43 protein-coding genes and 1 tRNA gene (1 of these 44 cut by a window edge) are annotated in these 42,693 nt (G+C 63.7%); 15 read left to right on the top strand and 29 right to left on the bottom strand.

Annotated elements, in window-relative coordinates; genetic code table 11:
• Positions 1-58 precede the first annotated feature (58 nt).
• On the bottom strand, positions 59-526 hold the full coding sequence (locus LB545_RS26755) for an Hsp20 family protein (protein ID WP_140496288.1): 468 nt from the start codon (positions 524-526) through the stop codon (positions 59-61).
• 470 nt (positions 527-996) lie between these two features.
• Between LB545_RS26755 and LB545_RS26750 the strand changes: the two genes are divergently transcribed.
• Together LB545_RS26750 and LB545_RS26745 are read left to right on the top strand one after the other, a co-directional pair.
• Positions 997-1,977: an alpha/beta fold hydrolase gene (locus tag LB545_RS26750; RefSeq protein ID WP_140496289.1), complete on the top strand. Its 981-nt coding sequence runs from the start codon at positions 997-999 to the stop codon at positions 1,975-1,977.
• A gap of 304 nt (positions 1,978-2,281) precedes the next feature.
• Positions 2,282-2,725 (top strand): hypothetical protein, encoded by a 444-nt coding sequence (locus LB545_RS26745; RefSeq protein WP_224706086.1) that lies wholly within the window; start codon positions 2,282-2,284, stop codon positions 2,723-2,725.
• Positions 2,726-2,749: 24 nt separating this feature from the next.
• On the opposite strand, the gene hisN is transcribed toward LB545_RS26745, so the two are convergent.
• Complete coding sequence (gene hisN, locus LB545_RS26740) at positions 2,750-3,523, bottom strand: histidinol-phosphatase (protein WP_140513691.1); 774 nt, start codon at positions 3,521-3,523, stop codon at positions 2,750-2,752.
• A gap of 383 nt (positions 3,524-3,906) precedes the next feature.
• On the bottom strand, positions 3,907-4,848 hold the full coding sequence (locus tag LB545_RS26735; RefSeq protein ID WP_140560300.1) for an N-formylglutamate amidohydrolase: 942 nt from the start codon (positions 4,846-4,848) through the stop codon (positions 3,907-3,909).
• 164 nt (positions 4,849-5,012) lie between these two features.
• Between LB545_RS26735 and cpdR the strand changes: the two genes are divergently transcribed.
• Together cpdR and LB545_RS26725 are read left to right on the top strand one after the other, a co-directional pair.
• Complete coding sequence (gene cpdR, locus LB545_RS26730; RefSeq protein WP_006199474.1) at positions 5,013-5,375, top strand: cell cycle two-component system response regulator CpdR; 363 nt, start codon at positions 5,013-5,015, stop codon at positions 5,373-5,375.
• Positions 5,376-5,491: 116 nt separating this feature from the next.
• Positions 5,492-5,566: transfer RNA gene (locus LB545_RS26725), tRNA-Val, on the top strand.
• A 685-nt stretch (positions 5,567-6,251) separates the two neighbouring features.
• Here the strand turns inward: LB545_RS26725 and LB545_RS26720 are convergent.
• On the bottom strand, positions 6,252-6,584 hold the full coding sequence (locus LB545_RS26720; protein ID WP_140496294.1) for a hypothetical protein: 333 nt from the start codon (positions 6,582-6,584) through the stop codon (positions 6,252-6,254).
• 198 nt (positions 6,585-6,782) lie between these two features.
• Between LB545_RS26720 and LB545_RS26715 the strand changes: the two genes are divergently transcribed.
• Together LB545_RS26715 and LB545_RS26710 are read left to right on the top strand one after the other, a co-directional pair.
• Positions 6,783-7,070: a hypothetical protein gene (locus tag LB545_RS26715; protein ID WP_224706085.1), complete on the top strand. Its 288-nt coding sequence runs from the start codon at positions 6,783-6,785 to the stop codon at positions 7,068-7,070.
• A 227-nt stretch (positions 7,071-7,297) separates the two neighbouring features.
• A complete protein-coding gene (locus tag LB545_RS26710) occupies positions 7,298-8,533 on the top strand; it encodes an MFS transporter (protein WP_224706084.1) in 1,236 nt (411 codons plus the stop codon).
• Here LB545_RS26710 and LB545_RS26705 read toward each other — a convergent pair.
• The 14 genes from LB545_RS26705 to LB545_RS26640 form a co-directional block, all read right to left on the bottom strand.
• A complete protein-coding gene (locus LB545_RS26705) occupies positions 8,520-9,365 on the bottom strand; it encodes an EamA family transporter (RefSeq protein ID WP_140496297.1) in 846 nt (281 codons plus the stop codon). The genes LB545_RS26710 and LB545_RS26705 overlap by 14 nt on opposite strands.
• 7 nt (positions 9,366-9,372) lie before the next feature.
• The gene (locus tag LB545_RS26700; RefSeq protein ID WP_224706083.1) at positions 9,373-10,281 is read right to left on the bottom strand and encodes an endonuclease/exonuclease/phosphatase family protein; all 909 of its coding nucleotides are present in this window, start codon (positions 10,279-10,281) and stop codon (positions 9,373-9,375) included.
• A 108-nt stretch (positions 10,282-10,389) separates the two neighbouring features.
• On the bottom strand, positions 10,390-11,940 hold the full coding sequence (locus LB545_RS26695; RefSeq protein ID WP_224706082.1) for a cation:proton antiporter: 1,551 nt from the start codon (positions 11,938-11,940) through the stop codon (positions 10,390-10,392).
• 128 nt (positions 11,941-12,068) lie between these two features.
• Positions 12,069-13,133 carry an ABC transporter ATP-binding protein gene (locus LB545_RS26690; protein ID WP_140496300.1) on the bottom strand — a complete coding sequence of 355 codons (1,065 nt, stop codon included), beginning with the start codon at positions 13,131-13,133 and terminating at the stop codon, positions 12,069-12,071.
• 16 nt (positions 13,134-13,149) lie between these two features.
• A complete protein-coding gene (locus LB545_RS26685) occupies positions 13,150-13,941 on the bottom strand; it encodes an ABC transporter permease (RefSeq protein WP_140496301.1) in 792 nt (263 codons plus the stop codon).
• Positions 13,938-14,852 carry an ABC transporter permease gene (locus LB545_RS26680; RefSeq protein ID WP_140496302.1) on the bottom strand — a complete coding sequence of 305 codons (915 nt, stop codon included), beginning with the start codon at positions 14,850-14,852 and terminating at the stop codon, positions 13,938-13,940. Before LB545_RS26680 ends, LB545_RS26685 begins: the two co-directional genes overlap by 4 nt.
• A gap of 64 nt (positions 14,853-14,916) precedes the next feature.
• Positions 14,917-16,023: an ABC transporter substrate-binding protein gene (locus LB545_RS26675; protein WP_140522419.1), complete on the bottom strand. Its 1,107-nt coding sequence runs from the start codon at positions 16,021-16,023 to the stop codon at positions 14,917-14,919.
• Between the two features lie 240 nt (positions 16,024-16,263).
• Positions 16,264-17,436 (bottom strand): iron-containing alcohol dehydrogenase, encoded by a 1,173-nt coding sequence (locus tag LB545_RS26670; protein ID WP_140556534.1) that lies wholly within the window; start codon positions 17,434-17,436, stop codon positions 16,264-16,266.
• Positions 17,437-17,453: 17 nt separating this feature from the next.
• Positions 17,454-18,839 (bottom strand): aldehyde dehydrogenase family protein, encoded by a 1,386-nt coding sequence (locus LB545_RS26665; protein WP_224706081.1) that lies wholly within the window; start codon positions 18,837-18,839, stop codon positions 17,454-17,456.
• A 30-nt stretch (positions 18,840-18,869) separates the two neighbouring features.
• On the bottom strand, positions 18,870-19,286 hold the full coding sequence (locus LB545_RS26660) for a type II toxin-antitoxin system VapC family toxin (protein ID WP_140522425.1): 417 nt from the start codon (positions 19,284-19,286) through the stop codon (positions 18,870-18,872).
• Complete coding sequence (locus tag LB545_RS26655; RefSeq protein WP_140522427.1) at positions 19,283-19,735, bottom strand: hypothetical protein; 453 nt, start codon at positions 19,733-19,735, stop codon at positions 19,283-19,285. Before LB545_RS26655 ends, LB545_RS26660 begins: the two co-directional genes overlap by 4 nt.
• 60 nt (positions 19,736-19,795) lie before the next feature.
• A complete protein-coding gene (locus LB545_RS26650; RefSeq protein ID WP_140496308.1) occupies positions 19,796-21,166 on the bottom strand; it encodes a glutamine synthetase family protein in 1,371 nt (456 codons plus the stop codon).
• Positions 21,167-21,265: 99 nt separating this feature from the next.
• A complete protein-coding gene (locus LB545_RS26645) occupies positions 21,266-22,822 on the bottom strand; it encodes an amino acid permease (protein ID WP_140496309.1) in 1,557 nt (518 codons plus the stop codon).
• Positions 22,823-22,841: 19 nt separating this feature from the next.
• Complete coding sequence (locus LB545_RS26640; RefSeq protein WP_140522429.1) at positions 22,842-23,660, bottom strand: N-formylglutamate amidohydrolase; 819 nt, start codon at positions 23,658-23,660, stop codon at positions 22,842-22,844.
• 143 nt (positions 23,661-23,803) lie between these two features.
• Here LB545_RS26640 and LB545_RS26635 point away from each other — a divergent pair, with 143 nt between their 5' ends.
• The 3 genes from LB545_RS26635 to LB545_RS26625 all read left to right on the top strand — a co-directional run bounded on the left by LB545_RS26635 (position 23,804) and on the right by LB545_RS26625 (position 29,190).
• Complete coding sequence (locus tag LB545_RS26635; RefSeq protein ID WP_140496311.1) at positions 23,804-24,628, top strand: MurR/RpiR family transcriptional regulator; 825 nt, start codon at positions 23,804-23,806, stop codon at positions 24,626-24,628.
• A gap of 279 nt (positions 24,629-24,907) precedes the next feature.
• A complete protein-coding gene (locus tag LB545_RS26630; protein ID WP_140496312.1) occupies positions 24,908-26,062 on the top strand; it encodes an efflux RND transporter periplasmic adaptor subunit in 1,155 nt (384 codons plus the stop codon).
• Complete coding sequence (locus LB545_RS26625; RefSeq protein WP_140522431.1) at positions 26,059-29,190, top strand: efflux RND transporter permease subunit; 3,132 nt, start codon at positions 26,059-26,061, stop codon at positions 29,188-29,190. The genes LB545_RS26630 and LB545_RS26625 overlap by 4 nt, the downstream gene beginning before the upstream one ends.
• Positions 29,191-29,245: 55 nt before the next feature.
• Here the strand turns inward: LB545_RS26625 and LB545_RS26620 are convergent, their stop codons facing one another.
• The 6 genes from LB545_RS26620 to LB545_RS26595 form a co-directional block, all read right to left on the bottom strand.
• A complete protein-coding gene (locus tag LB545_RS26620; RefSeq protein WP_140496314.1) occupies positions 29,246-29,653 on the bottom strand; it encodes a GtrA family protein in 408 nt (135 codons plus the stop codon).
• The gene (locus LB545_RS26615) at positions 29,650-30,471 is read right to left on the bottom strand and encodes a ChbG/HpnK family deacetylase (RefSeq protein WP_140522433.1); all 822 of its coding nucleotides are present in this window, start codon (positions 30,469-30,471) and stop codon (positions 29,650-29,652) included. The genes LB545_RS26620 and LB545_RS26615 overlap by 4 nt, the downstream gene beginning before the upstream one ends.
• Entirely contained in the window at positions 30,468-31,454 is a 987-nt protein-coding gene (locus LB545_RS26610) for a glycosyltransferase family 2 protein (RefSeq protein ID WP_140496316.1), read from the bottom strand. Before LB545_RS26610 ends, LB545_RS26615 begins: the two co-directional genes overlap by 4 nt.
• Positions 31,447-32,613 carry a glycosyltransferase family 87 protein gene (locus LB545_RS26605; protein WP_140496317.1) on the bottom strand — a complete coding sequence of 389 codons (1,167 nt, stop codon included), beginning with the start codon at positions 32,611-32,613 and terminating at the stop codon, positions 31,447-31,449. Before LB545_RS26605 ends, LB545_RS26610 begins: the two co-directional genes overlap by 8 nt.
• 228 nt (positions 32,614-32,841) lie before the next feature.
• Complete coding sequence (locus LB545_RS26600; RefSeq protein ID WP_140522435.1) at positions 32,842-33,879, bottom strand: zinc-binding dehydrogenase; 1,038 nt, start codon at positions 33,877-33,879, stop codon at positions 32,842-32,844.
• A 30-nt stretch (positions 33,880-33,909) separates the two neighbouring features.
• Positions 33,910-35,148: an acyl-CoA dehydrogenase family protein gene (locus tag LB545_RS26595; protein WP_140566164.1), complete on the bottom strand. Its 1,239-nt coding sequence runs from the start codon at positions 35,146-35,148 to the stop codon at positions 33,910-33,912.
• A 120-nt stretch (positions 35,149-35,268) separates the two neighbouring features.
• Between LB545_RS26595 and LB545_RS26590 the strand changes: the two genes are divergently transcribed.
• The 6 genes from LB545_RS26590 to LB545_RS26565 all read left to right on the top strand — a co-directional run bounded on the left by LB545_RS26590 (position 35,269) and on the right by LB545_RS26565 (position 39,623).
• Positions 35,269-36,084, top strand: coding sequence for an SDR family oxidoreductase (locus LB545_RS26590; RefSeq protein WP_224706080.1), 816 nt, complete (start codon positions 35,269-35,271; stop codon positions 36,082-36,084).
• A gap of 24 nt (positions 36,085-36,108) precedes the next feature.
• The gene (locus LB545_RS26585; protein WP_263483366.1) at positions 36,109-36,609 is read left to right on the top strand and encodes a MaoC family dehydratase; all 501 of its coding nucleotides are present in this window, start codon (positions 36,109-36,111) and stop codon (positions 36,607-36,609) included.
• Positions 36,606-37,637, top strand: a complete 1,032-nt coding sequence (locus LB545_RS26580) for a phosphotransferase family protein (protein ID WP_224706079.1) — start codon at positions 36,606-36,608, stop codon at positions 37,635-37,637. The genes LB545_RS26585 and LB545_RS26580 overlap by 4 nt, the downstream gene beginning before the upstream one ends.
• A 17-nt stretch (positions 37,638-37,654) precedes the next feature.
• On the top strand, positions 37,655-38,431 hold the full coding sequence (locus LB545_RS26575) for an SDR family NAD(P)-dependent oxidoreductase (protein WP_224706078.1): 777 nt from the start codon (positions 37,655-37,657) through the stop codon (positions 38,429-38,431).
• A 104-nt stretch (positions 38,432-38,535) separates the two neighbouring features.
• Entirely contained in the window at positions 38,536-39,180 is a 645-nt protein-coding gene (locus LB545_RS26570) for a TetR/AcrR family transcriptional regulator (RefSeq protein ID WP_224706077.1), read from the top strand.
• Between the two features lie 194 nt (positions 39,181-39,374).
• Entirely contained in the window at positions 39,375-39,623 is a 249-nt protein-coding gene (locus tag LB545_RS26565) for a DUF680 domain-containing protein (protein WP_224706076.1), read from the top strand.
• A gap of 44 nt (positions 39,624-39,667) precedes the next feature.
• Here LB545_RS26565 and LB545_RS26560 read toward each other — a convergent pair whose 3' ends face one another.
• The 5 genes from LB545_RS26560 to LB545_RS26540 all read right to left on the bottom strand — a co-directional run.
• Positions 39,668-40,717 (bottom strand): Gfo/Idh/MocA family protein, encoded by a 1,050-nt coding sequence (locus LB545_RS26560; RefSeq protein ID WP_224706075.1) that lies wholly within the window; start codon positions 40,715-40,717, stop codon positions 39,668-39,670.
• A 13-nt stretch (positions 40,718-40,730) separates the two neighbouring features.
• Positions 40,731-41,516: a ThuA domain-containing protein gene (locus tag LB545_RS26555; RefSeq protein WP_224706074.1), complete on the bottom strand. Its 786-nt coding sequence runs from the start codon at positions 41,514-41,516 to the stop codon at positions 40,731-40,733.
• An 80-nt stretch (positions 41,517-41,596) separates the two neighbouring features.
• Positions 41,597-41,818: a hypothetical protein gene (locus LB545_RS26550; RefSeq protein WP_140496327.1), complete on the bottom strand. Its 222-nt coding sequence runs from the start codon at positions 41,816-41,818 to the stop codon at positions 41,597-41,599.
• 57 nt (positions 41,819-41,875) lie between these two features.
• Positions 41,876-42,460 (bottom strand): sarcosine oxidase subunit gamma, encoded by a 585-nt coding sequence (locus LB545_RS26545; protein ID WP_140624371.1) that lies wholly within the window; start codon positions 42,458-42,460, stop codon positions 41,876-41,878.
• Positions 42,453-42,693, bottom strand: the 3' portion of a protein-coding gene (locus LB545_RS26540; RefSeq protein ID WP_140624372.1) for a sarcosine oxidase subunit alpha. Its footprint extends 2,753 nt past the window's final position; the window shows 241 of its 2,994 coding nt (coding positions 2,754-2,994); its start codon lies beyond the right edge, outside the window; the stop codon is at positions 42,453-42,455. The genes LB545_RS26545 and LB545_RS26540 overlap by 8 nt, the downstream gene beginning before the upstream one ends.

Below are 42,693 nucleotides of genomic sequence, written 5' to 3'. Positions count from 1 at the left end.
AAAAAAAAACAGGGGGCGCCTTGGGGGGCCGCTTCCGTCTCGGGAGGAGACTTAGGGATTACGCAGCGGTCTTGGCCTCGATCTGCTTGGCCTTGGCCGGAGCCGAAGTGATCGCGATCTTGCGCGGCTTCAGTTCCTCGGGGATGTTGCGCTTCAGGTCGACGAAGAGCAGGCCGTTCTTCAGCGTGGCGCCCACGACCTCGACGTGGTCGGCAAGCTGGAAGCGGCGCTCGAAGGCCCTGGAGGCAATGCCGCGATAGAGCAGTTCGGAACCCTCGCCGGTGCCCTCATCCTTGCGCTCGCCTTTCACGGTCAGCACATTGCGGTGGGCCTCGATCGAGATCTCCTCGTCCGAGAAGCCGGCGACAGCCATCGAGATGCGGTAGGCATCCTCACCGGTGCGCTCGATATTGTAGGGCGGATAGGTCTGCGCGCCGTCGGGCTGCGCAAGGGAATCAAGCATGGTGAAGAGACGGTCGAAGCCGACGGTCGAGCGATAGAGCGGGGAAAAATCAACGTGACGCATGGTGTGTTCTCCTGTTGAGCAACAAGGTTTGCGTTTGGCCGGTGCGAAACCCGTGAGCGGCGTTCCGGTTTGACCAGCGGCCCCGACATTGGCGGCCGCAATCCACATTTGGGGAGCGGGCAAAGCCATTTCAAGATTTTGCCTCCCGGCAAAAATCGAGGATGAACGGCAGATGAACCGGCGCTTTTGCGCGCGTTCAGACAGCCGCCGCTAGACTGCTCTCGACATCAAGGACAAGCGGCGCCGGATTTGCATGGACCGGGCGCCGCGACGAGGCCGAACCGGGTGCAACGTCCCTTCCTCCCGGATCGACAGGGGCCGGAAGCGCGCTCATAGCGGCTTCCGGCCTTCCCTGTTGCCGATCCGACGCCTCCCGGAATTCCTTTGCTTTTGGCCCATGGACGGCTATCAACCTTGGCGAGGCCGGCCACGACAGGCAGGCATGCGAGACGCCGAGCACGAAGCGCCGAATGACGGATCTCCTTTTTCACGAAATTCCCCTTTTTCATGAAACTGAGGGCAACCCGCGACCGGAAAACGCCACCGGCGGCTTTTTTACGGCACGCGACGGCAAGAAGATACGCTATGGCCTGTTCGCCGCGGTCGCCCGCCCGATGAAGGGCACCGTGGTGCTGCTGTCCGGCCGCAACGAGTGCATCGAGAAATATTTCGAAACCATTCGCGATCTTGCGGCGCGCGGTTTTGGCGTCGCCACGCTTGACTGGCGCGGCCAAGGCGGCTCCGACCGGCTGATCCGCGATCGCCAGCGCGGCTATATCAGGTCCTTCCGCGACCACACGGCCGACCTTGAACAGTTCTTCGAGGAGATCGTGCTGCCGGACTGCCGCGGGCCGTACTACATTCTTGCCCATTCGGCCGGCGCCGTGATCACGCTGCTTGCTTCGCCCTCCATGGTCAACCGCGTGCGGCGCATGGTGCTGATCGCGCCGTTCTTCACCTTGCCCGACCTGCCGGTCTCGATCCGGACGGTCCGCCGCGTCTGTTCGCTGTTTTGTGCCCTGGGCCTTGGCCGGCTTTACGCCGCCTGGGGGCCGCGGCCGAAGGTTACCGCTCCCTTCGACACCAACAAGGTAACGACGGATCCGGAACGCTACCGCCGCAACACCAAGATCTACGAGGATCACCCGCAACTGGCGCTTGGCGGCCCGACGATCCGCTGGCTGAGAGCGGCTGCCGAAGCCGCGGAAGCGGTAAGCGATCCCGAATTCATGGCCCGCATCCGGGTCCCCCTGCTGGTCATCGCCGCCGGTGCCGATCAGGTCGTCTCGACCAAGGCCGTGGAAGCCTATGCCAGGCGTCTGCGCCTCGGCTCGCTGCTCATGATCGACGGCGCGCGTCACGAGATCCTGCAGGAGGCCGACATCTACCGCGAGCAATTCCTCGCCGCCTTCGACGCTTTCATTCCCGGCAGCGACGACCCGACGGCCTGATGGCGCGTATTGCCGAGACCGGAGCCGGTCCGGCGCCGGCTCATGCCTGGTTGGCGAAATTCCATAATCCGGTTGGCCCCCCAGGTCGCCCCGCTATCCGCCGACAACGCCCGTTCCCAGCACGCCGTCTTGCACGGATCAATGTCGGACGATGATCGCGCCGACGCCTCGGCAGGTTTAACGGCTATGCATGCTTCTCAATTCGGCCGTTCGGCCGGAGACAGCTCGACGCCTGGTTCCCGTTCCGGCGCCGGGCGCTAGTTACCGTCCGCAGAGGTCAGTCGACGGATCGGGAGGAGCGGCCATGAACGCATCGGACACGCTGCCACGCCAGGGGCATCGCCTGCTGCAGCTCGGCATCGCCCTCCTGCTGTTTTCGTCAGTCGAAGGGTTCGCCATCCCATACCTCGCCGCACCGCGGCTCGGATTGTCGGTTCACACGCTCGGTGCCTTGCAAGGCGTCCTGCTGCTGGTTTTGGGTCTAGTCTGGTCCAGGCTCAATCTCGGCGTCGCGATGTCGCGGATTGCGTTCTGGTTCCTGATCTATTCAGCCTTGGCCATCCTGGCAGCCTATGTGATGGCCAGCCTCTGGGGGGCCGGCAACGAGACGATGCCGCTGGCGGCAGGAGCCGCCCATGGAAGCGCCTTTCAGGAGTACGCGATCAAAGCCATCGCCTATTCGTCCGCGCCGACCGGCCTCATCGCTTTCGCGCTCATTCTATGGGGCCTGCCTCTCTCGGACGCCTAAAGCGCATCGCGGCCAAACCGATGCTCAGCCGCGCAGGGCCGCCATCGCCGCCGCATGGAGTTCGGGCGTCGCCGCCGCCAATATGTCGCCGCCATTCTCGGCCGGCCCGCCGTCGAAGGTGGTGACCACGCCGCCCGCCTTCTCGATGATGGGAATCAGCGCCACGATGTCATAGGGCTTCAGTCCGGGATCGGCGACGATGTCGACGCTTCCGGCGGCGACCATGGCGAAGGCGTAGCAGTCGGTGCCGTAGCGGGCGAGTTGCACCTGCCTCTCGAACTGGTCGTAGCGCAGGCGCGCCTCGCCCTTGAACAGCGCCGGCGTCGTGGTGAACAGCGTTGCTTCAGCAAGGCTCGTCGTCTTGCGTGTGACCAGTTTGCGCGGCCCGCCCGGCCCCTCATAATGGGAGCCGGAGGCGTTGGCGTAGAAGAGCTCGCCGGTGAAGGGCTGCGACATCAATCCGGCAACGGCATCGCCCTCCACCGTCAATCCGACCAGCGTCCCCCACACCGGCAGGCCGGAGATGAAGGCGCGCGTGCCGTCGATCGGATCGATTACCCAGACATGCCTGCTGGAAATATTCTCGCTTCCATGTTCCTCGCCGAGAATGCCATGGTCCGGATATTGCGCCGAGATCAGCGCCCGGATGGCACGCTCGGCTTCGCGATCGGCTTCGGTGACTGGATCGAAGCTGCCCTTTTCCTTGTTGGCGACCGCGCCCTGGCTGCGGAAGCGCGGCAAGGTTTCCGCTGCCGCCGCCTGCGCGATGCGGCGCATGAAATCGATGCTGATGTCCAACTGATTCTCCCGCATTGCAGCATGCCCGAGCCCACGTGTGCCGCCAGTTTCGCGCCAAGACAAGGGCGTTCCAGGATTTTTCGCCGCGCCGACTGTTGCCAGAATAACACGCCGGCGCCACCGAAACGCAATTTCCACATCACTCTGAATTAAAAAAGCCGGTAGGTCGCTTGACATTTGTGCAGCGCACCATACCCTTGATCTCGGACAGGGTTTCCTGTCCATGCCCTCCTTGGGCGTTTCCTCCCTAGACTTCGACCGTATCGTGCGAACGATGCGGTCTTTTTTTCGCCGCCAATTCCAATCCCCGCCAATCCCGATCCATGTCGCCCAAGACTATGCGGCGGTTGAGGATGGCGCCATCTAATGAAACCAGGATCTATTCACTCCGCGGCCAGCGGCAGATCCATGAAATGGTGGTCGGGCATGGCCATCAGGTCGGCCGAAAATCGCGCCAGGTCGTCGGTCAGCGCATCGAAACCGGCCGCTTTCTCGAATGTGCGCTCATTCATGTAGAGCCCGCGATTGACCTCGATCTGCAGCGCATGGAGATGGCGCGCCGGGCGACCGTAGTGTTCGGTGATGAAGCCGCCGGCATAGGGCTTGTTGTGGGCGACGGTATAGCCCATGGCGTTGAGCAGGCCGATCGCGGTCTCGGTCAATGCCGCGGTGGCTGAGATGCCGAAGCGGTCGCCGATGATGAAATCGGGCCGCAGGCCGCTGTCTCCGACGCGGATGCTCGCCGGCATGGAGTGACAGTCGATCAGCACGGCAAAGCCGAAACGCGCGTGGGTTCGCGTCAACAGCCGTTTCAGCGTCTCATGATAGGGTTTGTAGACGGCCTCTATGCGGGCAACCGCTTCGGCCAGCGGCAGGCGACCGGAGTAGATGTCGAGGCCTTCACCGACCAGCTTCGGAACGGTGCCGAGCCCGCCGGCCACGCGTGCGGAACGGATGTTGCAGAAGGATGGCACCGGCTCGGCGAACATGCGCGGATCGAGTTCCCACGGCTCGCGGTTGACGTCGAGATAGGCACGCGGGAAATTAGCCGCGAGCATCGGCGCGCCAAGCGCCACCGCGCCGCCGAACAGCTCGTCGACATAGCAGTCCTCGGACCGGCGAATGGCGTTGCGGTCCAGCCTTGCCATGGCGAGGAAGCGCTCCGGATAATGGCGCCCGCTGTGGGGTGAGTTGAAGAGGAAGGGGACGCGCTGCTCGGCGCCCGACCGGATTTCGAAGGGGGGAACGACCGAAAAATCCTCGGCTGCCGTCTTCAATTTGAACGAACCCGAAAACACCAATGCATCATGGGATGAAAGTGCCACCTTGACGGCCGCATGTCCAGCATTTCGGCGCCGGCACCGCCTTTGCGAATGCGGATTATGCCGCGCCTCGTTCACTTGATGTTTACCCTCGCCTCCTCATATACAGGATGGTTAACGGCCCTGCCTTTCGGCAGAGTCCGGGCGGGTGATTCGGACGGGATATCATGGCACGCATTCTTCTGGCGGAAGACGACGACGATATGCGTCGCTTCCTCGTCAAGGCGCTGGAGCGCGCCGGTTACCAGGTCAGCGACTTCGACAACGGCGCCAGTGCCTATGAGCGGCTGCGCGAGGAACCGTTCTCGCTGCTTTTGACCGATATCGTCATGCCGGAGATGGACGGCATCGAGCTGGCCCGCCGCGCCACCGAGATCGATCCCGACCTCAAGGTCATGTTCATCACCGGTTTCGCCGCCGTTGCGCTGAACCCGGATTCCAAGGCGCCGAAAGACGCCAAGGTGCTGTCGAAGCCGTTCCATCTGCGCGACCTCGTCAACGAGGTCGAGAAGATGCTGCAGGCGGCCTGAGCCGTTTTTGCCCAAGGCATCGGCGACTATCGGCCGGTGCGGCAAAACGGAGCCTTCTTTCCCTTTTCCTGCTATTGACGCGCCGGATCAAAAATGGTGTATGCGCGGCTTCGGATGGGCGTGTAGCTCAGCGGGAGAGCACTGCATTGACATTGCAGGGGTCACAGGTTCAATCCCTGTCACGCCCACCATCCTTTCAAAGACTTAGCTTCTTGGGCCGATTGGCACAGAAACGGCACAAAACGCCCACTGAGCTCCTGAATGGTGCCCTTGAGTATTCCGATGCGGCCGATCCGTGACAGCTTGTGTGTTGCGCCCGACGCGGATCAAGAAAAAGCCGAACGGAACAACCAGCGCCGTGAGAGATTAGGCGGCACGCTTCCCTCCGCGCTCCGTCGGCTCAATAGCCCCGTCTGCGCTCGCGGGGCGGGGTTTCTGCGTTTTGGGCATCTACCTCCAATTGCCGACCGAATCGCTCTTTCGGGTGACTTTCTTAAAGGAGTGAACTGTTCAAATCTGGAGTCTCTCTAAGCGGGAGGAACGGATGGGCAGCGATTTCGAGGCCGCACGACGACACCTGAAGCGCGCGCGTCAGTGCCTTCATGGCGATGATCACGTGAGTAGAGAAACGGTTGAGAGAATCGATGAAATGATCATAGCCCTGGCCGCGGAGGAGTGCTCTTCGTTTGGCTCCCTCTTCCCCTTCGGCCATCGAACGACGCGGAACTCTGAGGCCGCCTCGTCCAAGGCATAGCTCTACCTGCTGAAGGCAAACACTCGCGGTCCGTCGAGGCCCCGCTGGCTCCGTCCGGCCGGCTCTTCTGTAGACTTGATGAAAAGGCCGGAGCCAACAACCGCTCCGGCCCTGTTCCGTCGTCAGTCATTGCAGCTGTCGTCGGCCTTTGCCGCCGCGGTCTTGCCGCCATGCTGCTGCGCCTCGATATCCTGCTGCGATGTTGCGAGATTCTTGTCACCGCCGCCTTCCGCCCCCGCCAACGGCATTGTGCTGCCATCCTTGGCGGCCGGTTTGCCGGCACTATCCTTGGCCTTCGGAGTTTCCAAGGGCGCGTGGGTACCATCTTTCGAAATACCGGCAGTCTGTTGGGTGTCGGCGCCCGTGTTGGCAGCCGACTTGTCCGGACATGCCGCGATTGCAGAGCCCGCAGAAAACGACACCGCAAGCGCGATTACCAAAGCCATTTTCATCATGCTCGTCCTTCTGTTTGAGTGCCCTGCGGGTGAAACTAACGGCGCTTTTCTTTGTTCCGGGCCGGGCCGGGCCGTATGTCGTCATCGACGCACCACAATCGGCACGTTGATGCCACGGCGACGGCGCCAGATACTCCACGGAAGCGTTCGCCGACTCCCTTGTTATGCGGCCGAAGGGATACTCACCAGGAGTGAATGATGAAACGACTTCTTCTCCCTTCCGTCGTAATGATTCTTTCCGGCGGCCTTGCCCTGGCGCAATCGACCAATACGACGTCGAGCGGCTCCTCCTCCACGACGACAACGATGCCGACGGATCAGAACACGGACTCGACCACGACCAAGTCGACCAACTCCAACTCCGCCAAGGATTGCGCACCGGGCCAACAGACAGGCAGCGCCAAGGAGTCAGCTCCCGGTCAGCAGGAAACCAGCGCCAAGTCCGCGGCCCCTGGCCAGATGGAAACGACGACGGAAGGTTGCTGACCGCATTGCCGCTGATGTCTCGACTCGCAACCTTGGCCTCCAGGTGCCTCGCGTCAGTTGGAACCACCTGCTGGGCTGATAGGCCGTCGGCTTCGGCCGGCGGGCGTCCAATGAATGCGGCTGTGGACTCGGTGACCCCCTACGCAAACGTGACCAAGTTCTCTGAAAAGTGACTGACGATTGTTCGCCTCGACGCGATAACGTTCCTCGACATCAGGAGGAACGCCTTGAAGCTCAATTCGCAGCAGAAGAAAACCGTCCTTGCCTCATTCCTGGGCTGGACGCTCGATGCTTTCGATTTCTTCCTTCTGACATTCCTGCTCACCGACATTGCGTCTGAATTCCAGACCGACGTCCCGGCGGTGTCAAAGGCGCTTTTCCTGACCCTTGCGACGCGCTTCATTGGCGCGTTCTTCTTCGGCACGTTGGCAGACAAATTCGGGCGCAAGCCCATCCTGATGCTCAACATCGTCAGTTATTCCGTGATCGGCGCTTTGGCCGCCTTCTCACCCAATCTCGGCATATTCCTGGCGCTGCGCGCACTGTTCGGCATCGCCATGGGCGGCGAATGGGGACTTGGCTCCTCGCTTGCCATGGAATCCATCCCGCCCAGCGCCCGCGGCATGGTCTCGGGCATCCTGCAATGCGGCTATCCGGCCGGCTACCTTCTAGCGGCGGTCGTCTATGGCCTGCTCTATCACCAGACGGTCGGCGGCTACACGATCGGCTGGCGCGCCATGTTCCTGCTCAGTTTCATCCCGGCGCTGATCGTCCTTTTCATCCGCTCGCATGTTCCGGAATCGCCGGCCTTCGTCGAGGCGCGGAAGACCGCGAGGCCCGGCATGCTGGAGACGCTGCAAAAGCACTGGGGCGTCGCCCTCTATGCGGTGGTGCTGATGATGTTCTTCAACTTCTTCAGCCACGGCACGCAGGATCTCTACCCGACATTCCTGAAGAAGCAGCATGGTTTCGACCCGCACACGGTGAGCTGGATCACCATCGTCGCCAACATCGGCGCCATCGTCGGCGGTCTGGCGTTCGGGGCGCTGTCCGAGAAGATCGGCCGCGTCAATGCGATCACGCTCGCCTGCCTGATTGCCTTGCCGTCCATCCCGCTATGGGCCTACAGCTCGACGCCCTTCATGCTGGCCATCGGCGCCTTCGTCATGCAGGTCGCGGTCCAGGGCGCCTGGGGCGTCATTCCGGTCCACCTCAACGAGCTCTCGCCCGGCGCGGTGCGCGCGACCCTGCCCGGCTTCATCTACCAGGCCGGCAATCTCGCAGCCTCCTATGGCGGTCCCTATCAGGCGGGCATAGCCGAGGCTCCCGGAGGCAGCTATGGCTACGCGTTGGCGCTATTCGCCGGCGTGGTCGCCGTCTGCATCATCATCGTCATCCGCTTCAGTCCGGAACGGCGCGGCCAGGTGATGACCGTGCTGGACCACGACGTCAGCCGAGTCTGAGCGCCACGACGCCGGCGACGATGCTGAGCGCGGCGGCGCCGCGCCAGCCTGTCATCTTCTCGCCGAGCGCGAACACCGAGATCACCATGGCGAACAGGATGGAGGTCTCGCGCAGCGATGCCACCGAGGCGATCGGCGCCTTGGTCATCGCCCACATGACGATCCAGTAGGCAGCGCCGCTCAGCACGCCGGTGAACAGCCCCGCTTTCCAGTCGCGCGCCAGCACCGGCAAGGCCCGCGGGCCACGGAAGATCAGGCACAGCACCAGCGCTCCAAGCGCATCGCACACGAACAGCCAGGCGGCATAGCTCTGCGCCGTGGCCGCCAGCCGCGCCCCGCTGCCGTCGGACAGTGTGTAGCTGGCGATGAAGATCGAGGTCCCCAGCGCAAAGCCCACCGCGCGCAGGTTCAATCGTTCCAGATGCGCGCCGCCGCGAAACGACATCACCAGCGTGCCGGCCGACAGCAAAAGAATACCCAGAATGGCGAGCGGCGCCGGCACTTCGGCGACCACGAACATACCGCCAAGCGCCGCCAGCAAGGGCGCGGTGCCGCGCGCCAGAGGATAGGTCTGGGCGAAGTCGCCGGCCTGGTAAGCGCCGATCAGGAAGGTCCGGTAGCCCATGTGGAAGACGACGGAGGCAATGATATAGAGCCAGACTTCCGCCCTCGGCACCTCGACGAAGGGAAGTGCGAAAAGCGCGGCAAATCCCATGCCAAGCGTCATCAGGGTGATCGACAGGAAGCGGTCGAGATGGACCTTGACCAGCGCATTCCAGATCGCGTGCATGGCGGCCGCCGCAAGCACCGCGAAGAAGACGAAAAGCGTCATTTGGGCCTCATCCGCCTCCGGGGCCGGCGGGCGTTTCGAGATCGATGTCGATCCTGACCGGAAAATGATCGGAAGCCACTTCGCCAATGTCCGAGCTGACCGAGCGCACACGACCGGCAAACAGGCCGCCGACGAAGCAATGATCGAGCCGGCGCTTTGCCAGCCTGCCGTCGATGATCTTCTCATGCGTGTGGAAGTCATCCGCCGGTTCAATCGCCACGGCAGCGGCATCGACGAACCCATCCAGATAGGCGGCACCGCGATAATAGGGCGTGCCGCCGACGATGCGGCGGTATTCGGCGCTGCCCGGCTCCATGTTGAAATCGCCCATCCAGATCGCCGCCAGCGGGTTCTCCGGCTCTGGCTCGCCATTGCTCCAATTGCGCGCCGGCTCGTCGTCGGCGCCGCTCCACGGCCCCCCATCGGAGGGCGCCCGGCGATGCTCGGCAAGCAGATAGTCGATCTGCTCGAGCCGTTCTTCAGCCGCGACATGGGCGAGATGCAATGAAAGCACCCGCACCGGACCCGCCGGCGTGCGGATCATGCATTCGAGCGCCGCGTTGCGGGTGTTGAGCGGCCGCAGTGTGCGGCGCATCGGCAGCGCATGCAGCCGCGACCAGACGATCGGCAGCTTCGACAGCACCATGGTGCCGAACTGCCGGCGCCGGTTGACGATGCGGCCGTCGCGCTGTTCGCTGGCGTCCATGTCGAAGGCCGGGCCGTAGACCCAGTGATAGTCCGGCAGCAGCCGCGAAAGCAGCTCTGGCTGGTCGTCGAAATTGCTGCGCTGCCAGTGCCGCTCGACCTCCTGCAAGGCGATGATATCGGCGCCGGCAACAATGCGCGCGGCGCGCGCCGGATCGTAGAGGCCGTCGCTGCCGAACCCGTATTGGATATTGTAGCTGACCAGCTTCATTGCTTATCCGGCTCAGTTTGGTGACGGCAGTACCGTTTCGACGGCGACCTTGCAATGGACCGCCGCGGCGGTCCGGCTGGGCCACGACGCAAAAGCCCCTCGCCTCGCCTAGGTCGTCAGCGGCTGGAACCGTCCCGCCGGGGAAGCCGCCAGCTCCGACCAGTCGATTTCTTCCTCCAGCCGGTGATAGGCCTCGTCACCGATCGTCCCGTTGCGGCGAAGTTCTTCCAGCGCGTCGCGCTGGCGCTTGATGGCATAGAGCCGCAGCCGGTCGTACTCGGTTGCTGCCTGGGCGTCGTCGGGGTTCTTGGCGACCTTGCGCTGTGCGGCATACTGCTCGCGCACCGCCGCCGCCGCGGTCGAGGTCTTGCCGCTCAAAATGTCGAGGGCCGCCTGCATGATGGCGACACGGGCCTGCGCGACCTCGCGGTCTATGGTCTCATCCGGTTCGAGACGAAGCAGGCGCAGCAACGGCTTCAGGCTCATGCCTTGCAGGACAAGCGTGCCCAGCACCACGCAAAAGGCGGTGAGCACGATCGGATCGCGGCCGGGGAAGTCCGCCGGCAATGCGAAGGCAGCCGCCAGCGTCACCAGGCCGCGCATGCCGCACCAGCCGATCAGCACCCCGCCGCGAAACGACGGCACCTCTTGCCGCTGCTCCGCATTGCCGAAGCGGGCAAGCCATCGGATCACGGCGCCGCAGCCCAGCACCCAGGCAAGGCGGGAAACGATGACGACCGCCAGGATCGTCCCTGCAAACAGGAATGCCTCGGACTGTCCCTGCTCGGCCAGGCGACCGACGATCAGCCGCGCCTGCAGGCCCATCAGCACGAAAGCCAGCACGTTAAGCACGAACACCGCCGTCTCCCAGACGGAATAGGAGCTGACGCGCTTTCTGGCCGACATGCGCCGCGGTGCGGTGCGCGCGATGGTCATGGCATAGACGACGATGGTGATGATGGCCGAGAGCCCCAGCCTGTCAGCCAGGATCCAGACGCCGAACGTCCCGGCGAACTGCACGACGGTGCCGCTCGCCGCATCTTCGATAAGTCCAAGCATCGCCTGGGATAGGCGGCCGAGAAGATAGCCCGCGGCCAGGCTGCCGATGGTCGACAGCAGGACCATCGGAACGGCGCTGCCCAAAAGAACGGGACCGGCGGCGGCGGTGATCGCGATGCGATAGATCAAAAGCGCGGTGGCGTCATTGAGCAGGCTTTCGCCCTGAAGGATGGCCGTGATGCGGTGCGGCACTTTGAACTGCCCGAGCACGGCGCTCGCGGCAACCGCGTCCGGCGGCGCCACGATGGCGCCAAGGGCTATGGCGGCAGCGATCGGCAGGCCGGCCATTTTCCAGCCGACCAGTGCCACGACGGCGGTCGTGAAAACGACCGCGCCAAGCGCCAGCAGCACAAGCGGCAGCCTGTAGCGGTTAAGATCGCGCAGCGATGTGTCGTAGGCCGCGTCGAGCAGCACCGGCGCAATGAACAGCGCAAGCGCCAGTTCCGGATCGATCTCGATCGTCGGCGCGCCGGGCAGGAAGCCAAGGCCGGCGCCCGCCAGCGCCAGCAAGGCGGGGTAAGGAACCTGCAGGCGCCGCGACAGCGCCGTCAGCGCAACGGCGATCAGCAGGAGGACAAGGGTGAACTCAAATAGCGCCATGGCTCATCGTAGCGGCGAAGCGGAGCTCTTGGCAGTGGCAAAGCGGCAGGATGCTGTTGATTGTCCAATAGGAGTGCATCGTCCGGCAACTGGACCGGTGGCCGGATCGGCAGGGCGCTTCGGCCGCGTCAGTGCAGCACCAGCAGGTCGCCCGACGAGAAGGAAATCTCCGCCTTCTCACCGACGGCCGGCGGTGGCGTCGTCGAACTGTTGAACGTGTCGAGCGAAACGGTGTTGCCGCCGATGCCGACCCGGACCCGGATCACCGAGCCGAGGAAGTGCACTTCGGAAATCTCGCCGGACAGGCTTGAATCGCGGCCGGGCTGGCGGCCGAGCGAAATGGCTTCCGGCCGCAGCGCCAATGACAGCGTATCGCCGGACTTCGAGCCGTTGAGCCTGCCCTTGAGCGAGACTTCCTCGGTGTTGACACGGACCTTGCCCGACGCCGCGTCGGTGACGGTGCCTTCCAGCACATTCAGCGTGCCGACGAAATTGGCGACGAACTTGGTTGCCGGCCGGTTGTAGATCTCGAACGGCGTGCCGACCTGCTCGGCCTTGCCGCCATACATCACCGCGATGCGGTCGGAGATCGACAGCGCCTCTTCCTGGTCATGGGTGACGAAGATGGTGGTGATGCCGAGCTTCTTCTGGATCGAGCGGATTTCCTCGCGCAGCGAGACGCGCACCTTGGCATCAAGCGCCGACAGCGGCTCGTCGAGCAGCAAGAGCTTCGGCTTCGGTGCGATGGCGCGGGCCAGCGCGATACGCTGCTGCTGGCCGCCCGAGAGCTGATAAGGATAGCGGTCGGCCATCTGCGGCAGCTTGATGATGCCCAGCATTTCGGCGACACGGGCATCGATATCAGCCCTGGACATGCCGGCGACTTTCAGTCCGAAGCCGATGTTCTGCGCCACGGTCAGGTTCGGGAACAGTGCATAGGCCTGGAACACCATGCCGACATTGCGCTGGTTCGGCTTCAGCCTGGTGATGTCCTTGCTGCCGACGACGATCTTGCCGGCCGACGGCTCCTCGAAGCCGGCGACCATGCGCAGCACCGTCGTCTTGCCGCAGCCTGACGGGCCGAGGAATGAGACGAACTCGCCCGGTTCGACATCGAGATTGAAATCCTCGACAACAGTGGTGGCGCCGAAGGATTTTCGCACATGCTGGATGGAGAGGAATGGCTCGGCCATGGCTTTTTCTTTCGGGTCAGTTCGGACGATTAGCCGATTTCGGCGCGAAGCGCGACAGGATCTGGATCAGCGACATGCAGCCCCAGGTGATGACGAAGGCGATGATGGCAAGGGCCGCCGGCTCATAGGCGCGGTTGGCCCCGACATTCTGCAGATACGGGCCGAAAGCCGGCCGGTTCAGCAAGCTCGCCATCGTAAACTCGCCGATGACGATGGCGAATGTCAGGAAGGCGCCGGACAACACCGCAATCAGCACATTGGGAAGGATGACGCGGGTGATGATCGTGCCCCAGCCGGCTCCGAGGATCTGGGCCGCTTCCGTCAACGTCCGCACGTCGATGGTTCGGAGCCCCGTATCGACGGCACGATACATATAGGGCAGCGCCAAGGTCGCATAGCCGATGACCAGCAAGGCATTGGTTCCCATATCGGACCCGAGGAACGGCAAGGGTGAATTCGAGCCGTACATCCTGATATAGCCGAAGACGATGACGATGGCCGGAATGACCAACGGCAAAAGCGTGATGAACTCGACGATCGGCCTGAGCTGCGGCAGCCGCAATCGGATCCAGTAGGCCGCCGGCACCACGATCAGCACACCCAGAATGATGGTGAAGATGGCGGCGACCACCGAATACAGGAAGGTCGCCTGGAAACGCGCGTCGCCGAGCACGATCCGGTAGGCGTCGAAGGAATAGGCGCCGCGCCGCATGCGCATGGAAAATTCCACCGTCGCGATCAGCGGGATGAAGAAATAGGCCGCGCCGAGGATGAAGACCACCCAGGCCCAGAATTTGCCCGACTTCATTTCAGCCACCTCTCGGAACGGGTCCGGAACCAGATGTAGAAGACATTGGCCAGGCCGGTGATGACGATCATGCCGAAGGCGATCGCGTAGCCGAGATGGGCATTGTGCAGCACGTCGCCGCGGATTTGCGCGTAGAGCAGGATCGGCACGATGTTGAGCGACGAGCCGGTCAGCGCATAGGCGGTGGCGATCGCCCCGAAGGCGTTGGCGAAAAGCAGGATCACGGTGCCGAGAAAACTCGGCCAGATCACCGGGATGACCACGATGCGCCAATATTGCGCGGTGGTCGCGCCAAGCGTGGCGGCAGCTTCACCCCATTCCTTCTTCAAGCCATCGATCGCCGGCGTGATGATGACCACCATCAGCGGGATCTGGAAATAGACATAGGTCAGCGTCAGGCCCCAGAAGGACAGGATATTGAAGCCGTGGGCATAGATGTTGAGGCCGAACACGGTGTTCAGGATCACCGTGGCAAGACCGAGCCGGCCGAGCGTGGCGAGGAAGGCGAAGGCCAGCGGCACGCCGGCGAAATTGGAGGCAACGCCGGAAAAGGTCAGGGTCGCCGAGCGTATCCAGTCCGGCAGCCCGCCGCGCACGATGGCGATGGCGATGGCCAGGCCCGCGAAAGCACCGATCAGCGCCGAGGCCAGGCTAACCTTGATCGATATCCAGTAAGCGGCAACGATCGACGGCTGCGCCAGAGCGACGATGTTTTCGAGCGTGAATTCGCCGGCATCATTCTGGAACGCGCCCAGCATCAGATAGAGCGTGGGCAAAATCAGGAACATGATGGCGAAGATGAAGAACGGTGCGACGCCGAGCCATTGCGTCGGCAATCGCAATGCGCGTGCCTCCGCGGGCGGCGCAGTCTTGCCTGCGGCATCGTGATTGGAAAGCGAGAGATCGGTCATGCGCCGGCTACCGTCTTCGAGGGGGAACCGGGCGGCCGCGAAGCCGCCCGGTGGATTTCAACTGTTACTTGACGTTGGCACCGACAACGGAGTCCCAGTTCTTGGTGACGGCTTCCTTGGCCTTGCCCTGCTCGTCCAGCGTCGGGAACACCGCCGAAGCATAGGCTTCCGCCGGCGGCAGCTTGGCCAGCACGTCCGCCGGGATCTTGCCGTTCTTGGCGAGATCGTTGAAGCGGATCGGGTGGCAATAGCCCTTGAGCCAGCCGATCTGGCCTTCGTCTGAATAGAGGTATTCCATCCAGAGCTTGGCTGCGTTCGGATGCGGCGCATAGGCGCTGATCGCCTGCACGTAGACGCCGGCGACGACGCCGGTCTTCGGCACGACGACGTCGACCGGCGGGTTGCCCTTCAGCGTGTCGCGGCCGGCGAGCGCGTTGTAGTCCCAGTTGATCAGAATCGGGGTCTGACCCTGGGCGAGTGTCGCCGGCTTGCCGATGACCGGTACGAAGTTGCCGGCGGCATTGAGCTTCTTGAAGAAGTCGAGGCCGGCGGTGCCCGCGGCTTCGCCAGCCGCGGCTCCACTCGAAAGACCAGCGGCATAGACCGCCTGGATGGCCTGGTTCGAAGCGCGCGGATCACCGGCGAGAGCCACCGAATTGGCGAATTCCGGCTTCAGCAGATCGGCCCAGTCCTTCGGCGATTCCTTGACCAGATCCTTGTTCACCATCATCGCCAGAACGCCGTAGTAATCACCGTACCAGGCGCCGTCGGCATCCTTGGCGCTGTCGGGGATCGAGTCCCAGGTCGACACCTTGTAGGGCATCAGCAGGCCGTCGGCCTTGGCGGTCGGGCCGAAGGACAGGCCGACGTCGATGACGTCGGGCGCCTGCGGGCCCTTATTGTCCTTGTTGGCCTTGATCGCCTCGACCTCGTCGCCCGAACCGGCGTCGGGATTGAGCTCGTTGATGGTGATTTCCGGATATTTCGCCTTGAACCCGGCGATGACGTCGCCGTAACCGCACCAGTCATGCGGCAGCGCGATGGTGGTAAGCTGGCCTTCCGCCTTCGCGGCCTTGACGAGATCGTCCAGCGGAGCCGCGGACGAAATCACCGTCGACGCAAACAGCGCCGCGGCCGAAAGGGAAAGCACTTTCCCCGTGAATTTGAACATGTGTTCTCTCCGTTGAACTGACGCCGTTGGACGCCTGCGATGCGGTATCGTTTTCGTGTGACAGCCAGATGAAAGCTTTATGAAACCCCACCGCTGGCAGCACGAAAGTTAACTCCTTTTAATCGACTGTAGCAATTAGCCATCACTTAATTTTCCGGCTAATTACTTTTTGCTTTGCACTTCACCCTTTCCCCTTGGTTGCCCCTGATTTTCCAGATCAATTGTACCCTTAAAGCGGTATCACACCGTCCCGGCGATTGCATTTTCGAGCAGCGTCAGCGCTGCTTTCTTGGTCAGCTTGACCGGGTTGCCGCCGGCTGTCGGATCGACCACCGCCATATCGGCGATCAAGGCCTTGCGCTTCTTGTCCATGTCGAGCCCCTTGATCAGGCTTGGCAGCGCATGCGGCACCTTCAATTCCTTGCGAAGCTTGATGACAGCCTTGGCGAAGCCGTCGAAGCCGCCTCTTATGCCGCAATAGGCGGCGAGCCGCGCGATGCGGTCCTCGATCGCCTCGCGATTGAAGGCGAGCACATAGGGCATGAAAACCGCATTGGTCATGCCGTGATGGGTGTCGTAGAGCGCCCCGATGGGATGCGACAGCGAATGGATCGCCCCCAGCCCCTTCTGGAAGGCTGCCGCGCCCATCGCCGCGGCGCTCATCATGTTGGCGCGGGCGACCAGATCCCTGCCGTTGGCATAGGCCTTTGGCAGGTTCTCGAAGACAAGCCTGATGCCTTCCACGGCGATGCCGTCGGCCATCGGATGATAGCCCGGCGCGCAATAAGCCTCGAGGCAATGGGCCAGCGCGTCCATGCCGGTGCCGGCGGTGATGAAGCCCGGCATGCCGACCGACAGCTCCGGATCGGCAATGACGATCGCCGGCAGCAGCTTCGGATGGAAGATGACCTTCTTGGTGTGGGTCGCCTCGTTGGTGATGACGCCGGCGCGGCCGACTTCGGAGCCGGTGCCGGCCGTGGTCGGCACCGCTATGATCGGCGCGATCGCATCCGAGTTGGCGCGCGTCCACCAATCGCCGATGTCCTCGAAATCCCAGACCGGCCGCGTCTGTCCCGCCTGGAAGGCGATCAGCTTGCCGAGGTCGAGCGCCGAGCCGCCGCCAAAGGCGATGACGCCGTCATGCTTGCCCTTCTTGAACACCGCGATGCCGGCGGTGAGATTGGAATCGACCGGATTCGGCTTCACTTCGGAGAAAACGCCGTAGGGCACTTTTGCGTCATCGAGGATTTTCAGCGTCGAAGCGACGACCGGCAGTTTCGCCAGCCCCGGATCGGTGACGAAGAGCGGCCGCTTGATGCCGGTGGCGGCGAGCACCTCGGGCAATTCCTTGATGCGCCCGGCGCCGAAGCGAACGGTGGTGGGGTAGTTCCATTTGGAGATCAGCTTGGACATGTTTGTCTTTCAAAAAATCAGATGGCTTCGCGCAGGTGGAAGGATTTCGGCCGGGTCAGGTTGTCGTAGCCGATGGCGGACAAGCCGGCCCCCTTGCCGGTGTCCTTGACGCCGGTCCAGACCAGCGCCGGGTCGAGGTAGTCGCAGCGGTTCATGAACACCGTGCCGGTCTCGACGCGGTCGCCGATCGCCACCGCATGCTCGGTGTCGCGCGTCCAGATCGAGGCGGTCAGGCCGTAGGGGCTGTCGTTCATCAGCGCGATCGCCTCCTCGTCGTTGCTCACCTTCATGATGCCGACGATCGGGCCAAAACTTTCCTCGCGCATGACGCTCATCTGGTGGTCGACGTCGGTCAGTACTTCCGGCGCCAGATAGGGCGAGCCGGCCTTGTCTTGAGCCACCTTCATGTTGATATGCGCCTTGGCGCCCTTGCGCAGCGCCTCGGCCTTCTGCTCGCGGATCAAGTCGGCGAAACGGGCCTGCGCCATCGGCCCCATCGTCGTCGCCTGTTCGAGCGGGTTGCCGACGACATAGTGTTTCGTCTCGGCGATGAAGCCTGCGACGAATTCGTCATAGACCTTCTCATGCACATAGACGCGCTCGATGCCGCAGCAGCACTGGCCGGAATTGTAGAAGGCGCCATCGACCAGATTGGCGACTGCATGGTCAATCTTGGCGTCGGGCAGCACATAGGCAGGATCCTTGCCGCCAAGCTCCAACCCGAGCGTCATGAAGGTGCCGGCCGCTGCCTTTTCGATGGCGCGGCCGCCGGCGACCGAGCCGGTGAAATTGACGTGGTCGATCTTGCCCGAGCCAAGCAATTTTTCTGTCTGCGCGTGGTTCAGCACGATGTTCTGGAACACGCCCTTGGGCAGGCCGGCTTTGTCGAAAGCCTGTTGGAAACGCTCGCCGACAAGCAGCGTCTGCGCGGCGTGTTTGAGGATGACGGTGTTGCCGGCCATCAGCGCCGGCACGATCGTGTTGACCGCGGTGAGGTAAGGATAGTTCCACGGCGCGATCACCATGACCACGCCGAGCGGATCCTTCTTCACATAGCGGCGGAACCCGTCCTTCGGATTGGAGGCCGGGACCGATTTCAGCGCCGCCTCGGCGATCTCGACCATATAGCTGGTGCGTTCCTTGACGCCGCCGAACTCGCCGCCATAGCGCACCGGACGCCCCATCTGCCAGGCAATCTCCGGCACGATTTCGTCGGTCATGGCGACCAGCGTTTCGAGCATCGCCAGCATGTACTTGCCGCGCTCGACGATCGGCGTCCCGGCCCACTTCTCCTGCGCCGCTTTGGCGCGCTCGACAGCGGCATTGACCGCCTGGTCAGTGGCGATCGGACGCTCGGCATAGACCGAACCATCGATAGGGGATTTGAGTTTCACGATTTCCAAGAAGATGTCTCCATATCGAAAGGCAAAGCGTCAGCAGGCAAGGGCGCGAACATGCCCCGCTCTCGCATAATCCAGTATCGACTGATCGCGCGTCACGAGCGTCAGATCGAACGCCCGTGCCGTCGCGATCAATATTCTATCTGCCGGATCGCCGTGAAGCGATCCGGGCAAGAAGGACGATTCAATCAATAAGCCCGGCGAAAGAGCCTCTACCTTGATGCCTGGCGTGGCGATCACTTCCCCAAAAATGCTTGTTGGCGACTTTGCTGCCGCCAATCGGCCGTTGGCGCTCAGCAGGCCCAATTCCCAGGCCGATATGGGGGAAACCCGGATCTTCTCGTCAACAGCCGCGGCGGTATTGATCGCAGTCTTGGCTTCCGGCCTGATCGGCTCGTTCAGCGCTATCCATATGATCGCGCACGTGTCGAGCAGCAGCCTATGCGTCACGGCTGCACATCAGGCTCAAAAGCCGGCCTAGTGTAATCATGCCCTGGGCAAAGCGTAACCTTGCCTGTCCATATGCCGAAAAGCGGATGGTCGATATTTTCCCGTGGAAGTTCGTAGCTGGCCTGCGCTGGCTCCGCCATTCCCGGAGGAGTCTTGTCCATGGTAGCCATGTTCGGCTTTCGATAGCCCTCGGGCCATCCCTCCAGTTTAAAATCCACGCGTTCGTTCGCAAGGTCGACATGGGACGCCCGATAGTTTGCGCGCAACCAGGCGCGCGCCTGGCTGTGCCCGCTCGGGCTGTTCGCCCACCATTCCTGCCGCTGTCGCGCCGACGGTGGCAAGCGGCCGCCTATTACTTGCTCGATCTCCGCGAAGCTCATGGACATACGGCCTTGGCCCGAGAACAGAAGATGCTCGAAAAGCGGATGGTATTTGGTTCCGTCGGTCATTGTACAAATTTAGTCCAATCCGCGTTTCCGATCAAGGTAAAGATAGTAATATACTATCTTCTAGTATCGCTCGAACCCACGATGCAGTTCCCAATCCGTAATGCGGCGGTCGTATTCGAACTGCTCCCATTTAGCGGTGTGGACGTAGTGTTCGAGCACGTCCTCGCCGAGCGCCTGTTTCAGCATCTTGGACTTGGCCAGCGTGTCGGTGGCGTCGCGCAGCGTCTTCGGGATCTCCGGCAGGCGCGAGGCCTGATAGGCGTCGCCGACGAAGGGCTTCTGCAGCTCCAGCTTCTCGTCGATGCCGGCAAGGCCGGCGGCGATCAACGCCGCGAAGGCGAGATAGGGGTTCAAGTCGGCGCCGCCGATGCGGCACTCCATGCGGATGCCCTTGGTGCCCTCGCCGCACAGGCGGAAGCCGGCGGTGCGGTTATCTTCGCTCCACATGATCTTGGTCGGCGCGAACGTGCCGGCCTGGAAGCGCTTGTAGGAATTGATGTAGGGCGCCAGGAACCAGGTGAACTCCTTGGCGTATTTGAGTTGACCCGCCGCCCACTGCTGGCCGAGGCTCGATAGCGTCCAGTCGGCTTGTCTGTCGAAGAAAAGCGGCGTCTTGCCGTCGGCGCTCCAGAGCGAATTGTGGATGTGGCTGGAATTGCCGGCGAGCCCGTAATTGTACTTGGCCATGAAGGAAATCGCCTTGCCTTCGGATTCGGCGATCTCCTTGGCGCCATTCTTCAGGATGACGTGGCGATCGGCCATGTCGAGGGCCTCGGCATAGCGCACATTGATCTCTTCCTGACCCGGCCCCCACTCGCCCTTCGAGTTCTCGATCGGGATGCCTGCCGCTTCCATTTCGTTGCGAAGCCGTCGCATGACGCCTTCTTCCTTGGTGGTGATGCCGATCTGATAGTCGCCGATATAGGGCGAGGCGGTGTCGAGGCCCTGCCAGTGCTTCTTGCGGGCGGAATCGTAGGTCTCGCTGAAGAGGTAGAATTCGAGTTCGGAGGCGAAATAGCCGATATAGCCCCGCTCCGTCAGCCGCTTGACCTGCTTCTTCAGGATGGCGCGCGGGGAATGCGGCAGGTCGTCATGGGTGTGGTGATCGAGCACGTCGCAGATCACGAGCGCCGTCTTTTCCAGCCACGGAATGCGCCGCAGCGTCGCGAGGTCGGGCTTCATGACGAAATCGCCATAGCCCTTCGACCAGCTTGCCGCCTTGTAGCCGGGCACCGGCTCCATATCGATGTCGGCGGCCAGGAGATAGTTGCAGCCATGCGTCTCGTCATGCGCGGAATCCACGAAGTACTGGGCCAGGAACCGTTTTCCCGCCAGCCGTCCCTGCATATCGACGATGCAGGCCAGCACCGTGTCGATCTCCCCGCCGGAAACCGCTTTCTTCAACTGATCGAACGAGAAATTTCCGGCCATTCCTTTGGCGCTCCAGTGCTTGTCATTTTGGGCTTGTCGATTTCGAAGGGTCGAAGCCATGGCCGGCGATGCGCCGGCCATGGCTGTGAGATGCTGGCCTCAGTGGCCGGTTTCGCCGACGGCCTGCTCAGCCGCCTTGATCGCCGCTTGGCGCGCCGCGATGATGTCGCCGAGCGGCGGACCCTGGAAGCGGTTGCGCTCGAAGGCAAACCAGACGATCGCGGTCAGGATGAAGAAGCCGACGGTGATGTAGAGCGCCCAGTCGTTCGGCGGCTGGATTCCGATGACGAAGATCAGGATCATCGACACGATCGACAGGACCGCAAACAGCATGAACACGCCGCGCCCCATGTTCCACGGTCCCATCTTGTCCCATTTGGGCGTGCCCCAGGCCAGCATGCCGAGCACGATGGGCACGGTGAAGGACAGGAACAGGAAGATGACGGTGCAGGAGACCACGATGGTGTAGGCCGAGGTGCCGGCGACCGAAACCAGCGTCGAACCCCAGACGAACAGCACCGACAGGATCGATGCCGTCCAGATCGCCGCCACCGGCGTGCGGTAGGTCGGACTGACCTTGGCCAGTGCCGACGAACCCGGCAGGCCGCCGTCACGCGAGAAGGCGAAGATCATGCGCGAGGCTGAGGTGACGGTGGCGAGGCCGCACAGCAGCTGAGCGATGAACACGACGAGATAGACGAACTCCTTGAGGCCAGGGCTGACGCGCTGGTCGAAGGCCCAGAAGAACACGTTCCAGCCTTGCTTGGCGGCATCGTCCATGTTCGGGATCATCAGCACGAAGGCGGCCAGGAACAGATAGCCGAATACGGCCGACCAGATCACCGACATGACCATGGCGCGCGGCACCGAGCTGGCCGCCTTGATGGTCTCCTCGGACGTATGCGCCGAGGCGTCGTAACCGGTGATGGTGTAGATCGGCAGCAGGAGGCCGAGCGCGAACACCCAGGCATTCGAAACCGATGGCCAGACGCCGCCTCCGGCATCGCCGGAGTAGTTATGGAAGGTGAACAGCCGGCTGAAATCCCAGGTTTCGGCGGAGAGCAGGCAGACCACGGCGATCAGGATCGAGCCGAAGAAGATGAGGTAGCCCGAGAAGTCGGTGAGCTTGGCCGTCAGCTTGATGCCGAGATGGTTGATCAGCGCCTGGGCGCCGGTGATGATGACCAGAAAGATCATCTGGTTGGTCAGCGTGCCTTCGATACCGAGCGCCGGTCCGAAGGCGCCGATGAAGAATGTCCAGGTGCCGACATTGATGGCACCGAGCACGGTGATCAGGCCGAGCAGGTTGAGCCAGGCCGTGACCCAGCCGGTGCCGCGGTTGCCCAGGATCGAGCCCCAATGATAGAGCCCGCCTGCCGTCGGATAGGCCGAGCTGATCTGCGACATGGCGACGGCGAACGTCAACGAGACGAAGCAGCCGACCAGCCAGCCGATGCCGATGCCGATGCCGCCGGCGCCCGACGTTGCCTGCGCCAGCGAATTGATGCCGCCCGACAGAATGCAGATGATGGAGAAGGAAACGGCGAAATTCGAAAAGCGGCTGAGGCGCCGCTCCAGTTCCTGGGCGTAGCCCATGCTGTGGAGGACCTTGACGTCCTCCGCCTTGTCAACTTCGGTATATCCAGGTGCTGCCATTTTTAGTCCCCTTGCGTTCTCAGCTGGCCGATTGAACTGACTTTCCCGTTGCGTGTTCCCTGGCGCCCCTGGTCTCCTCGGGTTCCAGACCCGAAAAGATGCCTGTGAGCAAATCCGCCCATTTCCGCTGCCCGGTCTCGCCGGAGATTTCATCGTTGCGGATTTCGATCATCGCGCAGGGCAGCCCGCGCAGGCGCGCATGGCGTTCCAGCGTGAAATAGACGCGGTCGGCCGGCGAATAGGGTTCGTTGACGCCGACGGTAATGCCGGCAAGGTGCCGCAGCGCCGATATCAGCGGCGCTGCCAGCCGGCGGTCGTCATCGTGGATGATGCCGATATGCCAGGGCCGGTCTCGGCCTTTGTAGACCGGCGTGAAGGAATGCACCGATACCAGCCGCGTCTCCTGGCCGCGCGCCAGCCTGTCTTCGACAATATGCTCGATGGCGTTATGAAACGGCTGCCAGGACAGGGCGACCCGCGCCGCGCGCTGCTTTTCCGACAGGCCGGTGTTGCCCGGTATGGCCGTGGTTTCGCTGACCGGCGGCACCAGGTCCGGCGCGTCAAGCGGCCGGTTGCAGTCGATGACGAGACGCGAAATGCAGGTTTCGACCAGCGTCGCATCGAGCGCCTGCGCCATGCGCAGCGCAACGGGCAGCGCGCCCGGGTCCCAGGCGATGTGACGCGACAGGTCCTCGGCGGTGAGGCCGAGCGTGCCGAATTCGGCGGGCAGGAAATTGGAGGCGTGGTCGCAGGTGAGCACGAAGGGACTCGATCCGCCCGGGTTGGTCACCCTTACGGCATCAGGCGATGCAAGGCTGGCGGGCCGTGCTTTCTCCATAGTCTGCGGTCCCCGGGGAGCGCTGTATCGTATGTTACGTATTTTGCCTCATTGCGTCCCTATGGATGATTTCATACAGTTTGCCCGGCTTTGTCAAATGCGATTTGGGGAAAACACCGTCGGCCGGGCCATGGATGGGAAAGATGATTTCCAGTATTGCCGAATTGATCGCCGACCGCATCGGCACAATGCCGGCCGGCGAGCGGCGCGCGGCCCAGACGCTGATAGCGAGCTATCCGATGATCGGTCTGAAGACTGTCGCCGAATTCTCGTCCGCGGCCGGCGTGTCCTCGCCGACGATCCTGCGTTTCGTCGCCAGGCTCGGCTTCCAGAACTATCCGGAGTTCCAGTCGAGCCTGCAGGACGAACTGGCGGCGCAATTGCAGTCCCCTGCGACCCGCACGCTCAATCCGCCCTTGCCCGGCGGCACGGCGTCGCCGATGCTGGAGGCAACGCTCGACAATATGCGCGAGACGTTCCGGCACCTGTCCGACAAGCAGCTTGCCGACATCGCGTCCCGCCTCGCAGAGCGTCGCGGCAAGACATTCCTGATCGGCGGCCGCTTCACCGATCCGCTGGCGCGCTACATGGCCGCCCACCTTGCCATCATCCAGCCTGACGTCATTCACCTCGCCGGTCAGGAAAGCATGTGGCGCGACAGGCTGATCGACATGGGCAAGCGCGACGTGCTGGTCATTTTCGACATCAGGCGCTACCAGGACAGCCTCATCCGCTTCGCCGAGAAGGCGCATCAGCGTGGCGTGCAGATCGTGTTGTTCACCGACCAGTGGCTGTCGCCGATCGCCCGCTTCGCCCGTCACGTCATCGCCGGGCGAACCGCCGTGCCTTCGGCGTGGGACTCCTCGGCGGCGCTCTTCGTCGTCGCCGAAACGCTGATCGGCGCCGTCACAAGGCAACTCGAGGCCGACGGCGCCCGGCGCATCCGCGAGATGGAAGGCCTGCGTTGATGCAGCCCGGGATAAGTCTGGAACGATTTCGGTCCGAAACTGGCGTCGGGGCGGCATAGCCAGCGTTGTAATCTCGAAAGCCCGGCTCGAAGTGAACTAAAAAATCAAAACGGCACGAACACCGGCAACGTTACGCATATTTAATGTGCGCGGACACTGAAGAATTGTCATAAAGGCACGATATCGGGGGCTTGCTTCTTGCCTTAGAATAGCCCCGCTGCGTCTGCTTATTTCGGGAAACCGGTGGACGGAAGGATTGTTTTGCCAACCGGAGTGCCGATGGCCGCCTGGAAACAGATACTTTTCGCCCTTGTGGTGCTGGTGGTGGCGGTTGCCGCCTGGCTGCGCTTTTTCCCGGGCGCGCCGGACGTGCTGGCGCGCTGGGGAATAGACTGGGCCTACGCGGCAACGCCTCCGGCTGAAACCGGCGCCGGCACGAAATCCGCTGGCGGCGAGCGAGCCCGTCAGGTCAACGTCGTCGTCGTGCCCGCTATTTCCGCGACCATAAACGATCGGCTCCAGGCCATCGGCACCGGCCGCGCCAATGCGTCGGTGACGGTCAACCCCTACTCCTCCGGCCGTCTCGCCGAATTGCTGGTTTCGTCCGGCACCCATGTCGACAAGGGACAGGTCATCGCGACCCTTGATTCCGAAACCGAAGTGATCGCCCAGGACCGTGCCCGGCTCGCGCTTCAGGACGCACAGGCCAAGCTCGACCGGGTCAGGTCGCTGCGCGCCTCCAATGCGGCGACACCGGTCGCCGTCGCCGATGCCGAAGTGGTGCTGGCCGGTGCCAAGCTGGCGCTACAGGATGCGGAACTGGCACTGCACCGCCGGTCTGTTCTCGCCCCGATCTCCGGCACGGTCGGGATCCTGCCGATCTCCGCCGGCAATTATGTGACCAACCAGTCGGCGATCGCCACGCTCGACGACCGTTCCTCGATCCTTGTCGATTTCCTGGTGCCGGAACGCTTCGCGGCCGCCGTCAAGATCGGCGCGCAATTGTCGGCGACGCCGATCGCCAATCCCGGCAACAGCTATACCGGCACGGTTTCGGCCATCGACAACCACATCGACGAGAACAGCCGTACGCTTCTGGTCAAGGCGACGATCGCCAACCCGGCCGATTCGCTGCGCGCCGGCATGTCGTTCGCCATCACCATGAAATTCCCCGGCGAGACCTATCCCGCCGTCAGCCCGCTGGCGATCCTGTGGGGCTCGGAGGGCGCTTACGTCTGGGCGGTCGAGAACGGCAAGGCCAAGCGGGTGCCGGTGCGCATCATCCAGCGCAACACCGAAACCGTGTTGATCGACGCGGAACTGGACAGTGGCGACATGGTGGTGACCGAAGGCACCCAGAGCGTCAGCGAGGGAGGCGAAGTCCGCATCGCCCGCGGAGAGCAGCGCGCCGCGAACGCGGCCGAAGGCTCATGACCGGAGCCGTCAACGCCGCCAGCGAGACCGGCTTTACCGCCCTGTTCATCCGCAGGCCGGTCATGGCCTTGGTGCTGAATGTCCTCATCGCGGTCGCCGGCCTCGCCGCCTTCTATGGCGTCGAGATCCGCGAACTGCCTGATGTCGACCGCGCCGTCGTCACCGTTTCCACGACTTTCGAAGGCGCGGCGGCCGAAACGGTCGATCGCGAACTGACCGACACGATCGAGGGAGCTGTTGCCCGCGTTTCCGGCGTCAAGTCGATCTCTTCGACCTCCTCCTTCGGCTCGAGCCGCGTCACCATCGAATTCAACGACGGCGTCGACCTCAATGTCGGGGCCTCGGATGTGCGGGATGCCGTCGGCCGCGTCGCCAACCAGATGCCGGAGACGGCCGATCCGCCGCGCATCGTGAAGGCCGACGCCAACTCCGACCCCGTGATGCGCCTGGCCGTCACCTCCGACACCATGTCGGTTCAGGACATGACCGTCGTGGTCCAGGACCAGATCGAGGACGAACTGGCTGCCGTTCCAGGCGTCGCGGACGTCCAGGTCTATGGCGACCGCGACAAGATCTTCCGCATCGACGTCGATCAGAACAAGCTCGCCAGCCTGGGCTTCACCGTCGCCGACCTCAGGACCGCCCTTGCCTCGGTCGCCTTCGATTCACCCGCCGGCTCGATCACCACCACCAATCAGGACCTGATCGTTCGCACCACCGCCGATGTGACGACGCCGGAAGAATTCGAGAACATCATCATTGGCGGAACGACGCGCATCCGCGATGTCGCCACCGTCACGCTCGGCCCCGACATCGGCCAGACCACGTTGCGTTCGGACGGCAAGACCGGCATCGGCATCGGCATCATCCGCCAGGCGGAATCGAACACGCTGGACATCTCCACCGGCGTCAAGGCCGCGGTCGAGAAGTTGCAGGCAAACCTGCCGCAAGGCATGTCGATCAAGGTCACAAGCGACGACGCGGTGTTCGTCAACGGCGCCGTCCACGAGGTGGAGATCGCGCTCGCGCTTTCCGTCTCCATCGTGCTGATCGTCATCTATGCCTTTCTTCTCGACTGGCGCGCCACGCTCATTCCGGGCCTGTCGATGCCCGTCGCCATGATCGGCACCATTGCCGCAATCTATCTCGCTGGTTTTTCGATCAACATCCTGACGCTGCTGGCCCTGGTGCTGGCGACGGGGCTTGTCGTCGATGACGCGATCGTCGTTTTGGAAAACATCGTGCGGCGGCGCAATCAAGGCATGGGGCCGCGTGCCGCCGCCGTGCTCGGCGCACAGGAGGTGTTCTTCGCCGTCATCGCCACCACCCTGACGCTGGTTGCCGTCTTCGTGCCGATCTCCTTCCTGCCGGGCCAGACCGGCGGCCTGTTCCGCGAATTCGGCTTCGTGCTCGCCATGTCGGTGCTGTTGTCCTGCGTGGTCGCGCTGACGCTTTGCCCCATGCTTGCCTCGCGCATGCTGTCCACTGCCGCCCTCCACCACGAGGGCGGCAACGGCGTCGGCGCACGCATCGGCGGCGCGCTGAACGCGGCCTACCGGCGCAGCCTGCATGTCTGCCTCGACGCGCCGTGGATCGTGGTGCTGGTGGCGCTGCTGTTCGCCGGCACCGCATTCGCGCTGTTCGGCACCATCCGCCAGGAATTGACGCCGACCGAGGATCGCGCGGTCGTGCTGCTTCGCATCAGCGCCCCGCAAGGCGTCAGCCTCGACTACACGACGCAGCAGATGCAGAAGATCGAAAAACTGATCCAGCCGCTGCGTGATTCCGGCGAAATCGTCAGCACTTTCGAGAGCGCCGGCCAGAACGGCGCCTATAATTCAGGCTTCATGGTAATGACGCTGGCGCCCTGGGACGAGCGCAGCCGCAGCCAGCAGGAGATCATGGCAGAGATCAGCCAGCTCACCCGCCAGGTGCCCAGCGTGCGTATCTTCCCGGTGCAGCCCAACAGCCTCGGCATCCGTGGCGCCGGCAACGGCCTGCAGTTCGCGCTGGTCGGCAACGACCGCAAGGCGCTCGGCGACGCGGCCGTCAAGATCATCGCCGAGATGCAGAAGGATCCGCGTTTCCAGACGCCACGGCTTTCCATCGACCCGACGCAACCGCAGCTTTCCGTTGCCATCGACCGCGAGCGCGCCTCCGATCTCGGCATCGACATCACAGGACTGGCCAACACCATGCAGGCCATGCTCGACGGCAACGACGTCGTCGATGTCTACATCGCCGACCGCAGCTACGGGGTGAAGCTGGTTTCGACCACCAACCCGATCAACGATCCGACGGACCTGGAGAACGTCTTCCTAAAGACGGCTGACGGCCGTTTCGTGCCGATGTCGACCATCGCCACGCTGACCGAGCGTGCCGTGCCGCCCTCGCTGTCGCGCGAGCAGCAGCAGCCGTCGGTGGCGATCACGTCCAACCTCGGCGGCGATTTCGCGCTCGGCTCGGCCCTTACGCGCGCCGAGGAAATCGCAACGCCGCTTCTGCCGCCGGGCAGCCGCATCGTGCCATTGGCCGAGGCGGCGACGCTGGGTGAGACCAACAGCGCCATGGTCACCATCTTCGGTTTTGCCCTGGTCATCATCCTGCTGGTGCTTGCCGCGCAATTCGAGAGCTTCGTCAGCGCCGTCATCATTATGGCGACAGTGCCGCTCGGCCTCGCCTGCGCCATCTTCGCGCTTCTGCTCTCGGGCACCAGCCTCAACGCCTACAGCCAGATCGGCCTGGTGCTGCTGGTCGGCGTCATGGCCAAGAACGGCATCCTGATCGTCGAGTTCGCAAACCAGTTGCGCGATCGTGGACTGGGGGTGCGCGAGTCGATCGAACAGGCCTCGACCATTCGCTTGCGCCCGGTGATGATGACAATGATCTGCACCGTGCTCGGCGGCGTGCCGCTGGTGCTGGCGGCGGGCGCCGGCGCCGAGGCCCGTATCGCGCTCGGCTGGGTGATCGTCGGCGGACTGGGGCTGGCCACCGTCTCGACGCTGTTCCTGACCCCCGTCGCCTATCTCTTGCTCGGCCGCTTCGTCACGCCGAAGGCCCACGAGGAGGCGCGGCTGAAGCGCGAACTCGAGGAAGCCGCCTACACCGATGTGGAGCCGGCTGAATAGGGAAATTCCAGGAGACCGTGTGGCGGGTCCGGAATTTTCGTGGGGAAATAGCCTGCTATTTCAGGAGACGGCCCTCGATCGACCAGCGCGCGGCGAGGAAATTCAGCACCGCCGCCACAACCACCCCGCCGATCTTTGCCGGCCACACGCCGACAACACCGGCGAACAGCGCGATCGCGAGGCTGGAGACACCGAGCGAAATCAGCGCGCCGAGCGAGGCGAAGCGAAGAAAGGCATGATGCAGCCGGATGGCCGGATCGCGCTCGAACGACCAGAAGCCGTTGGCCGCGAAGGAGAAGGTGACGGCAATGAACCAGGACGCAACGTTGGCGGGCAGCGGCGGCACGTGCAGCTTGAGCAGCAGAAAGAAGCCGGCAAGGTCGATGGCCGTGTTCACCAGGCCGACAATGGCGAAGCGGATAATCTTGTTGCCGGTCGAACGCCGGGACTGATCGGCACTCATGCCATGCCGTCCATGACGCCGACACGCGCGCGAGCCAGGTTTGCGCCGAAATGATCGGAGGCGAGAACCGCGAATTCGACGTCGCGCACATCTTGCATCGGGTCGCGTGCACGCAACGTCTCGTCGACATGCCCGGGATGGCACATGAAAAGTCCCTTTTCCGGCAGGCTTTCAACGGCGGTTTGCAGGGCGGGCGCGAACTTTTCCGACTGCCGCCAGTCATAGATGCCGGCGAGCGGCGCCCTCACGGTGAAGCCGGCGCGCCGCATGGATCGGTTGAAACCAGTTGCCAGGGCGGCGATCGCCGCAATTTTCGATGCCGCCGCTCCGCTGCCGGCCAGTGCCGGCGCGCCGCGCAGCCACGGTCTGCCGGCATCTCCGGCGAAACGCACCCGCAGCCATTTACGCACGACTGGCAGGAAATGCACATGCTGGTGGCCGTCGATGAAATCGGGCCTGCGCCCGAGCGCCTCGACGAAGCGGCCAAATTGGGCGTCGAGCTCGGCATGGACGTCGCAGGTCTCGATGCCGCCGCGCAGGATCGGCAATGCCAGCGAGCGGAGCGGCGGCAGCCGGCCTTCCGGCGCCAGGCTCGACGGGCCGGTCACGGCCGGCTGGTCCGTCAAGGTCAGATGCAGGCCGACGGCGACCCGGCCGCACAGCGGCTTGATGCGTTCCGCCTCCCCCGGCCATTCCGCGAAACCGGTCATGCAACCGGTGCCCGTTAGCCGCCCGCGATCGAGCAGGTCGAGGATCGCCGCCGAGACGCCGGGCGCCAGGCCGTAATCGTCGGCGATCAGGCGGATGCCGCGCATCATGCCCCGGAAACGCCCGGCGCCGATCTGGCGGGAACATCGCTGCGCACGATATCGCGCACGATGTAGACCGGGCGATCCTTGCTTTCGCTGAGGGTGACCCAGACATATTCACCGATCAGCCCGAGAAGTGTCAGGTTGAGGCCGCCGAGCAGCACCACGGCGACCAGCAGGCTCGGATAGCCTGGAACGGCAATGCCGTAGAACAGCACCTCGAAGAGCACTTTCGCGCCGTAGACCGCGCCGGCAAACGCCGCAAGCAGTCCGCTGAGGCTGATCAGGCGCAGCGGAATCACCGAAAAGGACGTAAACCCCTCTAACGAAAAGGCGATCAGGTTGAGCCGGCTCCATTTCGACTTGCCGCTGGCGCGGTTTTCCGGCGAATAGGATATGGCCTTCTGGCGGAAGCCGGCCCAGGCGAACAGGCCCTTGTTGAAGCGCCTTTTGTCGCGCAGGCTGGTCAATGCGCGCGCCACGGTGCCGCGCATGACGCGAAAATCGCCTGCATTCTCGGGAATATCGAACCGCTGGCTGCTGTTGATCAGACTGTAGAACAGTTTCGCCAACTGGCTGCGCCGCCAGCTTGCCCCGCGCCGGTCGTTCTGCGCGTAGACGACGTCGACGTCCGGATTCTCAGCCAGCTCGACGATCATCTTCAGGCTGGTCTCCAGGGAGTGCTGCAGATCCGCGTCCATGACAAGCACCATGTCGCCCCGCGAGTGGTCGAGGCCGGCGAGCACGGCGACCTCCTTGCCGAAATTGCGGCTGAGGCGCACGATTTCCCAGGATCCCGAAAGTGCCTGCGAAAACCGCCCGGCGCTATCGTCCCGGCTGCCGTCGTCGACCAGGATCTTGTGGACCTGCATGCCGAAGCGGCTCGACACCGCCGCCTCGAGCGCGTCGAGCAATGCCGCGAAAGCCGTCGCCGATTGCGCCTCGTTGAAGAACGGCGCCACGATGTCGAGTCTCGGGCGCATCTCAGCCATGGGCGACAGGCTCCACATTCACCAATTTTTGTCGCGCCTTGGCCCAGAACCACCATATCAGGAAGCAGGCGATGAAAGTGACCGTGATCGGCCGAAACCAGGGATAGAGAAAGTCATGCATGTGGCGCTCGACACCGGTCAAACCTGTCAGGAATAAAGTCATGGACAGCACGCAGGCCAGGACGCCACCTTTTTCTTCGCGCCACAACAGGGCAATGGCAAGGCCGGCGGGTACCGCGATCATCGCATAGGTGTTGGGCTCGACGCGCGGGTTGAAGACGCACATGTAGAAGGCGGCCGCCAGGAAGATCGCGAGTCCGGCCGCTCCTTGTTCGAGCTTGCGGTCGAACCAGAGCACGATCGAGAGCGTCAGCAGGCCGATCACGACGCGCACCGCCGTGGCAGCCGAGTCCGGAACGGGCAGCCCCATCTCGATAAAGGGCGCGGTGAAATCGGTAGGAACAAAATGGCTGGTCTTGTCGACGGCCATCGACGTCAGCATGCGGGCGAAATCGCCATACTGCTCGTTCAGGTAGCCGGCGGGAGCGAAAGCGTAGGGGATGGCGAGCACGAACAGCACCGCGAGCACCAGCACCGGTATCAGCCGCGGGCGCAACGCCCCCACCAACAGCAGCATGATGATCGCGGTTGGCTTGGCCGTTATGGCAAGCGAGGCCCAGAAAAAGGTCTCCGCACGCCGTCCTTCCAGTGCCGACAGGGTCAAGAGCCAGCAGGCGCCGGTCAGCAGGATTGTCGCCTGCCCGTTGCGGATGGCGCCCAGCGTCATCGGCAAAGCGAGGAAGAGGCCGAAGGAAAGCAGCCAGGTCTGCTCCTGTCCGCCCAGCTTGCGCACCTGCCGCGCCGCGGCAAGGGTGAGAACGGCGAAACCGAGGGCATGCCAGACCAGCCCGCCAAGATGCGGTCCCAGATTCAAGAACGGAATATAGAGCGCGGCGAAGGCGGGCGTGTAAAGGTATCCCATCTCGGACTCGAGGTCGTAGAGCGGCCGGCCGGCGAGAAACTCCACACTGCCATATCTGTAGGCGTGCAATACGGTGCGCGCATCGGGCGACCACAGGACCAGGCCAAGCACGACCGCGAATGCCCCGATCCACAGGCCAAGCCCCAGGCGGTCGAAAACCGGTTTGGAAATCCTCACCAAGCACCCCACACCAATCCGGAACAGGCCCGGTCCGGCACTGTCCCAGCGTTCATTGGCGGCGGCATATCACGGACAAAGCGGGGTGGCATAGGGGGATCGAACGGCGTGGCCGCCGATGACATTGAACGATCGCAGCCAACAAACCACCCTCTTTCCGGCCCTCGAAGGTTATAGCAGCTGTGCTCTCGATGAACCGGAATGCAGCTCAACCGCACACCCCCTGCTTTACGGCCGAATGAACACCTTGCCATTGGGCCTGGCCAGTTCCGCCGGCACGCGCGCCATCGCCTCGGCCAGCGGCACCACAGCCGTCACGTCGGTCGTCCAGCGCCCGTCGGAAAAGCGCTTCTGCGCCTCGAGGATCGCAGGACCGCGGCGATCCTTATGCTGCCGCATCCATTCGCTCAGCCAGAAGCCCTCTATGTGCTTGTGCTGGAAAATCAGCTGGCCGGGTTCGCGGATGATCGTGGCCTCGGGATCGAGCCGTCCATAGATGATCCAGCGCGAGCGCTTCGGCATGGCGTTGAAGATGGCCGAGGCCAGTGGCCCGGTCACCGCATCGAGAAAGATGCGCGGCTGTTCGGCCTTTATCACCTCGCGCAGCGAGGCTTCGAAATCGGGCGACTTCTCGTTGAGCACATGGGCGGCGCCGATTTCCTTCAGCAGCGCGATCTGCTCGTCGCGGCGCACGGTGACGATAGGCCGGAATCCTTCCTCACTGGCCAGCCCGATGATCAGCTTGCAGAGCTGGCTGGCGCCGGCGGTCATGATGAAGGCCCTTTCGCCTTCTCGGCTGACGATGTCGAACATGGCGAGCGCGGTAAGCGGATTGACGATCATGGCAGCCCCATCCTCGTCGCGCACGGTGTCGAGGAGCGGAATGCAGGCGGCGGCTTCGGCAACGGCATAGTCGGCCCATGAGCCCCAATTGGAGAGCCCGGTGGCGAAGGCAACGCGCTTGCCGACGAGGCTCTTGGGATAGGACTCGTCGCCGCCGGCAACGATCACGCCGACGCCCTCGAAGCCGGCCGGCCGGCCCTTGACCCGCGGCTGGCCGTACTGGCCCTTGATGAAGGCGACATCGGACGGATTGATCGACGCAAGGCTGACCTTGATCAGCACTTGCGTCGTCCCAGGCGCCGGCACTGCGATACTGCCTGGCTGGAGATAGGGCTCCATCGCCTCCAGCGTGCTGCCGCTCGGCGTCCTGGTGTAGCCGTCGCCGACCAGGAGCAGCGCCTTCATTTCGGACGGGATGCTCATCGGCTGTCTCCCCGCTCGGACCGGGCCATCTCAGACCTTCTCCTGCGTGTATTTCTTCAGCTCCGCCCGCGCCACCTGGCGGCGATGCACGGCATCCGGCCCGTCGGCGAGGCGCAGCGTCCTGAGATGCGTCCACGAGCGCGCCAGCGGCGTGTCCTGGCTGATGCCTTGCGCGCCGAACATCTGCACCGCCTCGTCGGTGACCTTCAGCGCCACGCGTGGCGCGACCACCTTGATCTGGCTGATCCAGGGCGCGGCGGCGCGCGCGTCGCCCTGGTCGATCATCCACGCCGCCTTGAGGCAGAGCAGGCGGGCCATCTCGATCTCCATGCGGCATTCGGCGATGATGTCGAAATTGGCGCCGAGTTTCGCCAATGGCTGGCCGAACGCTTCGCGGCGGACCGAACGCTGGCACAGCAGCTCCAGCGCCATCTCGGCCTGGCCGATGGCCCGCATGCAGTGATGGATGCGGCCGGGGCCGAGGCGGCCTTGCGCGATCTCGAAACCCCTGCCCTCGCCGAGGATCAGGTTCGACGCCGGCACCAGCACATTGTCGAAGCGAAGATGCATGTGGCCGTGCGGCGCGTCGTCGTCGCCGTAGACCTGCATTGGACGCAGCTTGCTGACACCCTTGGTGTCCGCCGGCACGAGGATCATCGAATGCCGCCTGTGCTTCGGCTCTCCATCGGAGGTCTTCACCATGACGATATAGATGGCGCAGCGGGGATCGCCGGCACCAGAGGCCCACCATTTCTCGCCGTTCAGCACATAGCCGTCGCCGCGCCGTTCGCAGCGCATCGAAATGTTGGTGGCATCCGACGAGGCTACGTCCGGCTCGGTCATCAGATAGGCCGAGCGGATCTTTCCGTCGAGAAGCGGCTCCAGCCAGGCCTTCTTGTGCTCCGCCGAGCCGTAGCGCTCCAGCACCTCCATGTTGCCGGTGTCGGGCGCCGAGCAGTTGAAGGTCTCGGCGCCGAGATGCGCCTTGCCCATCTCCTCGGCCAGATAGGCGTATTCGACGGTGGAAAGACCGTAGCCGCGTTCCGAGCCGGTCAGCCAGAAATTCCAAAGGCCGCGCTCTCTTGCGGTCGTCTTCAGCCCTTCGAGGATCTCGGTCTGGCGCCGCGTGTATGTCCAGCGGTCGCCCGCCTTGCCGACTTCACCGAGGAATTCCTTGTCGAGCGGCATGATCTCGTCGCGCACCATGGCCGCGACGCGCGCGTGGATCGGCCTCAGCCGCTCCGTCATGCCGAGATTCATCTCCGTCATCGGTTGCTAACCCTTCATTCAGGCCGGGCATTTTGTCAGTGGCAAGGATGACCGTACTTCGGATAGCCTTGTCAACGCGAACGCTTTCCCCGATCCGCCGATGAAAGGCGCAGGAGTTCGATGAGCTATCTCGACGATCTTTTTTCGGTGGCCGGCAAGACCGCGCTGGTCACGGGCGCGGCGACCGGCATCGGCCGCATGGCGGCGACGGGCCTCGTCAAGGCCGGCGCAACGGTGATGATCGCCTCGCGCAAGGGCGAGGACTGCATCAAGGTCGCCGAGGAATTGAACGGGCTTGGCGCGCCGGGCCGGGCCGAAGGCTTTGCCGGAGACGTTTCCAGCGAGGCCGGCATTGCCGCCTTGGTCGGCGAGGTCAAGGCGCGGGCCGACCGTCTGCATATCCTGGTCAACAATGCCGGCGTGTCCTGGGGAGCGCCGCTGGAGAGCTTCCCCTATCATGCCTGGGCCAAGGTGTTCGGCGTCAACGTCACCGCCGTCTTCCACCTGACCCGCGAACTGCTGCCGCTGCTCGAAGCCGCTGCCAGCGACGAGGATCCGGCCCGGGTGATCAATCTGGGCTCGGTGATGGGCACGCAGCCGCTGGCCGACGACGCCTACTCCTACACCGCCTCCAAAGCGGCCGTTCATCACCTGACGCGCACCCTGGCGCTGGAATTCGCCGGCCGCCGCATCACCGTCAACGCCTTTGCCCCTGGGCCCTTCCAGAGCCGGATGACGGCGTTTGCCACTGCCACTGAGGAACAGGCCAGGCATGTCGGCAGCCACGTTCCGATCGGCCGTATCGGCGCCCCGGATGACATTGCCGGCGCAACGCTCTATTTGTGCAGCCGTGCAGGCAGCTATGTCACCGGCGCCATCCTGCCGATTGACGGTGGACAGTCGGTGCAGCATGGGCTGACCCTGTTCAAGGAATGACATGTCCGGCCGGGGAAGCCGGGGATGAAACTGGAGGACATCCGCGTGGAACCGATCAGTCTCGATGTGCTTCTGGCCAGCGTCGGCAAGGAGGTGGGCGTCTCGCCATGGCGGGTGGTCACGCAGCGCATGATCGACCAGTTCGCAGACGCTACCGACGACCACCAGTTCATCCATTGCGATCCCGAGCGGGCCAAACGCGAGACGCCGTTCGGCGGCACCATCGCGCATGGCTTCCTGTCGCTGTCGCTGTTGTCGGCAATGACCTTCGAGACCATGCCGCCGCTGGAAAACGGCAAGATGGGCGTCAACCACGGCTTCGATTCGCTGCGCTTCCTGGCGCCGGTGAAGACCGGCGCGCGCATCCGCACCCGTTTCGTGCTGGCCGACGTCAAGGTCAGACCCTCGGGCTGGGTGCAGACGGCCCATGACGTGACGATCGAGATCGAGGGCTCGAAGAAACCGGCGCTCACCGCCCGCTGGCTGACGCTGACCCTGATCGAACGCCAGCCAGAGACCGCATGAGCGACCCGAACGCGCTCGACCAGGCAGCGCTTTCGCCCTATCTCGAGGCGCGGATCCCCGGTTTTGCCGGACTTTCCTCCGTCGAAAAATTCAAATCCGGCCAATCCAACCCGACCTATCTGCTGACGGCGGCCAGCGGCCGCTACGTGCTGCGCGCCAAGCCGCCGGGGCAGTTGCTGAAATCGGCCCATCAGGTCGACCGTGAATTCAGGGTGATGAGCGCCCTTTCGGGCACCGCCGTGCCGGTGCCGCGGATGCTGCATCTCTCGGCCGAGAACTCGCCGATCGGCCGCATGTTCTACGTCATGGATTTCATCGACGGCCGCATCTTCTGGGACCCGGCACTGCCGGAAGCGCGCGACAATGGCGAGCGCGCGGCCATCTACGATGCCATGAACGCCACGCTCGCCGCCCTGCACGGCGTCGATATCGAGGCCGTGGGTCTCGGCGATTTCGGCCGGCCGGGCAACTATTTCGAGCGCCAACTGGCGCGTTGGACCAGTCAGTACCGCGCCTCGGAGACCGGTGCCATTGCCGACATGGACCGGCTGATCGACTGGCTGGAGACGCACAGGCCCGCCGACGACGGCCGTGTCTCGCTGGTGCATGGTGACTACCGGCTGGACAATCTGATATTCGCGCCGGACCGGCCGAAGGTGATGGCGGTGCTCGACTGGGAACTGTCCACATCAGGCCATCCATTTGCCGATATCGCCTACCAGTGCATGCAATGGCGCCTGCCGCATAGCTCGGGCTTTCGCGGCCTGGGCGGTATCGACCGCGCCGCGCTCGGACTGCCTTCGGAAGAGGACTATGTCGCCACCTATTGCCGGCGGCGCGGGCTCACCGGCATCGGCAACTGGACGTTCTTCCTCGCCTTCTCCTTCTTCCGGCTGGCCGCGATCTGCCAGGGCGTCTACAAGCGCGCGCTGGACGGCAATGCCTCGAACCCGGAAAAGGCCAGGACCTATGGCGAGGCGGTGAAACTGCTTTCGCACCTCGCCGCGAAACTGATCGACCGAAACTGATCGACGAGAAATAATCGATGGGCCGCTTCGACGGAAAAACGGTGTTGATCACGGGTGCCGCGGGCGGGCTTGGCCGCGGCGCGGCCAAAGCTTTTGCCGCCGAAGGCGCGCGGCTGGTCCTCTCCGACCTCGATGAACCAACCTTGAGGAGCTTTGCCGAAACGCTCGATGCCGAGACGGCGGTCCTGGCCGGAAACATCGCCGACGAGGCGCTGTCGCAGGCGCTGGTGGCTCTGGCGGTCGAAAGATTCGGCCGGCTGGATGTCGCGGTCAACAATGCCGGCATCGTCCAGAGTTTCGTGCGTTTGCCGCAGGTCGCCTCGGAGGAGGCGCGCCGCGTGATCGAAATCGATCTGCTCGGCGTCTTCTATGCCATGAAACACCAAATCCAGCAGATGGAGCGGCAGTTCAAGGCTGACGGCAAGGGCGGCGCCATCGTCAACATCGCCTCCGCCGCCGGACTGGGTGGCGCGCCGAAGCTCTCGATCTATGCCGCCGCCAAGCACGGCGTGGTCGGGCTGACCCGGTCGGCGGCAATTGAATACGCCAGCAAGGGCCTGCGCATCAACGCGGTCTGTCCGGCGCACACGAGAACGGCGATGGTCGACAGTTTCGTGCGCGTCTCCGGCGCTCCGGAAGCCGACGCCCTGGCCGAACTGACGCGCGGCGTGCCGATGAGGCGGGTGGCCGAAGTGGATGAGATCACCCCGGTGATCCTGTTCGCCGCCGACCCCGCCAACTCCTTCATGACCGGCCACACATTGGCTGTCGACGGCGGCGTCGGCGCCATCTGACGCCTGCCGCCTGGGAACCTGCGACGGGAACCAGCGACGCCCTTGTCCGTTTCCGTACAGCGTATATAATTCAGTTGGCCCCCAACCAGCAGAGGCAGGCGATATTGCCGGTGAGCGCCCAGACACGCCGCGAGAAACAAAAGGCCGAACAGCGTTCCGAACTTGTGGAGGCCGCGCACAAGCTCGTGCAGGAGGAAGGCTATGAGGGCCTGACCATCCGCAAGCTGGCCAAGCGCGTCGGCTACGCGCCGATGTCGGTCTATTCCTATTTCGCCGACAAGCAGGACATATTGTTCGCGCTGGCCGAGGATGCGTTCGAGACGCTTGCCCGGCGCATCGAGGAGCATCCTTCCGACGATCCGATCGAGGCGCTGCAAGCAGTGATGACGGAATACGCCGCGTTCGGACTTGGCAATCCCAATGAATACCGCACCGTCTTCATGACCGAAAAGACCAAGCTGCCGGCAGGCCGGAGCTACGAGGACATGGAAGAAAGCAACCCGGCGATGAAGGTGCTGATCAGCAGGGTCGAGGCCTGCGTCGCCGCGGGGAAGTTGCAGGGTGATCCGCGCGCCATCGCTACCATGCTGTGGGCGGTCGGCCACGGCACCATCTCGCTGCTGATCACCTTCCCCTTCTACCCCTTCGGTGATCCGCAGGCTTTCGTGAAACGGATGTGCGATTTCACCCTTGCCACGCTCAGCACACAGAACGTGCCCCCGCTGACCGAGACACAGGTCAACTGCTGAACGATATCTCCTTGCGTAACCACGCTTCATCGCCGCTCCGCGTTTAACGTGCCAAGCGGGGCGGATTTCCTTGGTTAACAAAAAATTCCGTACGCGTACGATTCTGGCTTGAACTCCGCGATCGGTGGGCGTATTTGTACGGAATACCGTACATGTACGAGAACAAATTCACCCATCGAACCCGGAGACGGACAATGAAAAAGACCCTCCTCACCCTCGCCGCCGTGCTGGCACTTTCGGGCTCGGCCCTTGCCGCCAACACGACACACCCGGTCAAGCACGTACCCGCCGCGACCTGCGTCGACACCAAGGCCAATGTGAAGCTCGATTGCGCATCGACCGGCTCGCTCGAGAAAAAGGGCGTCATGGAAACCACCGCTGAAGGCAAGGGCCCGCGCCTCGGCATCAGCATCAATCCCTGGATCGTGCCGAGCGCGTTCTGATAGCGGCAACACACGCCTGGCTGGTGCAGCCGGCCAGATGTGATTCAGGCGATCGTGACCGGCAGTCTGGACGACGAACTCTCGAAGGCCGCGTCGATCAGCCTCTGCATGTCGGCGGCGCGACGGAAGGATGGATCGCCGTTCCTTCCCGTATCGAGCGCTTCGGCGAAACGCAGCGCGTTGCGCTTCACATCCGGCAGCGCCAGTGTCCGCCAACGTTGCTGGTCGATGTCCTCGCCCAGGCAGGCCGACAGGCGCGAAATCTTGCCGTCTGTGTTGACCTTGATGGCGCCCTTGGTGCCATGCATGGCCAGCGACAGGTCGTTGGCGTGGCCGGTCATGTAGCGGCTGGCGACGATCGTCGCGAGCGCCCCGGATTTGAACCGCGCCGTCATTGCGACACTGTCGTTGGCATCAAGCACATAATCGCCGATCCGATCGCCTTCGGCCTTGGGAAACGTCACCAGGTCGGCGTGCAGGGTGGCGATGTCCTGGTCGGCACCATAGCTTGCGAAATCCAGAATGTGGATACCGACATCGCCGAGCACGCCCGTCGAGCCGTGCCGGTTGGACAGGCGCCACAGCCATTTGTCCTCGATGCGCCAGTCGCCCCATGACTTGCTGACCAGCCAGCTCTGTTTGTAGCTCGCCTCGACATGGCGCAATGCGCCGATCTCGCCGGCCTGCACCATGCGTCGCGCTTCCTCGATCGCCGGCGAGTTGCGGTAAGTCAGGTTGACCATGTTGACGACCCCGGCCGCCTCGGCCGCTTCCGTCATTGCAAGCGCGTCGGCATGGTTCGGCGCCAGCGGCTTTTCGCAAAAGACGTGTTTCCCATGGGCAAGCAGCGCCAGCGTCGTGGCCTTGTGCACGCCATCCGGCGTCGCATTGATGGCCGCATCGAACGCACCCCAGCCGATCGCCGCTTCCAGGCTCTCGAAAGACTGGCTGATCTGGTTGGCGGCGGCGAACCTCGCCGCCCGGCCCGGCACCTGGTCGACGCAGGCGACGATTGTGCAGCCTGGAATCCTGGCGAACTCCTCGACGTGATGTCCGGCAATGCCACCGGTGCCGAGCAGAAGGAGGCGGTGCATCTTCAACTCACGCCTAACTCAGGCCCTTGTCGCCGTCGGCATGCAGGCGCAGGCCCTTCTGGACGATCTTCTCCTTGGCCTGGTCTGTCGGCACGTTCGGCGCATTGATGATGCCGGACCATGCGGATGCGGGATTGTGCGCCCAATGCACGGCGTTGCGCAGCACCTGCTGCACGCCTTCATTGTGGTAGATCGGGTAGGTCTCGTGGCCGGGCGAGAAATAGAAGATCCGTCCGGCGCCGCGCTGATAGGTCAGCCCCGACCGGAAGACTTCGCCGCCTTCGTACCAGGAGACGAACACCGTCTCCAGCGGCTCCGGCACCGCGAAGGGCTCGCCATACATCTCCGTCTCGCCGATCTCCAGGCACTCGCCGATGCCTTGCGCGATCGGATGGCCGCGGTTGATGGCCCAGACGCGCTCGCGCTCGCCCGCCTCGCGCCATTTCAGCGAACAAGGCGTGCCCATCAGCCGCTTGAAGATCTTCGAATAGTGTCCGGAATGGAGCACGATCAGACCCATGCCTTCCCAGACCCGTTTCTGCACGCGCTCGACGATCTCGTCCTTGACCTCGCCATGGGCGGCATGGCCCCACCAGAGCAGGACATCGGTGGCAGCCAGCCGGCTTTCGCTCAAGCCGTGCTCCGGCTCCTGCAAGGTGGCGGTGGTCGCCTCGATGCCCTTATCCTGGTTGAGCGCGGCTGCGATGGTCCCATGCATGCCCAAGGGATAAAGGCCGCGCACGGCGGCATTGGTCTGCTCATGGACATTCTCGCCCCAGACGGCGGCTTTTACCGGCATTTTACGATCTCCCAAAGCGCTTTGAATATCCCACTTGGCGCCGTCTTGGAAAGATGGCTCCTCAACCGAAGCTGGGGAAATCAGCGCGGTTTGCGTCCGGGAACGGTCTTGGCTTTGCCCGGCCTTGCGGGGGCGCCGGGGATAGCCGTCCCCGTGATCGACACAGGATCGCTGGCCGGGAACGTATCCTCGAGGCCTTCCTCGAGTTCCTCTTCGGCGTCGGCGCCGTGATGCCGCTCATGCTCCAGGGAGCGCACGGCCGAGCTTTTCCCGGGCGACTTCGGCGTGGACTTCGATGGCATCGGCATTCTCCCTCGACCTGTTGCCGCAAACGGGCGCGGGCGGCAAACGTTCCGGGATCAGGCCGCCGCGTCGCGTGCTCCCTCGGAGAGGAAAGTAAAGACATAATCCGAGAAGGAACGCCAGCACTCGACCCGGAAAGCGTCTTGCGCCGTGCGCAGCAGAATAATCTCGGCCTTGCCGAGAATGGTACGCGAGGCGGCACCCACCGGGAAGGCTTCGAGCGACAGATCCTGCGGGCAGCCCGAATTGATTGCCGCGGCCGCGGCCGGACCGGCGACCGATATCGCAACGTTGCGATGCGAGATGCCGACAGCGGAATGCAAGGCGGAAATCTTTGCACAATCGGCGAGCGGGTCTTTGCCGGCCTCGTCGATGATCATCCATTCATCCGGCCCAAGCCACAGCGCGGTGCGCCCGCCTTTCGACACGGACGTCTTCGGCTTTTTCGGCATGGTCACGCCGAGCGCCTTCGACAAGGCGGCAAGCGACGCCTCCGGAGCGCGCAGCGAGATCCGTTCGGCCGGCGGCAGCACCTCTACCTTGACGCCGGCGGCGGAGATAGCGCGCCCGGCCAGCGCCGGACGGCGCTCGGCCGCCGGCGATGCGGCCGAAGCCGTCTTTTTCGCGACTGCCTTAGCCATTGAGGCGGCCTCCCGTTTCGTCGAAGAACACCATGCCGGAAACCTCCACTTCGATCGTCCCGCCAGGCATCGGCACGTAGAGCGTGTCGCCCGTGCGTGCGCGACCGCCGGCGACCAGCGCCAGAGCGATCGAGCGGCCGCAATTCTGCGACCAATAGCTCGACGTGACATGGCCGATCATCTTCATCGGGATCGCCTGCCTGGGATCCTCCACGATCTGCGCGCCTTCCTCC

The organism is Mesorhizobium sp. BR1-1-6, assembly GCF_020165355.1.
Taxonomy (GTDB): domain Bacteria; phylum Pseudomonadota; class Alphaproteobacteria; order Rhizobiales; family Rhizobiaceae; genus Mesorhizobium.
Note: the sequence above shows the minus strand (reverse complement) of the source record. Positions and strands in the feature narration are given on the sequence as shown.

Excerpts from the sequence above, each read along its gene's own strand:
- LB545_RS26565 (WP_224706076.1), top strand. The coding sequence starts at position 39,375 with ATGAAAAAGACCCTCCTCACCCTCGCCGCCGTGCTGGCACTTTCGGGC.
- LB545_RS26755 (WP_140496288.1), bottom strand. The coding sequence starts at position 526 with ATGCGTCACGTTGATTTTTCCCCGCTCTATCGCTCGACCGTCGGCTTC.
- LB545_RS26675 (WP_140522419.1), bottom strand. The coding sequence starts at position 16,023 with ATGTTCAAATTCACGGGGAAAGTGCTTTCCCTTTCGGCCGCGGCGCTG.
- LB545_RS26550 (WP_140496327.1), bottom strand. The coding sequence starts at position 41,818 with ATGCCATCGAAGTCCACGCCGAAGTCGCCCGGGAAAAGCTCGGCCGTG.
- LB545_RS26695 (WP_224706082.1), bottom strand. The coding sequence starts at position 11,940 with ATGGCGCTATTTGAGTTCACCCTTGTCCTCCTGCTGATCGCCGTTGCG.
- LB545_RS26720 (WP_140496294.1), bottom strand. The coding sequence starts at position 6,584 with ATGATGAAAATGGCTTTGGTAATCGCGCTTGCGGTGTCGTTTTCTGCG.
- LB545_RS26620 (WP_140496314.1), bottom strand. The coding sequence starts at position 29,653 with ATGAGTGCCGATCAGTCCCGGCGTTCGACCGGCAACAAGATTATCCGC.
- cpdR (WP_006199474.1), top strand. The coding sequence starts at position 5,013 with ATGGCACGCATTCTTCTGGCGGAAGACGACGACGATATGCGTCGCTTC.
- LB545_RS26690 (WP_140496300.1), bottom strand. The coding sequence starts at position 13,133 with ATGGCCGAGCCATTCCTCTCCATCCAGCATGTGCGAAAATCCTTCGGC.
- LB545_RS26600 (WP_140522435.1), bottom strand. The coding sequence starts at position 33,879 with ATGAGCATCCCGTCCGAAATGAAGGCGCTGCTCCTGGTCGGCGACGGC.
- LB545_RS26750 (WP_140496289.1), top strand. The coding sequence starts at position 997 with ATGACGGATCTCCTTTTTCACGAAATTCCCCTTTTTCATGAAACTGAG.
- LB545_RS26655 (WP_140522427.1), bottom strand. The coding sequence starts at position 19,735 with ATGACCGACGGAACCAAATACCATCCGCTTTTCGAGCATCTTCTGTTC.
- LB545_RS26635 (WP_140496311.1), top strand. The coding sequence starts at position 23,804 with ATGATTTCCAGTATTGCCGAATTGATCGCCGACCGCATCGGCACAATG.
- LB545_RS26590 (WP_224706080.1), top strand. The coding sequence starts at position 35,269 with ATGAGCTATCTCGACGATCTTTTTTCGGTGGCCGGCAAGACCGCGCTG.
- LB545_RS26580 (WP_224706079.1), top strand. The coding sequence starts at position 36,606 with ATGAGCGACCCGAACGCGCTCGACCAGGCAGCGCTTTCGCCCTATCTC.
- LB545_RS26700 (WP_224706083.1), bottom strand. The coding sequence starts at position 10,281 with ATGAAGCTGGTCAGCTACAATATCCAATACGGGTTCGGCAGCGACGGC.
- LB545_RS26705 (WP_140496297.1), bottom strand. The coding sequence starts at position 9,365 with ATGACGCTTTTCGTCTTCTTCGCGGTGCTTGCGGCGGCCGCCATGCAC.
- LB545_RS26560 (WP_224706075.1), bottom strand. The coding sequence starts at position 40,717 with ATGCACCGCCTCCTTCTGCTCGGCACCGGTGGCATTGCCGGACATCAC.
- LB545_RS26640 (WP_140522429.1), bottom strand. The coding sequence starts at position 23,660 with ATGGAGAAAGCACGGCCCGCCAGCCTTGCATCGCCTGATGCCGTAAGG.
- LB545_RS26575 (WP_224706078.1), top strand. The coding sequence starts at position 37,655 with ATGGGCCGCTTCGACGGAAAAACGGTGTTGATCACGGGTGCCGCGGGC.
- LB545_RS26680 (WP_140496302.1), bottom strand. The coding sequence starts at position 14,852 with ATGACCGATCTCTCGCTTTCCAATCACGATGCCGCAGGCAAGACTGCG.
- LB545_RS26745 (WP_224706086.1), top strand. The coding sequence starts at position 2,282 with ATGAACGCATCGGACACGCTGCCACGCCAGGGGCATCGCCTGCTGCAG.
- LB545_RS26585 (WP_263483366.1), top strand. The coding sequence starts at position 36,109 with ATGAAACTGGAGGACATCCGCGTGGAACCGATCAGTCTCGATGTGCTT.
- LB545_RS26595 (WP_140566164.1), bottom strand. The coding sequence starts at position 35,148 with ATGACGGAGATGAATCTCGGCATGACGGAGCGGCTGAGGCCGATCCAC.
- LB545_RS26670 (WP_140556534.1), bottom strand. The coding sequence starts at position 17,436 with ATGTCCAAGCTGATCTCCAAATGGAACTACCCCACCACCGTTCGCTTC.
- LB545_RS26715 (WP_224706085.1), top strand. The coding sequence starts at position 6,783 with ATGAAACGACTTCTTCTCCCTTCCGTCGTAATGATTCTTTCCGGCGGC.
- LB545_RS26610 (WP_140496316.1), bottom strand. The coding sequence starts at position 31,454 with ATGGCTGAGATGCGCCCGAGACTCGACATCGTGGCGCCGTTCTTCAAC.
- LB545_RS26645 (WP_140496309.1), bottom strand. The coding sequence starts at position 22,822 with ATGGCAGCACCTGGATATACCGAAGTTGACAAGGCGGAGGACGTCAAG.
- LB545_RS26555 (WP_224706074.1), bottom strand. The coding sequence starts at position 41,516 with ATGCCGGTAAAAGCCGCCGTCTGGGGCGAGAATGTCCATGAGCAGACC.
- LB545_RS26545 (WP_140624371.1), bottom strand. The coding sequence starts at position 42,460 with ATGGCTAAGGCAGTCGCGAAAAAGACGGCTTCGGCCGCATCGCCGGCG.
- LB545_RS26615 (WP_140522433.1), bottom strand. The coding sequence starts at position 30,471 with ATGATGCGCGGCATCCGCCTGATCGCCGACGATTACGGCCTGGCGCCC.
- LB545_RS26625 (WP_140522431.1), top strand. The coding sequence starts at position 26,059 with ATGACCGGAGCCGTCAACGCCGCCAGCGAGACCGGCTTTACCGCCCTG.
- LB545_RS26630 (WP_140496312.1), top strand. The coding sequence starts at position 24,908 with ATGGCCGCCTGGAAACAGATACTTTTCGCCCTTGTGGTGCTGGTGGTG.
- LB545_RS26650 (WP_140496308.1), bottom strand. The coding sequence starts at position 21,166 with ATGGCCGGAAATTTCTCGTTCGATCAGTTGAAGAAAGCGGTTTCCGGC.
- LB545_RS26685 (WP_140496301.1), bottom strand. The coding sequence starts at position 13,941 with ATGAAGTCGGGCAAATTCTGGGCCTGGGTGGTCTTCATCCTCGGCGCG.